Here is a 57,671-nt window from a genome sequence, read left to right on the forward strand (position 1 = left end):
GTACTTACCCCTGGTATGACAACACGACCAATGGCGTGCGTTTCAACGACCTGCTGGCAGCGCTGAATACCTTACCCGCGCGTAGCATCGTGCTACTGCATCCGTGCTGCCATAACCCGACAGGGGCGGATTTAACTCCAACGCAGTGGGATGGCGTCATTGAGATCCTGAAAGCACGTGATCTCATCCCATTCCTGGATATTGCTTACCAGGGCTTCGGCGGTGGAATGGAAGATGATGCCTACGCGATCCGCGCCATTGCCAGCGCCGGATTGCCTGCCCTGGTCAGCAATTCATTCTCGAAGATCTTTTCTTTGTACGGTGAACGCGTCGGTGGGCTGTCAGTGGTGTGTGAAGACGCCGATGCCGCCAGCCGCGTTCTGGGGCAGCTAAAAGCGACGGTGCGCCGGAACTACTCCAGTCCGCCAAATTTTGGTGCGCAGGTGGTTGCTGCGGTGTTGGGGGATGACACGCTGAAAGCCAGCTGGCTGGCGGAAGTCGAAGAGATGCGTACCCGTATTCTGGCGATGCGCCAGGAGCTGGTTAACGTATTGAATGCGGAGATCCCGGGCCGTAACTTTGATTACCTGCTGCAACAGCGCGGTATGTTCAGTTATACCGGGCTCAGCGCCGCTCAGGTCGATCGCCTGCGCGATGAGTTTGGGGTATACCTGATAGCCAGCGGTCGTATGTGCGTGGCCGGGTTGAATCACAGTAATGTGCAGCGCGTGGCGAAGGCATTTGCCGCCGTCATGTAACCGGGTGTACAGGCCTGATACGCGTCACGAGATCAGGCCTGTTTTCCAATGTGATCATGCTCCTTTTCCTGGACAAAACCAGAGAAAATCCTTCCTTTCCCTTCCCCCAAGGGGTAATGTCAGATAGTTTTTTGACCAGTTGTTAATAAAAAATGATAACTAACTGACTACTTAGGGAAAAATATGCGCAAGTTTACCCTGGCACTGAGTGCCGTTTGTTTATTGTTCACGTTAAATCAGCCCGTTCAGGCGTTAGTTTCCTCTCCCTCTCAGCTTAACCCCGGCACCAACGTTGCAAAACTCGCTGAGCAGGCTCCCATTCATTGGGTCTCCGTGGCACAAATCGAAAACAGTTTGACCGGGCGCCCGCCGATGGCCGTCGGGTTTGATATTGATGACACCGTCCTCTTTTCCAGCCCGGGCTTCTGGCGCGGTAAAAAAACGTATTCCCCGGACAGTGAGGATTACCTGAAGAATCCGGCCTTCTGGGAAAAAATGAACAATGGCTGGGATGAATTTAGTATTCCAAAAGAAGTGGCGCGTCAGTTGATTGATATGCATGTGCGTCGTGGCGACCGCATCTTTTTCGTGACCGGGCGTAGTCAGACCAAGACCGAAACGGTATCGAAAACGCTGGCCGATAACTTTCACATTCCGGCCGGTAATATGAATCCGGTCATTTTTGCCGGTGATAAACCCGGTCAGAACACTAAAACACAGTGGCTGCAGGATAAAAGCATCCGCATGTTCTACGGTGACTCCGACAATGACATCACCGCCGCTCGCGACGTGGGTATTCGCGGTATTCGTATTTTGCGCGCCTCTAACTCCACTTATAAACCGCTGCCGCAGGCTGGCGCGTTTGGTGAAGAGGTGATCGTCAACTCGGAGTATTGAGAAGACGGAATGCTGATTTTTTAAACAAATTTACGCTACTGGCTTTTACCTTTTGCGGACTTGCTGCACACTGAATAAAGATGTTCTCATTAGGCAATATGCTGGTAAGGGGAATAAAGATGACGAATTCGGAGTTGCTGCAATACTGCATGGCAAAAACGGGTGCGGAGCAGAGCGTGCACAGTGACTGGAAAGCCACGCAAATCAAAGTTGAAGATGTACTCTTTGCGATGGTCAAAGAGGTCGAAGGTCGCCCGGCGGTTTCTCTGAAAACCAGCCCTGAACTCGCAGAATTGCTGCGTCAGCAACATAAAGACGTGCGTCCCAGCCGTCATCTCAATAAAGCGCACTGGAGCACGGTGTATCTTGATGGCTCGCTGCCAGATTCACAGATCTACTATCTGGTAGATGCCTCCTGGCAACAGGCTGTAAATACGCTGCCGGAAGATAAACGTAAGTTGCTGGTGCAATAATTTACCGCTTCCTGTTGCGCCAGGAAGCGGTACGGGGATACTTACAACAGCGGTTTGAGGAAACGAGCCGTGTGTGAGGCTTCACATTCAGCGACCGTCTCCGGCGTGCCGGAGACTAAAATTTCCCCGCCGCCGCTGCCGCCTTCCGGACCGAGATCGACAATCCAGTCTGCGGTTTTAATCACGTCCAGATTGTGCTCAATCACCACGATGGTGTTGCCCTGATCCCGAAGCTGATGCAGCACGTCCAGCAGTTGCTGAATATCCGCAAAATGCAGGCCGGTGGTTGGCTCATCGAGAATATACAGCGTCTGTCCGGTACCGCGTTTGGACAACTCACGCGCCAGCTTCACGCGCTGCGCTTCACCGCCCGAGAGCGTGGTGGCAGACTGGCCGAGGCGGATGTACGTCAGACCAACGTCCATCAGCGTTTGCAGCTTACGCGCCAGCGCCGGAACAGCATCGAAGAACTCACGTGCTTCTTCAATCGTCATATCCAGCACTTCGTGGATAGTCTTGCCCTTGTACTTAATCTCCAGCGTTTCGCGGTTATAGCGCTTACCTTTGCACTGATCGCACGGCACGTAGATATCTGGCAGGAAGTGCATTTCCACTTTGATCACGCCATCGCCCTGACAGGCTTCGCAGCGTCCACCGCGGACGTTAAAGCTGAAACGACCCGGCGTGTAACCGCGTGCACGGGACTCCGGCACGCCGGCAAACAGTTCGCGCACTGGCGTAAATACCCCGGTGTAGGTTGCCGGGTTAGATCGCGGGGTACGGCCAATCGGGCTTTGGTCAATATCGATGACTTTGTCGAAATGTTCCAGACCCTGAACATCGCGATACGGCGCAGGTTCCGCCAGCGTCGCACCGTTCAGCGCCGTCTGCGCAATGGGGAACAGCGTATCGTTGATCAGCGTCGATTTACCTGAGCCGGAAACCCCGGTAATGCAGGTAAATAAACCAACCGGCAGCGTCAGGGTGACATCTTTCAGGTTGTTACCGCGTGCGCCGGTGAGCTTCAGCACTTTTTCCGGATCAGCTGCCACGCGCTGTTTCGGTACTTCAATTTTGCGCTTACCGCTCATGTACTGGCCGGTCAGCGACTCAGGCACCGCCATAATATCTTTTAGCGTTCCTTCGGCAACCACCTGGCCGCCGTGAACGCCCGCGCCGGGACCGATGTCGATAACGTGGTCAGCGGCGCGAATCGCATCTTCATCGTGTTCGACCACAATCACGGTATTACCCAGGTTACGCAGATGGATAAGCGTACCCAGCAGTCGTTCATTATCGCGCTGATGCAGACCAATAGACGGCTCATCCAGTACGTACATTACGCCGACCAGTCCTGCGCCGATCTGACTTGCCAGACGAATACGCTGGGCTTCGCCGCCGGAGAGCGTTTCGGCTGAACGCGACAGCGTCAGATAGTTGAGGCCGACGTTGACCAGGAACTTCAGACGATCGCCAATCTCTTTAAGGATTTTCTCTGCAATCTTCGCCCGCTGACCTGCAAGTTTCAGATTGTTGAAGAAATCCATCGCATGACCGATGCTCATGTCGGAAATCGCGGGCAGCGGCGTATTTTCGACAAATACGTGGCGTGCTTCCCGGCGTAAACGCGTCCCTTCACAGCTGGCGCACGGCCGGTTACTGATGAATTTGGCTAATTCTTCGCGTACCGCGCTGGATTCCGTCTCTTTATAACGGCGCTCCATATTGTGTAATACGCCTTCGAACGGGTGACGACGTACGGACGTATCGCCGCGATCGTTCATGTATTTGAATTCGATATTTTCTTTACCCGAACCATACAGCACCACTTTATGCACAGCAGGGTTCAGGCTGGCCCATGGGGCTTCGACGTCGAACTTATAGTGCTCCGCCAGCGACTTAAGCATCTGGAAGTAATAGAAGTTACGACGATCCCAACCGCGGATGGCGCCACCGGCCAGCGACAGTTCCGGGTTTTGGATCACCCGGTCAGGATCGAAATACTGCTGCACGCCGAGACCGTCACAGGTTGGGCACGCACCCGCCGGGTTGTTGAACGAGAACAGGCGGGGTTCCAGTTCGCGCATACTGTAGCCGCAAATCGGGCAGGCAAAGTTGGCGGAGAACAGTAGCTCTTCCGCTTTCGGGTCGTCCATATCGGCGACCACCGCCGTACCACCGGACAGTTCCAGCGCGGTTTCAAAGGATTCAGCCAGTCGCTGAGTGAGGTCATCGCGGACTTTAAAGCGGTCAATCACCACTTCAATGGTGTGTTTCTTTTGCAGCTCCAGCTTGGGCGGATCGGAAAGGTCACACACTTCGCCGTCGATACGGGCGCGGATATAGCCCTGGCCCGCCAGGTTTTCCAGTGTTTTGGTGTGCTCGCCTTTACGCTCCTTAATTACCGGCGCCAGTAACATCAGACGTTTGCCTTCCGGCTGCGACAGTACGTTGTCCACCATCTGGCTAACGGTCTGCGCCGCCAGGGGAACGTCGTGATCCGGGCAGCGCGGCTCGCCAACGCGGGCAAACAGCAGGCGCAGATAGTCGTGAATTTCGGTAATCGTACCTACCGTGGATCGCGGGTTATGAGATGTCGATTTTTGTTCAATTGAGATGGCAGGAGACAGCCCCTCAATGTGGTCGACATCCGGTTTTTCCATCAGTGACAGAAACTGACGCGCGTAAGCTGAAAGGGATTCAACGTAACGACGTTGCCCTTCGGCATACAGGGTGTCGAAAGCAAGCGAAGATTTGCCTGAGCCCGAAAGCCCGGTGACGACAATCAGCTTGTCGCGCGGGATGACGAGGTTGATGTTTTTGAGATTATGGGTGCGGGCGCCCCGAACTTCGATCTTATCCATTCATCTTTCCCGGATTAAACGCTTTTTTTGCCTGGCTGCATGGTGCTACCGGCGATCACAAACGGTTAATTATGACACAACTTGACCTGAATGGATATACAGTATTGGAATGCAAAACGCATGTTCCTGTGCAACAATGTTTGACGGGGATTGTTTACTGGAATCGATCTCGCAACGTAGTAAAAGCGCTATTGGAAATGCTACAATCCCGCGCTTACACTTATTCAGTAACGTTTTTCAGGAGACACGATCATGGCCAGCAGAGGCGTAAACAAGGTGATTCTCGTCGGTAATCTGGGCCAGGACCCGGAAGTACGCTATATGCCGAATGGTGGCGCAGTTGCCAACATTACGCTGGCTACTTCCGAATCCTGGCGTGATAAAGCGACCGGCGAAATGAAAGAGCAGACTGAATGGCACCGCGTTGTGCTGTTTGGCAAACTGGCGGAAGTGGCCAGTGAATATCTGCGTAAAGGCTCCCAGGTCTATATCGAAGGTCAGCTGCGTACCCGCAAATGGACCGATCAGTCCGGCGTAGAAAAGTACACCACTGAAGTTGTTGTTAACGTTGGCGGCACCATGCAAATGCTGGGTGGTCGTCAGGGCGGTGGTGCTCCGGCAGGTGGCGGTCAGCAGCAAGGGGGTTGGGGTCAGCCTCAGCAGCCGCAGGGCGGCAATCAGTTCAGCGGCGGCGCGCAGTCTCGTCCGCAGCAGTCCGCTCCGGCAGCGCCGTCTAACGAACCGCCGATGGACTTCGACGACGATATCCCGTTCTAAGATAGCTGAACGCATTAACGTTCTAATTTATGAAAACCCCGTTGCGACGGGGTTTTTTTATATTTCTTATTCAGAATTAATTATTCGGTATTTTCTGGTTTATCATCGCAGCTTTATGATTCATTTAATACGAACTAATCTACGCTAATATTCGGTAATATTTATTGGTGGTTACGGCGAATGAAAATTAAGCTACGCTGGCAAATAATGGAATCTATGCGCGTGGTGTAGGTTCTACTATTACGGCAAACGGTGGCGATGTTTACATTAATACTTACGCCAGCAATTTCAAAGAACTGCTGGAGAACAATAGTGGTTATCCTGATGGCTCATCAAAAAGTGATGCGGTTAGTGCTAAAGATGGTGGTGTCGTAAATATTAATCAGTCAGGTGAGAACAAGGTTAATTTGTTAGGAAATATCGACTTCGGCGATAAAATATATGCTCATACCAGCCAGATGAATATTACGCTCAATGGTGCGGAATCATTTTGGCATGGACATGAGGCGAATGTTCTGGACATCGCCAGTGGTAAATGGGCCGGAGATTTGAATCTGACGCTGATGAATAATGCTTACTGGATCCCGGATGGCAAAGACGCTCAGATCAGCGCCATCACCTTGCAAGACGGCGGGACGATAAACCTGCACGGTTTTAACCTGCATACCAATCAGAGCATCAACGAAACCGTGAAGATTCACGATCTGAAAGGCAACAACGGTATTTTCCTGATTGATGTAAATACAAATAAAACCGATGAGCAGCGGCGTAATGGGAGCGACTTTATCGAAGTCGTTAAGAGTAGCACGGGGGGAACTCATGCTATTGAGGCGTTAAATATTAATAAGCTTAGCGATCTGCAAGAAGATATCTGGGTTGCCGATGCCGCCAGCAATGTGATGTTCGAAGCGTACGATAAAATCGATATCACTAACGAGTATGTATACGACTATAAACCGCTACTGCGTTCTGATATTCGGGAAGGTGATCCGGTAAGCCAGTATGGCACAAACTGGTATATTACGGGGGTTTCAACAAAAGCCAGTGCGGGTAGCAACACCGCGATTGCTAATGCCGGGTTAAACTACGCGGTGGCCACCGCCCGTCTCGAAATCGACAGCCTGAATAAACGTTTAGGGGAATTACGCCAGAACCAACAGCAAAATGGTCTGTGGATACGTTATAAAGGCGGCGAAATGGAAAGCGATAATGGCAGCTACTTCAAAAACTTTTACAGCTTCTGGCAACTGGGTTATGACAATAAAGAAGAAAGTGAACAATCAGTCTGGACGCGAGGCATTGCGGCGCATTACATGAGAGGTAACGCTGACTTTACTTATGGCACGGGCGATAACAAGAGCTACGGTGGTTCACTTTATGCTGCATGGAACTGTCCGGAAAAACAGGACTACCTGGATCTGGTACTGAAATATAGCCGCCATGAGAGTGATTTTAACTACCGAAATGTGTACGGCAATATGGGGGTGGCGGATAGCAGTACGTGGTCAATTAGCGCCAGCGCAGAATATGGTCGTGAGTTTAGTCTGGGAGAATCCTCTTTTATCGAACCGCAAGCACAGCTCGTGTATACCCGGTTGGATGAAGCTCGTTATACCACCAGCAGCGGGCTACGGGTTCGTCAGAATGATATCGATAGCGTGATCGGTCGTGTCGGATTGCGAGGAGGTTATCGATTTGAAGAACGCCCGGACAGCGACATTTATGTGAAGCTGGATCTGCTGCATGAGTTTGCTGGCGATCGTGATGTCACTGTGTGGGGTAAAGACGCGTCCATGACGGTCCGCGAGGGAGGAAGTGACTCGTGGATTAACTACGGTATTGGAACCAATATCCATCTCACTCAGAACAATAATTCTCGACTGTACGTTGACCTGGAAAGATCAGCTGGAGGCGACATTGATATGAACTGGCAGGTGAACGCAGGGTTCCGTATGGAGTGGTAAGCGGTTACCGGAACGTCAGTAGAATCGTTATCGCTTAAAACGGTGTCCGACCGGTTATATTCTGGTCGGACACACTGTTGTTATCAGTTCAACACCATCGGCCATTCTGGCGGTGTGTGGCTCATCATTTCGACCATCACGGTTTCAATATTCTTCCAGATCGTGGAAATATCCACCAGGGTTATGCCGAGCAATCCGGTCGCAAACCAGCAGGCAAAAACCAACCCTAAACCGCTGCTAATGACGGCCAGGCCAATATAGTCTGATTTACGAAAACGGATATTGAGCGTACTGGCTAAAAACATCAGCACTGCACTGAGTAATTGCCACCGCAGAAGAACCACGCCAGTTGTTATTGTTGCCATGAAAAACGTCCTCAGAAAGTCTGGATGCCCAGGACAGCGCGGGGGTGTTCACCGAGGGTGTAGTACTCTGGCTATCGACGGGCAATAACATGAATGAAACATTGTTTCTGTTACATGATTTTTGTGAACTATATCACAAGTGTTCGTTTGTTCACCAGTGCTGGACGTTATTTTTGCTGGATTATAACCATTATTAATGTGTGGTTATTTTTGAAAAGGCTACTGATACTAAATAATCAATCTTAAAGGTGTATTTACGCCACTAGTTTAATTCATCTTAAATTAATTGTTAAAAAAATTTAATGAATTTCTTAAATGCAACCAGGATAGTGCTCATAAAAAATTAACGTTCTCGGGATAATAACATTGTGAAATAAGCGTAACTTTAAGTTTGCATTACGGAAAAATAATATCATCCCCAACTATTATCAGACTTTTACATAGAGACGTCTGTTGCTAATACTGATAGATTCATGCAAGTTAACTAGCTGGTGTTTATAGCATCACTGCCGTGACAGGTACTGGCATAGACAAAACAGGGACATAAGGCTGACATGAATCACAGTGCGCGACGCAAGATGCTGAAGTTGCTGGGAACATTCATGGTGGTATTGCTCCCCGTGGTGCTGGCATTATGGTTTGCTCAAATCCGGGCGATGTCCGAAACCCGTAATGAACTTCACTCTTTTGCTCAACTGGTCTTAAATAAAACAGAATTAGTGATCCAACAAGCCGATTTAGCACGTGATATGGCCCAGTTGTATCAAGGTGAGATGTGTACCCCAACACATCAGAAAAGTATGCTGAATATAATTCGCGGTCGTTTATATATCAGCGAGCTAATTTATGCCCAGGGCGATCATTTTTTGTGCTCTACGTCGATGGTGCCATCCACTACCTATATTATGCCGACCGCAGACTATAAACGTACGCCGGACATCTCGATCTATTACTATCGCGATACCCCGTTTTTTGCTGGCTACCGAATGACGTATATGCAACGAGGAAACTACGTTGTCGTCATCAATCCGTTATCTTACAGCGAAGTCATGTCAGATGACCCAGACCTGTCCTGGGGCGTGTATGACACGGTAACGGATTCCTTTTTCTCTGCCAGCGAAGGGGCGCACATTGATCAATTCTCGCCGCTGGTGGGCGGCGAAGCCTCTACCTTCCCGTTGGCGGATCGCTTCTATACTATTGTGCGTTCAGAAAAACGGCCAATCGCGATTATTGTGTCGACCTCGGATAAACGCATAAATTCGATTTTTTATCACGAGGCTGCATTAACGGTTCCTTTCGGGATTATCTGCAGCATCCTGATGCTGTTAATGTGGTGGCGTACGCGTCAGGAATACCTCTCTCCCCGTCGTTTATTAAAACGCGCAATCAAAAAACGTCACCTGTGCCTGTACTACCAGCCGATCATTGATATCACAAACGGTCAGTGCGTAGGGGCCGAGGCTTTGCTGCGCTGGCCGGACTGTAAAGGTGAGGTGATGAGTCCGACCGAGTTTATTCCTCTGGCTGAAAAAGAGGGAATGATGGAGCGGATCACGGATTACGTGGTTGAAGAGGTGTTCAACGATTTGGGGTATTTTCTGTCGGCACATCCCCAGCTTTATATCTCGATAAATCTCTCCGCGTCTGATTTTCATTCATCCCGACTCATTGCCCTGATTACTGACAAAAACCTTGAGTACTCCGTTGCGGCCCGACAAATTAAAGTTGAGGTAACGGAGCGCGGGTTTGTTGATGTAGATAAAATGACGCCGGTAATCCAGGCGTTCCGCCAGGCGGGTTATGAAGTGGCGTTTGATGATTTTGGCACGGGGTATTCCAATCTACATAATTTGTCCGCGCTGAATGTCGATATCCTGAAGATCGATAAATCATTTATTAGTACTCTGTCCACTAACAGTACCAGCCACATGATTGCCGAACATATCATTGAGATGGCACAAAGCTTACATCTTAAGACGATCGCTGAAGGAGTTGAAACGACAGAGCAAGTCGAGTGGCTGCGTGAACGCGGCGTACAGTATTGTCAGGGCTGGTATTTTGCGAAAGCGCTGCCGCTGCAGGAGTTCATACGCTGGATACAACGGTCGCCCGCCATACTGACGCAGAGCGGGCAATAATCTTACAGGCGGTGGCGGTAATCGCTTGGAGTACGATCAAACTCACGACGAAACACGCGAGAGAAGGTTTGTTGCGATACATAACCAAGATCCATCGCAATGTCGAAAATAGGTCGCTCAGTCGTCCTCAGTTCAACCGCCGCCAGCAGAAGTCGGCGTTGGCGGATGTAGTCGCCCAGCGTCTGGCGCGTCACCGTGCGGAACATTCTCTGTAAATACCACTTCGAGTAACCTGATTTTTTCGCAACCGCCTCAATGTTCAGCGGCTGATCAATATGTTCATCAATCCATTCAATAAGGGTCTGAATAATCTGCTGATGGGACATAGGGCTGCCTCTTTTTCAGTATTCGATTCGTCGTTTTGCCTGCGAGTGAGTATAATTCCTCAAGTTAACTTGAGGTAAAGCAATTTATGGAAAAGAAATTACCCCGAATAAAAGCGCTGCTCACACCAGGTGAAGTCGCAAAGCGTAGCGGTGTGGCGGTATCGACCCTGCATTTCTATGAAAGCAAAGGGTTAATCAGCAGTATGCGCAACAGCGGTAACCAGCGTCGGTACAAACGTGATGTGTTGCGTTACGTGGCGATTATCAAGATTGCTCAACGTATTGGGATCCCGCTGGCAACGATCGGCGACGCGCTGGGCGTATTACCTGAAGGACATTCACTTAGCGCTAAAGAGTGGAAACAACTCTCTTCGCAATGGCGTGAAGAGCTGGATCGACGCATTCATACTTTGGTGTCACTGCGCGATGAGCTGGATGGGTGTATTGGTTGCGGCTGCTTGTCGCGCAGTGATTGTCCGTTGCGTAACCCAGGCGATCAGCTGGGCGAGCAAGGAACCGGGGCGCGGCTGCTGGAAGACGATTGATTGGTATAAAACTAAAGCGCCACAGAGGGCGCTTTAGTTTGGTTCCGGTCTTTGTCTTTCACTCTATCCCGCTGGTTCACGGGAGGGTTTCCCCCGACATCAACACCCCTCAGTCGAGCACATTAGGGGAGGTTCCGGTTTGTGTTGATAAGGTAAGTGTAAGCCACCTCTCACCATTTGCCAGTGAAATGGTTATTTTTTAGCCAAAAAAAATTCCCGCATCTTCACCTGTTTTTTTGCGCGAGTTTGCGTGAAAAAGGAACACTCATGTTGTAATCACGCCGCGAAAATTGTTGCCAGATTGCGCATTGACGATAACGTTTGCGCATCGGCTGATTATTTATTGCGCGTTATAAGAAGAAATGAGTAAAAAGCGGCAAAGTTCAGTTGAAAACCAGCGTATGATCGCTGGATAATCGTTTGCTTTTTTTTACCACCCGTTTTTTATGCGCGGAGCTAAACGTTTGCTTTTTTGCGACACCCCTATTGACGCAAACCTGGCACATGGAGAAAACGTTTAGCAGGCAGTGGATTGTCCAGCACGCATAATGACGAAAAAATAAACTCTCAGGGGATGTTTTCTATGTCTACGCCTTCAGCGCGTACCGGCGGTTCACTCGACGCCTGGTTTAAAATTTCGCTTCGCGGCAGTACCGTTCGTCAGGAAGTCGTTGCCGGATTAACGACGTTCCTCGCCATGGTTTACTCCGTTATCGTGGTTCCAGGGATGCTGGGTAAAGCCGGATTCCCGCCTGCCGCTGTATTTGTGGCAACCTGTCTGGTCGCGGGCGTCGGTTCTATTGTGATGGGCTTGTGGGCCAACCTGCCGCTGGCAATTGGTTGCGCCATTTCTCTGACGGCGTTTACCGCATTCAGCCTGGTATTGGGGCAACATATCAGCGTGCCCGTTGCGCTGGGCGCGGTGTTCCTGATGGGGGTCCTGTTTACCATCATTTCCGCGACCGGTATTCGTAGCTGGATCCTGCGCAATTTGCCGCAGGGTGTTGCGCACGGCACGGGAATCGGTATCGGCCTGTTCCTGCTGCTGATTGCGGCAAACGGCGTTGGTCTGGTGATTAAGAACCCGCTGGACGGCCTGCCGGTTGCACTGGGCGACTTCGATACCTTCCCGGTGATAATGTCGCTGGTTGGTCTGGCGGTGATTATTGGCCTCGAAAAACTGAAAGTACCGGGCGGCATCCTGCTGACTATTATCGGTATTTCCATTGTTGGCCTGATTTTCGATCCGGCTGTACATTTCTCCGGTATTTTTGCCATGCCGTCTCTGAGCGACGAAAACGGCAACTCGCTGATCGGCAGCCTGGATATTATGGGCGCACTGAATCCTATCGTTCTGCCGAGCGTGCTGGCGCTGGTCATGACCGCCGTCTTCGATGCGACCGGAACTATCCGTGCCGTAGCCGGACAGGCGAATTTGCTGGATAAAGACGGACAGATTATCGACGGCGGCAAAGCGCTGACCACTGACTCCCTGAGCAGCGTGTTCTCTGGTCTGGTGGGCGCTGCACCTGCGGCGGTCTACATTGAATCCGCAGCGGGTACGGCAGCGGGCGGTAAAACTGGCCTGACAGCGATCACCGTTGGCGTCTTGTTCCTGCTGATCCTGTTCCTCTCTCCGCTCTCGTATCTTGTACCGGTGTACGCCACGGCGCCTGCGCTGATGTATGTAGGCCTGTTGATGCTGAGCAATGTGGCAAAAATCGACTTTGCTGACTTTGTCGACGCAATGGCGGGTCTGGTAACGGCCGTATTTATCGTGCTGACCTGTAACATCGTAACCGGCATTATGATTGGCTTTGCTACCCTGGTGATTGGCCGTCTTGTCTCTGGCGAATGGCGCAAGCTGAACATCGGCACGGTGGTTATCGCTATCGCGCTGGTGGCCTTCTACGCGGGCGGTTGGGCTATCTGATTCTTATTCGATAAAGATCCTGAAAACGGGTGGCTTTGGCCGCCCGTTTTTATTTTCAGAACACACTTGTTGTCTTTTGCGTTACTCTCAATTAGATAGAATTGAGGCACGACGCCTCTCATCACGAATCATAAGAAACATCGCAAACAGGGAACGCATGGAAATCTTTTTTACCATACTCATCATGACCCTTGTGGTCTCGCTGTCGGGGGTATTTACTCGCGTATTGCCCTTCCAACTCCCTCTACCCCTTATGCAGATCGCCATCGGCGCCTTGCTGGCGTGGCCGACGTTTGGTTTGCATGTGGAATTCGATCCTGAGCTATTTTTGGTTCTGTTCATCCCGCCGCTGCTCTTTGCCGATGGCTGGAAGACGCCAACGCGTGAGTTTCTCGAACATGGGCGAGAGATCTTTGGTCTTGCGCTGGCGTTAGTGCTGGTCACGGTGGTCGGGATTGGCTTTATGATTTACTGGCTGGTGCCGGGGATCCCTCTCATCCCGGCCTTTGCGCTGGCTGCCGTCCTGTCGCCAACCGACGCCGTTGCCCTTTCCGGCATTGTGGGGGAGGGACGCATCCCGAAGAAAATCATGGGGATCCTGCAGGGCGAAGCGTTGATGAACGACGCCTCCGGCCTGGTGTCACTAAAATTTGCCGTCGCCGTGGCGATGGGTACGATGGTATTTACCGTTGGCGGCGCAACGCTTGAATTCTTCAAAGTAGCAATTGGCGGTATCCTGGCCGGTTTTGTCGTCAGTTGGCTGTACGGGCGCTCCCTGCGTTTTCTCAGCCGCTGGGGTGGCGATGAGCCGGCAACGCAAATCGTTCTGCTGTTTCTGCTGCCGTTTGCGTCTTACCTGATTGCGGAACACATTGGTGTCTCAGGCATCCTCGCGGCGGTCGCTGCCGGGATGACAATCACCCGTTCCGGGGTGATGCGCCGCGCGCCGTTGGCGATGCGCTTACGTGCTAACAGCACCTGGGCGATGCTGGAATTTGTGTTTAACGGTATGGTTTTCCTGCTGTTAGGGCTGCAGTTGCCGGGGATTCTGGAGTCTTCTTTGGCGGCAGCAGAGGTCGATCCGAACGTTGAAATCTGGATGCTGTTTACCGATATCGTGCTGATTTACGTGGCGCTGATGCTGGTACGTTTTGGCTGGCTGTGGACCATGAAGAAGTTCAGTCTGCGCTTCCTGAAGAAAAAGCCAATGGAATTCGGCTCCTGGACGACGCGTGAAATTCTGATTGCCTCCTTTGCGGGCGTGCGCGGGGCAATAACTCTTGCGGGTGTGCTCTCCATTCCGCTGTTGTTACCGGATGGTAGCGGCTTCCCGGCCCGATATGAGCTGATTTTCCTTGCTGCGGGCGTGATCCTGTTCTCACTGTTTGTTGGTGTAGTAATGCTGCCGATTCTGCTACAGCATCTGGAAGTCGCAGATCACTCGCAGCAGCAAAAAGAGGAACGTATTGCCCGGGCTGCCACGGCGGAAGTCGCGATTGTCGCCATCCAGAAAATGGAGGAGCGCCTGGCCGCGGACAGCGAAGAGAACATCGATAATCAGTTGCTCACCGAGGTGAGTTCACGTGTCATCGGTAATCTGCGTCGACGCGCCGACGGACGCAACGATGTGGAAAGCTCGATGCAGGAAGAAAACCTCGAACGGCGTTTCCGTCTGGCGGCACTGCGCTCAGAACGCGCAGAGCTTTATCACCTGCGTGCCACACGAGAAATCAGTAATGAAACGCTGCAAAAACTACTGCACGACCTGGACTTGCTGGAAGCGCTGTTGATTGAGAACCAGTAACGGTAGTGCCTGATGGCACTACGCTTATCAGGCCTACGGGATTTTGTAGGTCTGATATGGCGTTAGCCGCATCCGGCATTTTACGACGCTTGCGTTAGCCAAAAACCTTCGCAACATTTCAGCCATGCCTGGGCGCTGTGCGACAGATATACGCCCTCGCGCCAAATCATACCCAACTGCCAGCGTAAATCACTCTCCAGAGGGATCCAGCGCAAAGTTTGCTTATCCAGACGCTGGCAGATTGGCTCCGGCAAAATGGCGATTCCGACGCCGGCTTGTACCATCGCCGCCAGGAAATCCCACTGCCCGCTGCGTACTGCAATGCGGGGCTTGACGTTGTGCTGGCTAAACAGTTCAAGCAACTGGCGACTCAACGCGAAATCTTCGTTATAGATAAGTAACGGATGCTCCGCTAACGCCTCGGGGGAAATAGATTCGCACGTTGTCCACTGACCGGAGCGAGGGACCAGCACACAGAGCGGATGACTGAAAAGCGGTAAGGTCGCCAGACCGCTTTCTTCCTCAACCGGCAGCGCGGTCATCGCGACATCCAGATCGCCATTCATCACCGCCTGCTGGACGGTTAAGCCGCCAAATTCAGAGACCTTTAGCTCAACGCCGGGATAGCGCTGGCGAAAAAGGCTGATAGGCCCTGCCATCAACATGCCGACCATCGGCGGGATACCGAGGCGCAATAGCCCCTTGTTGAGATGGTTAATGTCGCTGAGTTCCGCTTCAAGCTGGCGAAACTCGGCGAGGATCGCCAGACCGCGCTCGAAAACCACTTGTCCGGTATCAGTCAACAAAAGCCGCCGACCGTCGCGGATTAGCAGCGTGCAGTTAAGCTCGTCTTCAAGATTCTTCAACATCTTGCTGATAGTGGGTTGAGTGACAAAAAGCTTCTCCGCTGCGCGAGTAAAGCTCTGCTGACGAACCACCTCAACAAAATATCGCAGCGTTCTGATATCCATGATTATTCCTTAAGACTATGCCTGCAATGAGTTTAATTCATTTCAGTCCGGGACGGGGGCTCTCTATACTGGCGCTCTCTATTTTTTAAGGACATACCCTCATGGCTGTGGCGATAAGCCGCGTGACGCCTGCTGTCATTCAACGACTTCAGATCCCCGTTCAGGTTCTGCTGTACGCAGGTCTCTTTGTATTTGCTCAATATCTTGTCTCCTGGCTGCATTTGCCGCTTCCTGCCAACCTGGTCGGGATGGTACTGATGCTGGCGTTAATTGTCTGCCGGGTTATCCCGCTGAACTGGATTCGCGCAGGCGCTCGCTGGTTACTGGCTGAAATGTTGCTGTTTTTTGTTCCGGCGGTGGTGGCCGTCGTCAACTATACGCAGCTGCTGCTGGTCGATGGCTGGCGCATATTCGCCGTTATTGCGCTAAGTACGCTGATGGTGCTCGGCGCCACGGCGTGGGTGGTCGATAAAGTGTATCGTTATGAAATGAGCAGGTTAAACCGTGAGTAATTTCCAGCTAAGCGTGTTGTGTCTGGTGATTACGTTGGGCATCTATTTTGCCAACAAGCGCCTGTATCGCCGTTTTCGTAAATTACCCCTGATGCCATTAGTTCTCACCCCGGCCCTGCTGGTGCTGATGTTGGTATTCGGACATATCTCCTGGCAAAACTATATTGGTGAATCGCACTGGCTGCTGTGGCTGCTAGGCCCGGCAACCATTGCGTTTGCCGTTCCGGTGTATGACAACCTTGCGGTGATTAAGCGGCACTGGATGTCGCTGACGGCGGGCGTGGTGACGGCAACGCTGGTGGCTGTCACCAGCTCCGTGTGGCTGGCGCGTTTGTTTATGTTGCCTGATGAGATCCAGCGCAGTCTGGCGGTGCGCTCTGTCACCACGCCATTTGCGCTGGCGGCGGCAGAGCCGTTGGGCGGGCAGCCGGACCTGGTGGCCTTGTTCGTGGTGGTGACCGGCGTATTCGGCATGGCGGTCGGCGATGTGCTGTTTTTACGCCTTTCCATTCGTGAAGGGATGGCGAAAGGCGCAGGATTTGGCGCGGCGTCGCACGGGGCAGGTACGGCGCGCTCTTATGAGCTCGGTCAGCAGGAGGGCGTGGTTGCCAGTCTGGTGATGATGCTTTCCGGCGTGGTGATGGTATTGGTTGCGCCGCTGGTGGCGATGGTCATGTTCTGATTTTTCGGTGGACGATATTTTTTCAGGTTTATGTCTCTTACACTGACGGTCCTTTTTTATCGCAGTGTAAGGATACTCAGCGTGAAATATATGTGGCTACTGGTCGGCCTGTTTAGTCATGTCGCATTGGCATATTGCCCCGATGAAGACCAACAGGTGACCCTGCAAGGGGCATTAATCCAACAGACTTTTCCCGGCCCCCCAAACTACGAAAGCATCAAGGATGGTGACGAAGCGGTAACTTATGACTATTTAAAGCTCGATCAGCCGTTTGAGTGTGATTTTGCACCTGAAAATGATGTCGTGCCGGAAGTACAGCTTATTCTTGCTGGCAAACGTCATATTGATTATGCCGATCTGGCTCCCCTTTTAGGAAAAGAGGTCATCCTGAGCGGGAAAACGATGTACGCCCAGATTGGTCGCCACTTTACCCCTGTTCTGCTCATCCTTGATGACGTGAAAGCTGCTGGCACTCTTACCACACCTGAACAGAAGAAGAGCGCGCTGCTTCAGTTTCAGCAGTTCCAGCAGGCGTTGCGTGAGAAAAACGTTGCGGCGTTGAAAACGTATTTTGTATTCCCATTGCCGGGCAGCCTTTTAGATTTTATTCCCTACGATGAATCACAAGATATCGAGACGGAACCGCTTACCGAAGCGGAGTTTGATAAACATGCATTGCAGATTATTGAGGGGTTGCAGAGGCTGAACGACCTTGATGTTAACCCTGACACGTTGACGATAAAAGAACACAGAATTAATGCGCTATCTGCTCAGGAGCAGCAGCGAAAATATTATCCCGCTGATGAAGACGGCCAATTTTATTATGAAGAAAACGGTCAGCGTCACACGGTGGAAGGAACCTGCGATACGGTTGCCGACGGGGAATTTGAAGAGGGTATTTTAAGACTTTCTCAGGGTACCGAGGCGAATGCACAACTGCCTGGCCTTTCAGAGTATTGTGATGGTGCGTCGATATATGATTTTGAATTGATTGATGGAAAACTCCGCCTGGTGCGCAGTTTTACCGCTGGATAAAAACAATATATTACGTGAGAAACAGAGAATAAGGATATCAAGTGAATATACTCAATGATTTATTTCTGGGCTGGAGAAAAGGTGTTCTGGGACGGTTGAAGTTTTTTCTTTATTTTGTATTGATTACCGTTATTTCATTATTTACAACATGGTTTTTAGTTGCGAATCCTTTTAGCAACTTCGCTATTTTTATCAATTGGCTGGGGATTATTTTAAGCTATTACTGTGGTTTTTTAGTCATCACCAAACGGTATCGGGAGTTGATGCCATTTCCAGTGATCATTGCGATTATTCACTGGGGAGCCGGGTTGCTGGCTTTCTGGAAGGGCTGGCAGTGGCTAAATATTGTGTGTGCGATTGTTTTCCTGTTGCTTATCGCTGTTCCTGCTCGCCGCTTTATAACGGATGAGAATCCCACATAATTGACAGAAATTCTTCCCCGGTCAAAATAACCGGGGAAGAGGAGGTGGGACTAGTGTGCGCGACCTTGTTCTACGCCGTACCCGGTCTGGGAACGGATGAACTGAGCACGGAACTGCTCGCGTTCGCGGTTGCCTTCTTCTGAGTTATCGGTAGCAGAGAAGAACCAGATCCCGAGGAACGCTACGCTGATGGAGAACAGCGCCGGATATTCATACGGGAAAATAGCTTTTTCGTGACCGAGGATTTGGACCCAAATGGTTGGGCCGAGAATCATCAGCACCACAGCCGTCAGCAGACCTAACCAGCCGCCGACCATGGCGCCACGGGTGGTCAGTTTTGACCAGTACATGGAAAGCAGGATGATCGGGAAGTTGCAGCTTGCCGCGATGGCGAACGCCAGGCCTACCATAAAGGCGATATTCTGATTCTCAAACAGCACGCCGAGCAGGATGGCTATCACACCCAGCACCAGCACGGTAATTTTTGACACCTTCAGTTCTTCACGCTCGGTTGCGCCTTTGCGGAATACGTTGGCGTACAGGTCGTGAGAAACAGCCGAAGCGCCCGCCAGGGTCAGGCCGGCAACCACCGCCAGGATGGTGGCAAACGCCACTGCAGAGATGAAGCCGAGGAACAGGTTACCGCCCACCGCATTCGCCAGGTGAACCGCAGCCATGTTGTTACCACCGATCAATGCGCCTGCAGCATCTTTGTACTCTGGGTTAGCACCTACCAGCATGATCGCGCCAAAGCCGATGATAAAGGTCAGGATGTAGAAATAACCCATAAAGCCGGTGGCATAGAACACGCTCTTACGCGCTTCGCGGGCATCGCTGACCGTGAAGAAACGCATCAGTATGTGCGGTAAACCTGCCGTACCAAACATCAGACCGAGACCTAACGACAAGGCGGATATTGGATCTTTAACCAATCCGCCAGGACTCATAATCGCGGAGCCTTTCGGGTGTACCGCCATCGCTTCGGTGAACAGGTTATTGAAGCTGAAGCCAACGTGCTTCATCACCATAAAGGCCATGAAGCTGGCGCCGAACAGCAGCAGAACAGCTTTAATGATCTGTACCCACGTGGTTGCCAGCATGCCGCCGAACAGCACATACATCATCATCAGCACACCAACCAGTACGACGGCGATGTGATAGTTCAGACCAAACAGCAGCTCAATCAGCTTACCTGCGCCAACCATCTGGGCGATCAAATACAGTGCGACCACCACCAGGGAACCGCAGGCCGACAGAATACGGATTGGCCCCTGCTTCAGACGATAAGAAGCAACGTCTGCAAAGGTGTAACGACCGAGGTTACGCAAACGCTCCGCAATCAGGAACAGGATAATTGGCCAGCCGACCAGGAAGCCGAGCGAGTAGATCAGCCCGTCATACCCAGAGGTAAACACCAGCGCGGAAATTCCGAGAAACGATGCCGCCGACATATAGTCGCCCGCAATCGCCAGCCCGTTCTGGAAACCGGTGATGTTACCACCGGCGGTGTAGTAGTCATTACGTGAACGTACCCGCTTAGACGCCCAGTAGGTGATACCGAGCGTAAAGATGACGAAAATCAGGAACATGACAATCGCCTGCCAGTTAGTTGGCTGGCGTTGAACTGCACCGCTAATAGCATCCGCCGCGTTTGCAGCGAAGGGCAGCGTGGCGGCAAGCGCCGTCAGGACTCTCTTCATGATGCTTTAACCTCGTGCAGAACCGCATTGTTCAGGCGATCGAATTCACTGTTTGCCCGCCAGATATAGATCCCGGTCAGGATGAAGGAGATAAGGATCACTCCGACCCCAATCGGAATACCCCGGGTGACGCTGGTTCCCGCGTGGAGCGGTGTACCCAGCCAGCTAGGCGCAAAAGCAATCAGTAAAATAAAGCTGATATAAACTGCCAGCATGATGATGGACAGAATGGTGGCAAACCGTTGCCGTTTTTCAACTAATTCCCTGAAATGCGCACTGTCTTCTATCCGCTGATAAATTTGGTCATTCATCACAGAATCTCCAGAGGTCCCCCTGCGTCTTTCGTGCTACAGGTTCGTTGGCCGCACTTGCCTACTCCAGCCACATAGTCATCTATGCTCCTGGGGATATGCTTGCTGGTCGCCTTCCTGTAACACGAAATCCTTTGGGGGAGGGTTTTTATATTTCCCTCCCGGTCAGGGGAGGGGTAGGGATAGGATTTGTAGGCCCGATAAGCAGCGCGCCATCGGGCATTTCATGGTTATCGTTATGATGGCATTGCGATGGCCTGCTTCTCTTCGAGCAGTTTCTCTACCACGCCAGGATCGGCGAGGGTTGAGGTATCGCCCAGATTGCTGGTATCGCCCGCCGCGATTTTTCGCAAAATACGGCGCATGATTTTGCCTGAGCGGGTTTTCGGCAGTGAGTCGGTCCAGTGCAGTACGTCTGGGGTTGCCAGCGGGCCAATTTCTTTACGTACCCAGTTGCGAACTTCGGCGTACAGCTCAGGTGACGGCTCTTCGCCGTGATTCAGCGTGATGTAGGCGTAGATCGCCTGGCCTTTAATATTATGTGGGATACCGACCACTGCGGCCTCGGCAATCTTCGGATGTGCCACCAGCGCCGATTCGATTTCAGCCGTTCCCAGACGGTGACCGGAGACGTTTAGCACATCGTCCACACGTCCGGTGATCCAGTAATAGCCGTCTTCGTCACGACGCGCGCCGTCGCCGCTGAAGTACATATTTTTGAAGGTAGAGAAGTAGGTTTGCTCAAAGCGTTCGTGATCGCCAAACAGCGTTCTCGCCTGACCCGGCCATGAGTCGGTAATCACCAGGTTGCCTTCGGTCGCGCCTTCCAGCGGGTTACCTTCGTTATCGACAATTGCAGGCTGTACGCCAAAGAATGGACGGGTGGCGGAACCGGCTTTCAGCTCGGTAGCGCCTGGCAGTGGGGTGATCATGAATCCCCCGGTTTCGGTCTGCCACCAGGTATCAACGACCGGACATTTTTCGTTGCCGATCTTCTTCCAGTACCACTCCCATGCTTCCGGGTTGATCGGCTCGCCAACGGAACCCAGGATACGCAGCGATGAACGGTCAGTACCTTCAATTGCTTTATCGCCTTCGGCCATCAGGGCGCGGATGGCGGTCGGTGCGGTATACAGAATATTGACCTGGTGCTTGTCCACAACCTGCGACATACGCGCCGGGGTTGGCCAGTTTGGTACGCCTTCGAACATCAGCGTGGTTGCGCCGCAGGCCAGCGGACCGTACAACAAATAGCTGTGCCCGGTTACCCAACCCACGTCCGCGGTACACCAGTAGATATCGCCCTGATGGTAGTCAAATACATACTTAAAGGTGGTGGCGGCGTAGACCAGATATCCACCAGTGGTATGCAGCACGCCTTTCGGCTTGCCGGTTGAACCGGAGGTATACAGGATAAACAGCGGATCTTCCGCGTTCATTTCTTCTGGCTGATGGTCCGGGCTGGCTTTCTCAATAAGATCGGACCACCACAGATCACGGCCTTCCTGCCATTCTGTTTTACCACCGGTACGTTTGAGGACGACCACATGCTCTACGGTCTTCACGTTCGGGTTTTTCAGCGCATCATCGACGTTCTTTTTCAGCGGGATGCTGCGTCCAGCGCGCACGCCTTCATCGGCGGTGATCACCAGGCGCGAATTGGAATCGATGATACGTCCAGCGACGGCTTCCGGCGAGAACCCGCCGAAGATGACCGAATGCACTGCGCCAATACGGGCGCAAGCCAGCATGGCTACCGCAGCTTCCGGAACCATTGGCATATAGATCGCCACCACATCGCCTTTTTTAATGCCTAAATCCAGCAATGTATTAGCAAAACGGCAGACATCGCGATGCAGTTCGCGATAGGTAATGTTTTTACTCTGGGTAGCATCATCGCCTTCCCAGATGATGGCGGTACGATCGCCGTTTTCCTGCAGATGGCGGTCAAGGCAGTTTGCGGCCAGATTCAGGGTGCCGTCTTCGTACCATTTAATCGACACGTTGCCGGGTGCAAAGGAAGTGTTCTTCACCTGGCTGTATGGCTTGATCCAATCAATAATTTTTCCCTGTTCGCCCCAAAATGTGTCGGGCTCGTTAACGGATTGCTGGTATTTCTCTGCGTACTGCTCCGGATTTATCAGGCAACGATCCGCAATGTTTGCGGGAATAGCGTGTTTATGTATTTGGCTCATGGCTTTTGTTCTCCTTGTAGGATGTTAATAATATGTCTCATAAACGTTAAATGTAGGGGCTTTGAGAGTTTTGTTTAGTATTTGCGCGGCAGATCACGCAATAAACGAATTGTGCAAATTAGCGACAAACTGAATTTTGAAGAGAACTAGCAAAAATTGACTAAATCTCGCGATAACATGTAGTTATCTAAAGGATTGTTGAAAAGGTGATCTGTCTCTGAATTAGACAAAAGAGGGTGCAACCAGAGGGGGTTACTAACTCTAAAGTGGTATTTTACATACACTTACAATTGATTAAAGACAACATTTTCAGTGTGGTTTCTTGTTACAAATAGGGTGGAGCAATGTCATGACAGTATTCGTGTGGTTGCTGTTATGGAAAACAATAAAAGAACCGCCATTGCAGATAATGGCGTCATCTGGATGAGACCCCTATGGCAAGGATAAAATCACGCGTACGCCGTTTCTTCAGCCTGTTAGTACCTTTATTATTTATCTCTGCAGTTTACGCTGAACAAACCCCCGTACCCGCAAAAAACGTCACCGTTGAAGCGAAGAATGAAGTCTTCGCGCCTCAGCATCCCGATCAATATCTCTCCTGGAAAGCCACGTCTGAGCAATCAGCCCGTGAAGATGCGCTGGCAGAAGATCCGCGTCTGGTGATCCTGTGGGCGGGATATCCCTTCTCGCGCGATTACAACAAACCGCGTGGACACGCGTATGCCGTGACCGATGTCCGTGAAACCTTACGTACAGGCGCACCCAAAACGGCAGAAGATGGTCCGTTGCCGATGGCCTGTTGGAGCTGTAAAAGCCCGGACGTGGCGCGTCTGATCCAGAAAGACGGTGAAGATGGCTACTTCCACGGTAAATGGGCGCGCGGCGGTCCTGAAATTGTTAACAATCTTGGCTGCGGCGATTGCCATAACACCGCGTCACCAGACTTTGCCAAAGGCAAGCCAGAACTGACGCTGTCGCGCCCTTATGCAGAACGCGCGATGGAAGCAATCGGCAAACCGTTTGAGAAAGCCGGTCGCTTCGATCAGCAATCCATGGTCTGCGGCCAGTGCCACGTGGAATACTACTTCGACGGTAAAAACAAAGCCGTTAAGTTCCCGTGGGACGACGGCATGAAAGTCGAGAACATGGAGAAATACTACGATACCATCGCCTTCTCTGACTGGACCAACTCCCTATCTAAAACGCCAATGCTGAAAGCGCAGCACCCGGAGTATGAAACCTGGAGCGCAGGCATTCACGGCAAGAACAATGTGACCTGTATCGACTGCCACATGCCGAAAGTGCAGAACGCGGAAGGCAAGATTTACACCGACCATAAGATTGGTAATCCGTTCGATAATTTCGCTCAGACCTGTGCGAACTGCCACACCCAGGACAAAGCGTCCCTGCAAAAAGTGGTCGCCGAGCGTAAACAGGCCATTCATGACCTGAAAATCAAAGTTGAAGACCAGCTTGTTCGTGCGCACTTTGAAGCGAAAGCCGCATGGGATGCGGGTGCGACCGAAGCGGAAATGAAGCCGATTCTGGAAGATATCCGTCACGCGCAATGGCGTTGGGACCTGGCTATCGCCTCACACGGTATTCACATGCACGCCCCGGAAGAAGGTTTGCGGATGCTGGGTAGCGCAATGGATAAAGCTGCCGATGCGCGTACCAAACTGGTCCGTTTGCTGGCAACTAAAGGCATCACGCATGAAATCCCGTTACCGGATATCTCTACTAAAGAGAAAGCCCAGGCAGCGATTGGTCTGAATATGCAGCAAATCAATGCTGAGAAACAGGACTTCATCAAAACGGTGATTCCGCAGTGGGAAGATCAGGCGCGTAAAAACGGTCTGTTAAGCCAATAACCCCATTTCGCCCCGCAAGGGGCGGATAACTCAACGGAGTGAATATGAGCGTATTACGTTCGTTATTAACTGCTGGGGTGCTGGCGTCAGGCTTGTTCTGGAGCCTGAGTGGAATCACAGCCACGCCAACGCCGCAGGAGTCGGATCAACGCTGGACGGTTACCCAACAGCGTAATCCGGATGCCGCCTGTCTGGATTGTCATAAGCCCGATACCGAAGGCATGCATGGTAAGCATGCAGACGTTATCAACCCGAATAACAAACTGCCGGTCACTTGCACTAACTGTCACGGCCAGCCGTCACCGAACCACCGTGAAGGGGTGAAGGATGTGATGCGTTTTAATGAGCCGATGTACAACGTGGAGCAGCAAAACAGCGTCTGTATGTCCTGTCACCTGCCTGAGCAGTTGCAAAAAGCGTTCTGGCCGCACGATGTCCACGTAACCAAAGTGGCGTGTGCCAGCTGTCACTCGCTGCATCCGAAGCAAGACACGATGCAGACGCTAAGCGATAAAGGACGGATCAAGATTTGCGTCGATTGCCACAGCGATCAGCGTAACAATCCGAACTTTAACCCGGCGTCGGTTCCGTTGCTTAAGGAGCATCCATGAGTTGCTCTCGTCGCCAGTTTATCACCGGCGTCGGCGCGCTGGTGGCAGTGAGCGGGACGGCGGGACGCGTTGTGGCGAAGACGCTGAGCATCAACGGCGTACGTTACGGTATGGTTCATGATGAGTCTTTATGCATTGGCTGTACGGCCTGCATGGATGCTTGTCGGGAAGTTAACAACGTGCCGGAAGGCGTATCGCGTCTGACGATTATTCGCAGCGAGCCGCAAGGGACATTTCCTGATGTGAAGTATCGCTTCTTCCGTCACTCGTGCCAGCATTGCGATCACGCTCCCTGCGTTGACGTCTGCCCGACGGGGGCATCGTATCGCGATGCCGCCAACGGCATTGTGGATGTGAACCCGGATCTTTGCGTTGGCTGCCAGTACTGTATCGCCGCGTGTCCTTATCGCGTGCGCTTTATCCATCCGGTGAGTAAAACGGCGGATAAATGCGATTTCTGCCGGAAAACCAACCTGAAAGCGGGCAAACAGCCCGCCTGCGTTGAGTCATGTCCGACGAAGGCGCTGACGTTTGGTAATCTGGACGATCCCAACAGCGATATCTCCCGCTTGTTGCAGCAGAAAACTACCTACCGTTACAAGCTGGCGTTGGGCACAAAACCGAAGGTCTACCGCGTTCCCTTTAAATTTGGGGAGGTGAGCCAATGACATCCGCTTCTGCATTTCATTTCGAATCACTGGTGTGGGACTGGCCTATTGCCATCTATCTGTTCCTGATAGGCATCTCCGCTGGACTGGTCACGCTGGCAATTTTGCTACGTCGTTTCCATCCTGAGGCGGGCGGTTCAGACAGCACGCTGTTGCGCACCACGCTGGTGTTAGGGCCCGGGGCGATTATCTTCGGTTTGCTGATTCTGGTGTTCCACCTGACGCGCCCATGGACTTTCTGGAAACTGATGTTCCACTACAGCTTCACTTCGGTGATGTCGATGGGGGTCATGCTGTTTCAGTTATACATGGTGGTGTTAGTGCTGTGGCTGGCAAAAATCTTTGAAAAAGAGGTGATTGCACTGCAGCAGCGGTTCGTGCCGCGACTGACGATTGTGTCAAAACTCCTGACACTAATCACGCCGTTCCATCGTGCGCTTGAGACGCTGATGCTGGTACTGGCGGTCCTGCTCGGGGCGTATACCGGGTTCCTGCTGTCGGCGCTGAAATCCTACCCGTTCCTGAATAACCCGATCCTGCCGGTGCTGTTCCTGTTTTCCGGGATCTCCTCCGGCGCGGCGGTGGCGCTGATCGCCATGGCGTTACGTCATCGTAGCAATCCGCACAGTACTGAAGCGCACTTTGTGCATCGCATGGAAGTCCCGGTGGTATGGCTGGAGATCTTCCTGCTGGCGGCGTTCTTCGTCGGCCTGGCGCTGGGCGATGACGGCAAAATGCGCGCGCTGGCGGCGGCACTGGGCGGCGGATTCTGGACCTGGTGGTTCTGGCTGGGCGTGGCCGGGCTTGGGTTGATACTGCCGATGCTGCTAAAACCCTGGGCCAATCGCAGTTCGACGTTTCATGGCGTGCTGGCAGTGTGCGGCGCCAGCCTGACCGGCGTACTGCTGCTGCGCTTTTTTATTCTCTATGCGGGTCAGCTAACCGTTGCGTAAGGTGATTTCTGGACGTTCTCCTTCCTGAAGCCGGTTTTCTGGCACTGTTATTAAGCCTCGGGGTCAACGTATTGACCCCGCTTGCCGTGTTGGTGGGTGTCCGCCAGCGCTGGCAAGGCCTGATGCGCCTGGCAAGTGTGGGCGTGTGGACGCAATTTTCGCTGCTGATGCTGGCCTTTGCCATTCTGGTATTCTGCTTTCTGACCAGTGACTTTTCGGTAGTCTATGTTGCGCAGCATAGCTACAGTCTGCTGCCGTGGGGGTTAAAACTGGCCGCGGTGTGGGGCGGGCATGAAGGGTCGCTGCTGCTGTGGGTGCTGTTTCTTTCCGGCTGGAGCGCGCTGTTCGCTTTTTGCTATCGACGTGACACCGATGCGCTGTTTCCGCTGACGCTCAGCGTCCTCTCAATGATAACGGCCCTGCTGCTGTTGTTTGTGGTGGTATGGTCCGATCCGTTTGTGCGCATCTTCCCGCCAGCCATTGAAGGGCGTGACCTTAATCCGATGTTGCAACATCTCGGGTTAATCCTCCATCCGCCGCTGCTGTACCTGGGTTATGGTGGTTTAATGGTGGCGGCAGGCGTGGCGCTGGCTTCGCTGCTGCGCGGTGACTTTAATGCACAAAGCGCCTGGGTGTGCTGGCGCTGGGCGCTGCCCGGTTGGTGCGCTCTGACGCTGGGGATTATTCTCGGCTCCTGGTGGGCGTACTGCGAGCTGGGTTGGGGGGGCTGGTGGTTCTGGGACCCGGTAGAAAACGCTTCCTTATTGCCCTGGCTTTCCGCCAGCGCGCTGCTGCATAGCTTATACATCACGCGCCAGCGCGGGATCTTCCGCCATTGGTCGCTGCTGCTGGCGATTGTCACGCTGATTTTATCGCTGCTGGGGACGTTGATTGTGCGTTCCGGCATTCTCGTTTCAGTACATGCCTTCGCGCTGGATAACGTCCGCGCCGCGCCGCTGTTTGCGCTGTTTACCGTATTGAGCCTGGCGTCGCTCGGGCTGTATGCCTGGCGCGGGCAGAATATTCGTCAACGTGCGCATTTTGGCGGCTGGTCGCGCGAGATGCTGATTCTGGTTGCGCTACTGCTTTTTTGCGCGGTGCTGATGATTGTGCTGATTGGCACGCTCTACCCGATGATTTACGGACTGTTCGGTTGGGGACGGCTCTCTGTGGGCGCACCGTACTTTAATCGTGCGACGCTACCCTTTGGGCTGCTGATGCTGCTGGTTATCGTGATGGCAACGTTCAGAAGTCGCAAAGTACCTGTACGTGCTCAGCTTCCGGCGCTGCTGGCGCATGCCGGGGTTTTGGTGTTTGCCGTCGGGATTGTCTTTTCCAGCGGGAGTCGTCAGGAGATAAGCCTGAACCTGAGCCCGGGGCAGCAGGTGGAACTGGCAGGCTACATTTTCCGTTTTGAGCGTCTGGACCTGGAAGCAAAAGGTAACTACACCAGTGAAAAAGCGCAGATCACGCTGTGGCAGGATGAAAAACGCATTGGCAGCCTGCAGCCTGAAAGGCGCTTCTATGCCGCGCGCCGTCAACAGATGATGGAGCCGGGGATCCGCTGGAATCTGTTACATGACTGGTACGCGGTGATGGGCGAAAAAACAGGACCGGACCGTTATGCCATGCGCTTGTACGTGCAGACCGGCGTACGTTGGATTTGGGGCGGAGGGCTATTAATGGTCTTTGGCGCGCTGCTGAGTGGATGGCGAGGGAGGAAACGTGATGCGTAATATCTGCGGTTTTATCGTTCTGTTTTTTATCACTTTCGCTACGCATGCCCAGGTTGTGGACACATGGACTTTTGCCAACCCACAACAGCAGGAGAAAGCGCTGTCGATTGCCAGTCAGCTGCGCTGCCCGCAGTGCCAAAACCAAAACTTGCTGGAATCCAATGCGCCGGTAGCGGTCAGCATGCGCCATCAGGTTTACAGCATGGTGGCGGAAGGGAAAAGTGAAGCCGAGATAACCACGTGGATGACCGATCGTTACGGCGATTTCGTGCGGTATAACCCGCCGTTGAATGAGCAAACGCTGCTGCTGTGGGCGTTGCCGTGCCTGCTGCTGTTACTTGTAGGGGTGGTGGTCTGGCGGGTGAGAAGGCGTCAGCGCGCAGAGGACGAAGTGTCATGAGCCAACCCGTATATTCTACAGCGTCGTTACGACCAATGCCCGTGAAGCGGCTGACTGCTGTGGTGGTGGTGATGGTTGTGGCCTGCATCGGTGGTTATCTGTTGACGTCAAAATGGCAGGCGGTACGGCAGGAACAGGCCCGACTGGCAGATCCATTACATGCGTTCTCCGATGAAAACGTTCAGGAAAAACAGCTGATTTCCTTACAATCGCAAATTCGTGCCAATCCACGTGATAGTGTGAAATGGGCGCAACTCGGCGAGTATTATCTTTGGCAAAACGCGTATCATAATGCGCTGCTGGCCTACGAGCAGGCGCTGCGTGTCGGTGGTGAAAATGCTGAGATTTATTCAGCGATGGCAACGGTATTGTATTACCAGGCCGGACAACATATGACGCCGCCCACTCGCGAAATGATTGATAAGGCTCTGGCGCTGGACCCGGCTGAGGTGACAGCGCTGATGCTGCTAGCCTCAGATGCGTTTATGCAGGCCGACTATTCGCAGGCCATTTTGCAGTGGCAAAAGGTACTCGATTTAAACTCGCCGAGAGTCAACCGGGCGCAACTGATTGACTCGATTAATATGGCGAAATTACTGCAGAATCGGCAAAAATAATTTTATTTTTTTTGTGATTTGTATCATTTGGCCTGTTTAAAAAACAGGCGAACGAACAAACGGACAAAAAAAACTCATGCCATGACTTCTTCATTTTTGAACATATTAAAATTCTTTTATAACAAAAAGTTATTCATAATTAGTGCGATAAAATTGCATTTTTATGCATAAATTCAGCTAAAGTCCCTGTTCTTAGAGGGTTGCGCTGAATGCCATGCAGATGATAATGATAATATACCCGTCATACTTCAAGTTGCAGGTGTGTTGGCTTTCCTCGCTCACCCCAGTCACTTACTGGCGTAAGCTCCTGGGAATTCGCTGCGTCGCCGCCTTCCTGCAACTCGAATTATTTAGGGTATAAGCGTTAAAAAACTCCATAAACGAACGCAACACAAATCATACCCTTTCAGTATGTACTATTCCCATTCTTTATAGGTGGAATAGCGCTCCATCGAGGAAGTCCGTTGTTATGAAAAATTTGAAAGTCAGCCTGGCATGGCAGATTCTAATCGCTATGGTGCTGGGCATTCTGCTAGGGAGTTACCTGCATTACCATAGTGACAGCCGCGAATGGCTGGTGGTGAACCTGCTGTCACCGGCGGGCGATATCTTTATCCATCTGATTAAAATGATTGTCGTGCCGATTGTTATCTCCACGCTGGTGGTTGGAATTGCCGGGGTGGGTGATGCAAAACAACTGGGCCGTATTGGCGCCAAAACCATTCTCTATTTCGAAGTGATCACCACCGTAGCGATTATTCTTGGCATTACGCTGGCGAATGTGTTTCAGCCGGGTTCCGGGATTGATATGTCGCAACTGGCGACCGTGGATATTTCGAAATATCAAAATACGACCGCAGAAGTGCAGAGCCACGCGCATGGCTTGATGGGCACGATTGTGTCGCTGGTGCCGACTAACATCGTTGCGTCGATGGCGAAAGGCGATATGTTGCCGATTATCTTCTTCTCGGTGCTGTTTGGTTTAGGCTTGTCTTCCCTACCAGCAACCCACCGCGAGCCGCTGGTGACCGTGTTCCGCTCGATTTCCGAAACCATGTTTAAAGTGACCCACATGGTGATGCGCTATGCGCCAGTCGGTGTTTTTGCGCTGATTGCTGTGACCGTCGCGAACTTTGGTTTTGCCTCACTGTGGCCGCTGGCGAAGCTGGTGCTGTTAGTGCATTTCGCCATTCTGTTCTTCGCACTGGTGGTGTTGGGGATTGTGGCGCGTATTTGTGGTTTGAGCATCTGGATCCTGATCCGCATTCTGAAAGATGAGCTGATTCTGGCCTACTCTACCGCCAGTTCCGAGAGCGTACTGCCGCGTATTATCGAGAAGATGGAAGCCTACGGCGCACCAGCTTCAATCACCAGCTTTGTTGTACCAACTGGTTACTCATTTAACCTTGATGGTTCAACGCTGTACCAGAGTATTGCCGCTATTTTCATTGCGCAGCTGTACGGTATCGACCTGTCGCTGTGGCAGGAAATCGTATTAGTACTGACGCTAATGGTCACGTCGAAAGGGATTGCGGGCGTGCCGGGCGTCTCTTTTGTGGTACTGCTGGCAACGCTGGGCAGCGTCGGGATCCCACTGGAAGGTCTGGCGTTTATCGCCGGTGTTGACCGTATCCTCGACATGGCGCGTACCGCGCTGAACGTAGTTGGGAATGCGCTGGCGGTGCTGGTTATCGCCAAGTGGGAGCACAAATTTGACCGCAAAAAGGCGCTGGCCTACGAGCGCGAGATGCTGGGTAAATTTGATAAGACCGCGCAGTAATTGGTGATGGTCGCCTGACAGCGACGCTCACGCGTCTTATCCGGCCTACACATCCTTTGTAGGCCGGATAAGCGTAGCGCCATCCGGCAACCAGCATCAACCATTGGTCAGCTTTTCAAACTCTTCACAGCCGGTATCAAATCCTTCCATACAGCTCAGATTCAGCCAGTGCAGCGCTTTCTGTTTATTCTTCACGATAAAACCCTGCTCGCCGTTTAAAAACATCATTCCGGCCCAGTACTCTGAATAACCGGTGCGGGAGATGGCGGAGCTGCGTTTGAAATACCACGTCGCTTTTTCATCGTCTGCGGGGATCCCCACGCCATTGGCGTAAATCAGCCCGAGCAGCATTTGCGCGTCGACGGCGGAGTCATTTTCCAGATCTTCAGAGGCGTTTTGCAGCAAAGTGATGGCTTTGGGGTAATCGGTGCGGCCTGCCTGGGTGTTGACCAGAATCCGCGCCAGGGTGAGTTCACCTGCTTTACTGCCCGCTTTGGCTGCCTTTTCCGCCAGCGTTTTGGCCTGGGGGTAATCCAGACTGACCGGATTCGTAATTTTGATTTGCGCCAGTAGCGCGCAGGCGTCGGCATCGCCATTGTCTGCGGCTTTTTGCGCCCAATACTCGGCTTTGCTCAAATCGCCCGAACTGAACCAGGTATCGGCAAGAAAATACTGTGCGCGACGGTCCCCTGCCTCAGCGGCCTGTAAGTACTGGCTTCCTGGCTCAGTATCACTGGCATGGGCAAAGAATGTCATAAAGAACATCAATGCAATGAGTTGTTTCATTTTGAGTTTTATTTAGGGTACGGAATGAACAGTATAAAGAGATCGTATGGATAAAAAAACAGCCTCCGGGCGGAGGCTGTTGTAGAACAGGTACGTAAACGGACTAACCCATCGCGCTTTCGCGCAGGCTGGCTTTCAGCTTGGTGTACTCATCAATCACATACTGTTCGGCGGCGCGCTGATCGGTAATGCGTTCAACGTTAACGGCACAGTACTTGTACTCCGGCGTTTTGGTAATCGGGCTTAAATTCTCGGTTACCAGCTCATTACATGCCCCAATCCACCATTGGTAGGTCATGTAAATCGCGCCTTTGTTCGGACGATCGCTGACCGCCGCACGGGTAATGACCCTACCTTTACGTGAGTTAACCCACACCAAATCTTCGTCCTGAATGCCCAGGCGTTCTGCGTCGGCAGTATTGATCTGGGCATAACCCGGCTCATCCGCCAGCGCGGCCAGCGCCGCACAGTTACCGGTCATCGAACGACAAGAGTAGTGGCCGACTTCACGTACCGTAGACAGTACCATTGGGTACTCTGGGGTGAGTTTGTCGATTGGCGCTACCCAGTCGCAGGTGAAGAACTGCGCCAGGCCGTTCGGGGTGTCGAACTTCTCTTTAAAGAGGTAAGACGTCCCCTGGTCGGCATCAGAGGTGTCGCGACAAGGCCACTGGATATAACCCAGTTCACCCATTTTCTCATACGTTGCACCGTAGAAATCCGGGCACAGATGACGCAACTCATCCCAGATTTCCTGGGTGTTGTTGTAGTGCATCGGGTAGCCCATACGGGTGGCGATTTCACTGATAATCTGCCAGTCCGTTTTCAGATCCCACTTAGGCTCAACGGCTTTAAAGAAGCGCTGGAAGCCACGGTCAGCCGCTGAGAAGACGCCTTCATGCTCGCCCCATGACGTAGACGGTAAAATAACGTCTGCGGCAGCGGCGGTTTTGGTCATGAAGATATCCTGCACGATGACCAGTTCCAGATCCTCAAAGCCTTTGCGTACTGCGGAGAGTTCAGCATCGGTCTGTAATGGATCTTCACCCATGATGTACGCTGCACGGACTTCGCCATGCGCCGCACGGTGCGGCAGTTCGCTGATGCGATAGCCAGTGTGTGCAGGCAGACTTTCCACGCCCCAGGCTTTAGCGAACTTCTCGCGGTTTTCCGGGAACTTAACGTACTGATAGCCCGGATAGGTATCCGGTAGCGCGCCCATATCGCATGCGCCCTGAACGTTGTTCTGGCCACGAACTGGGTTAACGCCCACGCTTGGCTTACCGAGGTTGCCGGTCAGCATGGCGAGGCTAGTCAGTGAACGCACGGTTTCCACGCCCTGATAGAACTGGGTGACACCCATGCCCCATAGGATGGCCGCGCTTTTCGCCGTGGCATACATACGTGCAGCCTGACGAATATCCTGCGCGCTAACGCCAGTGATATCTTCGACGGACTCCGGCGTGTAGCCTTCGACAATTTTGCTGTACTCTTCGAAGCCTTCTGTACGGGAAGCGACAAACGCCTGGTCGTACAGTTTTTCTTCGATGATGACATGACCCATAGCGTTGAGCAGCGCGATGTTCGAGCCGTTTTTCAACGCGATGTGCATGTCGGCAATACGCGCGGTTTCAATTTTGCGCGGATCGCAGACGATGATTTTCGCCCCGTTACGTTTAGCGTTAATCACGTGATTCGCCACGATCGGGTGGGAATCCGCCGGGTTATACCCGAAGATGAACACTAAATCTGTGTTATCAATTTCATTGATAGCATTACTCATTGCGCCGTTACCGACCGATTGGTGCAGACCTGCAACCGATGGGCCGTGTCAGACGCGAGCGCAGCAGTCGACGTTATTGGTACCAATAACGGCGCGCGCGAATTTTTGCATTACATAGTTGGTTTCGTTACCTGTACCGCGAGATGAACCGGTCGTCTGAATAGCGTCCGGGCCATACTTCGCTTTGATGGCGCTCAGACGAGTGGCGACGTAATCAAGGGCTTCATCCCAGGAAACAGATTCCAGTTTGCCGCCACGCTGGCGACGGATCATTGGGGTTTTCAGGCGAGGGGTCAGGATCTGGGTATCATTGATAAAATCCCAGCCATAGTAGCCCTTAAGACACAGGGTACCCTGGTTGGTTTTCCCCTGCGCCGCTTCAGCCCGGACGATTTTGCCGTTATCGACCACCAGGTTGATTTTGCAACCTGATGCGCAATATGGGCAAACCGTGACGACTTTTTTCATCGGTCTCGCTCCAGTTAATCAAATCGCGCATACGCGCTGTCGCCCTTAGTATGCATCTTCTATGCCACTTTTTTATTGTGGGCATTCCCTGATATTACGGGTGATTTTTGGTCAAAACCCTGACGAAAAACAGGCTGTCGTCATATTTGACGTGTCGAATCTCCAATACGTGACGCCCCGGCAGTGTGACCGAGGTTATGTTTCCTACACATCCTTGTGCCTTATCGCTGTCACTCTGGGCAGAATCAATCACACTCATTTAAGTTGGCCAGAAATGGGGAAAGATAATGAAGCCAGCCATACTGGTTGTGGATGATGACGTTGCGGTCTGTTCGCTTTTGCAGGATGTGCTGAGCGAACACGTCTTTGCGGTGACTGCTTGTCATACCGGGCAGGAGGCGCTGCGCTGCATTGAGACTCAGCCGGAGATCGCGCTGGTATTGCTGGATATGATGTTGCCCGACATCAACGGCCTGATGGTGCTGCAGCAGGTGCAAAAAATGAGACCCGGACTGCCGGTGGTGATGCTGACCGGGCTTGGTAGTGAATCGGATGTGGTGGTCGGGCTGGAAATGGGCGCTGACGATTACATTGGTAAACCGTTCAATGCCCGGGTGCTGGTGGCGCGGGTGAAGGCGGTGCTCAGACGCGTGGGCGTGCTAACGGCTGAAAGCGGCACTCCACAAACCTCGGGTCTTTCTTTTAACGGCTGGCATCTTGATACCGCGGGCTGCCAGCTTCGTAATCCTCAGCAATTGAAGGTGGACCTGACGCAGGGTGAATACAGTCTGCTGTTGGCGCTGGCGCAAAATGCCCGTCGGGTGCTTAGTCGTGAGCAATTGCTGGAACTGACGCGTAGCGACAGTGTTGAAGTGTTTGACCGTACTATTGACGTGTTAATCATGCGGCTGCGGCGAAAAATAGAGAACAACCCGCATCAGCCGATGCTGATCAAAACCCTGCGCGGGCTGGGCTATGTATTCGCCGCCGACGTGCAGCATCACGACAAGGCGGCGTAAACGCCTTATCCGGCATCAGTCATTGCGGCCTTTAACTCTGTCAGCGTTTTTGCGCCGTCTATCGCATTGGCACACAACAAACTGGCTCGCGCGCAGGCGTGCGCTAGCCGGATGCTCTCTTCCAGTGACCAACGTTCATGACAGCCATACAAAAATCCGGCGCAAAACGCATCTCCCGCCCCCACGCTGCCGACAATCTCCTCCTGCGCCAGATACTGTGACGGGATCCAGACGCCTGCCCGATCCGGCGCTTCACCCCAGGCACCTTCCGGACAGTGGATCACCACCCGCTGGCGTACGCCCGCATTCAGCAGTTCGCGCGCGGCGGTAGCGATATGTGGGATATGCAGCTCGCCGTTGGGCTGGCGGATCTCCAGCCCGCTGAACTCTCCGGCTTCCAGCTCGTTAATCACCAGATAATCGAGATGGCGCAGGGCGGGCATCACCAGCGGCTGGTAGCGCGGGTCGCCCTTGCGTGAGACCAAATCCAGCGATGTTTCGAAACCGTTATCGCGCATTTGCGCCAGCAGCCGAGCGCTACGTGTGCCGTACTCTTCATCTGGCATGTCCAGGCTGTCGAGCAGCAGCAGATAGCCAAGATGGAAGATTTTCATCGAGGTATCCAGTTGCTCAAAAGCGGGCAGATCCAGCAGGCGATTCGCGCCGGGAGAATGAAAAAAGGTGCGCTGACCGCTCGGATCGGTCATCACCTGCGACATTGACGTGGGCGCGAATGTCGTGCGCTGCACGTGTTGGTGATTAACGTGATACTGCTCCAGCATCGCCATAATGTAGTCGCCGTCGCTGTCCTGCCCGATTAACCCCACCGCCTGCAGCGGCAGTCCGGCGTGCATTTTTGCCAGCGTCAGTAGTACGTTCAGCGGCGCACCACCGGTGGCGCGTTCGCTACGGGTGATCTCCGCCAGCCAGCCGCGTTCCGGCCACTGCACAATTTGATGCACATGATCGACCAGCATGTTGCCTGCGGCGATAACGCCTTTGCGTTCCATCAGACCCGTCCTGCGCTGCCAAAAATGCGCATCTGTTCTGAAACGGTATCGGTAATGGCTTCCTCAATGCCGAGCAGCAGTTCGGCGAATTCGTCGTACAAGGGCTGACGATTCGCCATCCGCGTCTCCACTGCCGACAGCGCCGCTTGTGACATGCCGGTATAGAAGTTGATTTTGTGAATGCCGAGTTCAATCGCGCGCTTGAAATCGTCGTCGCTGATGCCGGAACCGCCGTGCAGCACCAACGGGATCGCCGCCTGCTGGCGGATAGTGTCCAGACGCGGGAAGTCGAGTTTGGGTTCGCCTTTATATTTGCCGTGCGCATTACCAATGGCGACAGCCAGCGCGTCAATTCCGGTTCTGTCGACGAAATCACGCGCCAGCATCGGATCGGTAAACAGTGATTCGTCGGCATGACCGTACAGCGCACCGCCTTCATCACCACCGACTGCGCCCAACTCAGCTTCCACCGACACGCCGACGGCGTGGCACATCTTCACCACTTCGCGGGTCTGACGGATATTTTCTTCGTACTCCAGCGTGGAGCCATCGAACATCACTGAGCTGAAACCTAAGCGTAACGCTCGCACCACCGACTCAAAGTGCAGGCCGTGGTCAAGATTCAGCACTACAGGAATGTCATGTCTGGCGGCTTCGAACTTGACCGCTTCGACCAGAGAATCCAGCGAGATATATTTAAAATGCACCTCGGCAATGTTGATAATAAATGGCGAACGTTCCTGCTTTGCCGCGGCAAACAACGCGCGCAGGAAATGTGAATCCAGAACGTTAAACGCCCCTAAGGCATAGCGGTGTTCGCGAGCATGGGCAAGGCCATCAGCGAGTGAGATCAACGGCATAATGTGCTCCTTGGTTAGCGGAACAGGCGATATTCGTTACACAGCACCAGCAGCGCCGGTTCGTCTTCTTCAATGTCGTTGTAGCGGGAAATCGGTTGCAGAAAATGGTTGTCGTGGTCGTCGTCATTAACAGAAGAGACCTCGCCAACCAGCACGTCACCAAAACCTTCTTCCGCCCAGAAGCTGTGATACAGGCCTGGCGGCAGGCAGATGCTTTCACCCGGCGTCAGGCGCAGTTGACTGCCTGCGGCATGCGTTTGTCGACAACCGTCAATCACCACGCTAACGTCGCTGTCTTCCGTTTGCTCGCGGATCCCTGCATTCCACAGTTCTACAATGAGATTACCGCCGCCGCGATTGATAATGTCTTCACGTTTGCGCCAGTGAAAATGCATCGGCGTGACCTGCGCATCGCGAACGTGCATGATTTTCTCGGCGTAGCATTTCTCGTAAGGCATACCTTTCGGCGAGCCGTTACGCAGGGTGAACAGCGTTAACCCTTGTGCGGCGAAATTGTTGCCGCCGAATGCGGTGACATCCCAACCGAGCTTGAGGTCGAAAACTTCGCTCCAGGCACTGGCGTCGAGCTGGCGCCATTGGGTGGGCGGGAAACTGGCGAAAGGAGGCAGGTGCACGTCGTGCAGAGAAAAAAACTGGCGCGTGTGCCCAAGGATCTCGTTTATTGCAGAGCGTTTCATTGATTCTCCTGTGGCTGATAAGATGACCTTTATGCGGCCCTCTCTCAAAGGAAGAGGGAGAAAATCAAAAGCTTTCCCATGGAAATGGGATACCATCCGGTTACCTCTCCCTCACAGCAGAACAGGGAATGGTTATATTTTATTGTGTTTTTTTATGGGGTGATGTGATTCATTCAATAAAATGATAAATAAAAAGAATGTTTTTATAAATGTTATTGTAAATCATTGAGTTAATGTGTTCGCTTTTTTATTCGCATCTCAGTTTTCTGGAACTATTGGGATATGCGCGTTGGCATGTTACCTCAGGATGAAAACGAATGATACATAATATAAATAATCTTATTAAAACTGGCTGCCATTGAATATAAAACCTCGTAATTTAATTTGATATATATATCATAATTATATTGTTGTTATTAATAATAACAGTTTGTTTTATTTTAAGATAAAAATAGCCTTTTTATTAGTATTGTTGGTATGCTGAATGAACTTTATTCTTTATGTATTACTGCCTTTCTGCAAGGGATGCGATAATGAAAAAAGGTTCTGGTTTCTATAATCTTGAAGGTATAGTTTCAGATGATAGTATAAATAAATACTTATTAACCCTCAGGGGGACTGTCAGTTTAGGTGTGCTTGATGTTGAATCAATCGATGGAAATGAAAATCTAAGTAAACCATACAGTTATAAAATCACATTTACCTCTAAGCTTAAAGATATCCCTCCTGAATCTCTTCTTAATATTGAAGCCTCGTTACAAATAAGAGCCCCTAATAATAGATGGAGTAAATATATCCAGGGTTCTGCTATGTGGATCAATGAGCGGCAAATAGAAGGGATGATCACATCATGTTCACTTATTAGTACCTCAGCGGATGAATCACTTTACGAAATCAAGCTGGAGCATAAGCTTGCATTACTCTCGCGACGAAAGCGTTCGGCCATTTATTTGAATACAAGCGTTCCTAAACTGGTCACGAAGATCCTCAAAGAGCATCTTTTTGCCGATTATGAGTTCGACTTTGATGAGCTTATTTGTACCTATCCTGACCGGGAAATGATCGTCCAGTGGCAGGAATCAGATTTAGCGTTTATCAGCCGCATCCTGTCGGAAGTTGGGATCTGGTTCAGAATTGAAAATCATCATGCCGTTCCGCACATTATGGTGCTTATCTTCAGTGACTCACAAAGCCGGTACATCTTCGATCAAAAGATTATGCATGCATCACATGCGGGTCTGACAGCCAATGATTACGCGATCGATAAGCTGGTCTCAAAGCACAACGTTGTTTCCGCAGCCGTTAAAGCAAAGAACTTTGACTACCGGCTTGCCAATTCGTTAATACTCAATGCTGATGCCGAGGGAGCTGAACAAACGTCGACGACGTATGGAGTGGATTATCGTTACGCGGATATTCATCACCAGCCGGGATCGAAATTTGCGGAGGAACAACCGGGCGAATCAAGCTGGTTCTACGCCAAACTGCATCACGAAATTATTCTTAATAATCAGTCCGTTTTAAGCGGCGTGACCACCAGTCCGTCGATCGTGCCAGGTATGGTGCTTAAAATCGACGGTACCATTCCGCAGGCGTTCACTTCGGGCTTTGTGGTAACGGCAATGCGAGTGACGGGCAGGCGTGATGCAGCCCTGCAATCCCAACTTTTCGGTATTCCTTACAATGAGCGCGTTTGCTTTCGACCCCAGCCGCTACCCAGACCGCGTATCGCGGGTACGGTTCCGGCAATTGTTTCATCCCGAATAGACAATGACCAATATGCCCACATCGATCTGCAGGGGCGCTATTGGGTGAAGTTTGATTTTGACCTCGACCAACATAGGCAGGGCTATGAAAGTATGCCAGTTCGTCTGGCGCGAGTTTATGCCGGCGATACTTATGGTCATCACTTTCCACTCATTCAGGGTGCGGAGGTCGCCATTGCGTTTGAAGGTGGCGATCCGGAAAGACCTTTCATTGCTCATGCCCTGCATCATGCGCCAAAGCCGGACCCCGTCACCAGCCGCAATAATACCCGCAATGTCATCCGCACTGCGGGTCTCAATAAGCTGCGGATGGAAGACCGGCGCGGGCAGGAACACGTCAAGCTGAGTACCGAGTACGCTAAAACGCAGCTGAACATGGGCCATCTTGTTGATGCAGGTGGTAAGCCGCGCGGTGAAGGCGCAGAACTGCGCACCGATGATCGGGCAGTTTTGAGGGCTGCAAAGGGAATATTGCTGACGACAGAGGCGCAGCCAAAAGCCCAGGGCCAGCAGCTCGACATGAACGAAGTTGTTCAACAGCTACAGGCAGCCCTTGTGCTGGCAACTTCTCTTCAGCAAAGCGCCCTGACGGCGCAAGCGTTAAACGTTGAGATGGAGCAACAGCAGCAGCTTAACGCTTCGCTTCAACAGCTCACCCGCTCGGGGCTGGTGGCCTATGCCGATCACGGTATGGCTCTGCTCACACCGGAAACCATGGCGCTGTCGGCAAACAAAGATCTGTCGCTGAACGCGGCCAACAACGGCAGTTTTAACGTTTTTAAGAAACTCTCCATGGCAGTCGGGCAGGGTTTATCGCTTTTCAGCAGAGCTATCGGGATCAAAATTATCGCCGCAAAAGATGATATTTCCGTCCAGGCGCAGCGCGGCGAAATGGGCCTGCTTTCCGATAAGCATTTCCATATTCAAAGTATGAGCGGCAATGTGACCATCAGCGCCAAAAAGAATATTCAGTTGCTGTGTGGCGGGGGCGGCATTCGAATAAATGAAGATGGCTCAGTAAAAATATTCTCTCCCGCCAAAGTGCAGTTGAAAGGCACCACGCTTGACTGGAGCGGGCCGGAATCTGTTAAAGATAAATCCCCCGTTTTTCAGGAAGACCAGTTTCACCGCCGCATTAAATTACATGGTTATGGAAATACGGACGATGTTCTGAAAAAGACAAAATTCAGACTGACTAAGGCCTCCGGTGAAATCATTGAAGGTGTTACCGACGATGAGGGTATGACGCCGTTACTGGATATGACGGAAATGGATGAAATGAAAATGGAGATTTTGCCAAATGAGTAATAGTCCCTTTAATCCGCGAGTCGTGGCGACAGGTGTACAAGGCGTGCCTAAATCCACCGGTGGAAAAATGGCCGTCTGCGAAGTGGCGGTTAAAAACCCTATGCCCTGCATTGTGATCCTTGTTCATGGCGTCAACGATGTGGGCGAGGCATATCAAAATCAGGAGCAGGGGCTCATTGCCGGCCTGAATGAACGTATGGGCCGCACGGATATGTATCCGCATGAATGGCATCAGTACAAAATGGATATGGGCGATGGCGAGCAGCAGCAGGTGAAAATGCCCGGGCGCAGCCCGGTGATCCCATTTTACTGGGGATATAAACCTGTTGACCATGCAACGTATATTGACGATCAGCGGCGTTATCGCGATGAGCGGGCTAAATCAGGAGACGCCGCAAAACTGCCTTACAACGCCTATCAGGAAGATGACAACGCAACGCTGGTAAAGTTAGGACACATTCCTCAAACCACGTTGAAATTTCAGAATGATAATTTCGGCAACGTGCTGGACGATGTGTACGCCAAAGGCGGGGGGACCTTTGCCAATGCGACAACCACTATTCCGGATATGCTAGGCCCTGGCTCCGGCGGCAAAGCGAACGCTGCGGCAGGATTTGTTTCATTTCATCTGAATTCCGGGGATTTTACGCACCCAATTTATGATAACCCGCACCGAATTTATCAGTTTTTTGCCGCGCAGCGGCTGGCCGATTTAATTCTGATGATTCGAAGAGAACCGGCAATAAAACGAGACCCAATTAATATTGTTGCACATTCACAGGGTACTATTATCACTATGTTGGCCAATATGCTGGTCATGCAGGCTAATGAGAAACCCGCTGACTGCGTGATACTTAACCATTCTCCCTACGCCCTGGAAAAAACGGCTGCTGAAGGGATGACGCCAGGACATCACCAGACGGATCGTGCCCGCCAGCAGACGTTTAAAAATTTCTGTCATTTGATGGCGACAAACGCCAGATATGGCAAGGGGGAATATCACACGCAGGCCGAGATTGATGAATTAGAAGGCGCAATTTGTCTGAGTAAAACCAATTCTCAATGGCGCAAGAATAAACTTTATACCCGTAATAACTTTGGCAAGGTATATAACTATTTTTGCCCTAATGACAGTGTGGTTTCATTACTTAACGTCCAGGGGTTGGGCTGGCGGGGAGTCCCTCATGACATTGCCAGCGGCATAGACAATCTGCGCCAGCGAGTTTTCTGCGAAAATGGTCCGGAAATAGGCGGCAGCCCACTGAGCGTGCCTTTTGAAATGCCGGCGTTAAAAAAGGATTGTTTTGATCAGGATACGCTGGCGACCAGACAATATACGTTTGCGGATGTGGTTGTGAATGGTGAGCAGCTCCCCGTCACCTTCAGACACCAGTTACAGGGCGCGGGAAGTCAGTATAAATATTCGATAGCGCCGGGTTCACCCGATCAGGACATCTCATTTTCGGCAAAAGCCACGGTTATTGCGCGCACTGAGACAGATTTCAAAAATCTCAGTGGTGCAGGTTTCGATTATTTACAGCCGGGGCAGGAATTAACGCCCGCAGAACTCACGATGTTCGCCAAAAAATATGCTAAGCCTTATACCAAAGGCGTTGTCCTGGGCGGGGGATACAATAAGACCGTGCAGCTTATTTATGAGAAAACGCCGGATGAGCTGCAAAGAGAATGGCTGCAATCAGAACAGGTTGGTTACAGCCAGCATTCCTCTATTGTTATGTCGAAAGATGCCCCCGCGAAAGCGATGGCCTTCGATCTGGCGGTGGGGATATGCAGGGCATTTGATCACGAAAATGGTGAGTTCTGGGTAAAACTACTTCGCCGTGGGGACTGGCGTATGAAGCTTAATGGTTTTCAGGAAGCAGTTGATTATTATAGTACTGGAAAGTTGAACAAAGACCATTCGAAAGATTTCATGAACAGGCCAAATGATATTTTACCAAAAGGGCAATTTGGTGTGGTTAACGAATATTATCATTCAACAACGGTTAAACCTGCCAGACATAATGAAATATACAATACCGAGACTTCCAATCTGCAATGGGATATGCCAGACCCACTTAACGTTTAAGGATGAATTATGAAAAAGGGAAGTGCGTTAAAAATAATAATCGGAGCATTCTCGCTATGCGCTATCGCTGCCTGTACAAAAAAAACGCCGTCACAGATAATTTATCGCTACGATGATAACCGGTATCTGGAGCTAAAGGGTTTCGATTGCGAAGGGGCGCTTTGGTATCATGATACCAAGAGGAATATACATAAGGAATTAGTAAATGGCGAGTATTCAACGTATCAGATCTTTTCCGGTGTATATATTCACCCATCAGATAAGTATATTCTGATACCGCGATGGGAACCTGGGGCATATAAAATATCTAAAGACTACGGGCAAACGTGGCAGGTAGCATCTTATATGTCTCCCTTCCAGGGGCAGGAGATAAATTCAGATGGGAATATGGTCGACAGACCGGAAGGAAAAGAAATCAAAAGAGTGGTGGTGGTCAATAATCAGGCATTTATTACCACCTCGAAAAATCATTTGTATATGAGTTCATACCCTTTTGACGACCCGCGTTTAAAGCCGGGTGGTCCGGGTATAGATTATCAATACTTTGATGACACGTATTATCTCTACAGGCCAGGCAAGCATAAGTCCAGTGGCGAGTATGTGGACGGTCATACCAGTCCTGAGTTTCCAGGTGCTGCCTGGGGAACGGTGGTGTTTATGAAAGCATCCCTGGCCCATTTAACGGAGGGTTATAAGGCCAACTATCAAAACCTGCCAGACAAAGAACCAGAAGTGGTGGGCTATAAGGGCTGGACCCGGATGTACTGCGATATGGATGCAGGGAAATAATCTGCAATGGGATATGCCCAAACCGCTTAACATTTAAGGATAAATTATGAAACAAGGAAATACGGTAAGAATAATTGTTGGAGTGATTTCACTATGTATTATCTCTGCCTGTACAAAAAAAACACCGTCACAGGTCATTTATCGTTATGATGATAATCGATATCTGGAATTAAAAGGCTATAATTGTGAGGGGGCACTCTGGTATCATGATATTACAAAAAATATCCATAAAGAGTTGATTGATGGTCGCTTTGCTTCCTTCAGAATTTTCTCCGGAACCTATATTCACCCTTCCGATAAATATATACTTATCCCAAACTGGGAGCCAACGGCTTATCTGATATCTAAAGACTACGGGCAAACATGGCATGTAGCAAAGTATATGTCTCCCTTCCAGGGACAGGAGATAAATTCAGATGGGAATATGGTCGACAGACCGGAAGGAAAAGAAATCAAAAGAGTAGTGGTGGTCAATAATCAGGCATTTATTACCACCTCGAAAAATCATTTGTATATGAGTTCATACCCTTTTGACGACCCGCGTTTAAAGCCGGGTGGTCCGGGTATAGATTATCAATACTTCGATGATACGTATTATCTCTACAGGCCTGGCAAACATAAATCCAGTGGTGAGTATGTGAGCGCCCATATGAGGCCTGAATCTCCTGGGCGCGCCTGGGGAACGGTGGTGTTTATGAAAGCATCCTTAGCCCATTTAACGGAGGGCTATAAGGCCAACTATCAAAACCTGCTGGACAAAGAACCAGAAGTGGTGGGCTATAAGGGCTGGACCCGAATGTACTGCGATATGGATGCAGGGAAATAATATGAAAGGTGTAATCAGACTAAATGACCCGCTGGAAAACGGTGGGTATGTGAACAAAGCTTCTGGTAGCAAGTTTATGGGAATTCCGGTGGCTTTAATGGGGGATACTGTTTTTTGTATTGCGCATAAAGGGACCTTTCCCATACTTGATTTTGAACCAACCTGGACAATGGACGGTAGAGGCGTTGTTGTGGATGGGTGTAGGGCTGCATGCGGTTGTGCAATAAAAACCACACTGCCAACGGCGGGGACAAGCAAATGAATAAATGGAAGATACCAAACAAGAATCCGTATCAGGATGTAGGAAAATTTCCGCTGATTACTATGCTGGCCATTAGCTTTGCTATTTTTTTGGTTTTTATAACATACTGTATATTAAACTGGCAGCAGGGAGAAAAAGTAACTGATGAATTGATATCGATTACATTATCAACCCCGTTGATACTAGTATTAGTGATCTGGTGCGTTGTAGGGATGGTTTACTGTTATATAGCTTTTCCATTTTGTTATGCGGGTTTCCTTGAAAAATATGGTATGAACCGATGGCAAAATTGGGCCAGACAGGCGTTACCTCTTTTAGATTACTCATCAATTCTTCCTGTATCAGAGCTGGCACTAAAGATGCAAAAACTAGAGGATGAGGCACCTACAGGCGCCGCAACGCCGTTAAGAATTGCTATTGAAGTTGATTCTATGGATGATGTCAGAGTTGATAAAGTACTAAGGCAGTTGATCGAGCCACTCAAAAACTCTCTTGTTAGACAATATTCACCCTTTAAGACCTGGCTATATGTTAAGGGAGCAGATGACTCTATAGGTAATAGCTTTAAAGCGGTGCTTGAAAGCTTGAGCGTACCCAAAGATAAAATTGGGGAAATAAAAATCCTCCATGAATGCCCTGATTATTATTTAATCAACGACTGGATTGGTTTTAATATGTTTGAAAATAATCTAATTGTTACAGTTGAATTGCACAGCGAAAATGATTCTGATTTTTTTGAAAGTGCAAACGCATTTGTTTTCACCGATGACAGATTACTTGAAAGTAAAGATACACCATTATATTTATTACGCATGATGGACAGCACGCCGTATTATCTCGATGAAATAGTGAATATATATCTCTCTGCTCAGCAAGTGGTAATTGATAAAATTAAAAGATTATGGTTTAGCTCGCTGGATAAACAGTCAAAATTCGTAATGTCTGGCGCAATAGAAAATGCAAAAACGGGCATTCTTCCTTATAGCAGATATGAGTTGGAAACCGTCACCGGGAAAAGCTCTGAGGTTCAGCGCTGGGTCGTATTAGCGTTGGCTGCGGATGCTGCAAAATACGGACAAGGACACCAATTATTCGCCAGTAAATCTGCAGACATTATTCAGTCCGGGATAATCACGGCTAAATATCCAGGGCGTAAACCTGCTCCTGACATAGCAGACTTCTCGAATTATTGGAAAATCATATCCGCATGCTCAATTATTTTATGGTGTACTGGGTATCTCTGTTTAGTGTCAGAGGAAACCTTCAACATTCATCCCTGGTATTCTATTGTTCCTTTTGTGGTTGGTATATTGGTTATTTTTATAGCGGTATTGTTTTTTTCTATATTCGTGAGTAATAAAATTGAGCAGGAAATGGGTATTTACTATTCTTAGTTTTTATGAGGAAAGCGCCCTGACGGGCGCTTATTCTTCAATTTCTTTTACTGTCTTTACCGTAGGGAGAGGTATCAGGCGGCCCAGCACTTATTTCACCGTCCAACCCTTATAACTGCCGACGTTGTTTTTATCGATCATCGTCACTGGGATCAGCACGGGTTCTTTCGGGGCGGGTTTCCCCTGTAATATGTCATAACCGATTTCGACCGCTTTGGCAGCCATCACCTGCGGATCTTGTGCTGGCGTCGCCACAAATAGTGAGTTTTCGCGCTTCAGGGCTTCTTCGCCGTCCGGGCTGCCGTCTACGCCGACAATAAAGAATTCGCTACGTTGCGCCTGCTTTGCCGCCAGATCGGCACCGATCGCCGTGGGATCGTTAATGGCGAATACGCCGTCGATCTTCGGATTCGCCGCCAGCAACGCGGTCATGATCTCCAGCCCGCCTTCGCGACTGCCTTTGGCGTTTTGGTTATATGACAGCACCTTGATGTCAGGGTGGCGTTTAAACTCGGTCTGGCAGCCTTCCACACGGTTCTGGACGGCAGATACCGGTGGCCCGTTGATAATGACCACGTTGCCTTTGCCTTTCAGACGGTCGGTAATATATTTACAGGCCATTTCTCCCGCCTGGGTGTTATCGGAGGTGATGGTGGCGTCTGCGCCTTCCGCCGCCACGTCAACGGCGACCACCACAATCCCGGCGTCTTTCGCGCGTTTTACCGCCGGGCCGATGCCTTTGGAGTCGGCGGCGTTCAGGATAATCATGTCGACTTTGGCGGCAATAAAGTTGTCGATTTGCGACACCTGCTGGCCCAGATCGTAGCCGCTGGAAACCAGCGTCACTTTAACGTTATCACCGGCCAGTTTGCGTGCTTCCAGCTCCGCGCCTTTGGTTATCTGCACGAAGAACGGGTTGGCCAGATCGCCCACCGTAACACCGATGGATTTCAGTTCTTTTGCCTGTACAAACGGAGCGCTAGCAAGCAGTGCGCCAGCACAGAGCGCGGTGACTAAGGGCTTCAATCTCATGCTGTATTCCTCGAAGTAAGATGTTGTTGTTATGCACTTTGATGGTGTCGGGTACGGTATTTGTCGATCAGCACCGCTATGATGATCACCGCCCCTTTGATCACCAATTGCCAGAAATAGGAGACGCCCATCAGCGTCATGCCGTTATTCAGCGTGGCGATAATCAGCGCCCCCACCAGCGTGCCAGTGATGGTGCCGATCCCGCCAACAAAGCTGGTGCCGCCGAGGATCACCGCGGCGATGGCGTCCAGTTCGTAGCCCATGCCTAAGTTGCCGTTGGCGCTGTACAGCCGCGAGGCGCTCATCACCCCGCCAAGACCCGAGAGCAAACCGCTCATGCCGTAGACGAACATCAGCACCAGCCACACTTTAATCCCGGTTAGGCGCGCGGCCTGCATATTGCCGCCAACCGCATAGATATGAACGCCGAGTGTGGTGCGCCTAAGAATGAACCAGCACACCACCACCACCGCCAGCGCAATCACTACCAGCCATGGAACCGGACCAAGATAGTTGTTGCCGATCCACTCAAAGCTGATGTTGGAGTTAATCACCGTCGTGCCGTCGGCCAGCAGGTAGGCCGCACCGCGCAGCGCGGTATAGGTTCCAAGCGTGACGATAAACGGCGGCAGGCCAGCAAAAGCGACCAGCGCCCCGTTAAACAACCCCAGCAGCATGCCGAGCAGCAGCGCAGCAGGGACTGACAGCATGGCAAATTCCGGGATCAGCGAAACCACCATCGCCGCGACTGCGGTAGCGCCGAGAATGGAGCCAACCGAAAGATCAATGCCACCGGTTAAAATAATGAAGGTCATGCCAGCGGCCAGCACGATGTTGATCGACGCCTGGCGGGTAATATTCAGCAGGTTGCTTTCGGTAAAAAAGTTTGGCGCGATAAAGCCAAATACCGCCACAATCAGGATAAGAATCGGCAAGATACCGACCGTTTGCATCAGATCGCTCATCAGCATTTTTTTCGCGGAGGCGGATTTCGCCACCTGCTGGGGAGTGGTTGGATTATTCATGGGACACCGCCTGATGATGGGAGTCGTTCACGCCGGTTGCCAGCGTCATAATATTTTCCTGGGTAATACTTTGTCCGTTCAGCTCGCCGGCAATGCTGCCTTCACGCATCACATACACGCGATCGCTCATCCCGACCACTTCCGGCAGTTCGCTGGAGATCATCAGGATCGCCACGCCTTTGCGCGCCATATCATTCATGATCCGGTAGATCTCGCTTTTGGCACCGACGTCCACACCGCGCGTCGGTTCATCGAGGATCAAAATGCGTGGGCCGATCGCGACCCAGCGCGAAATCAACAGCTTTTGCTGGTTGCCGCCGGATAGCCCGCCCGCACGGACCTGCGCATGCGGGACGCGAATATTGAGCAATTTGATGGCGTCATCAGAAATTGCCTGCGCCTTTTTGCGATCGAGCATGCCCCAGGTGGCGTCGCGCTCCAGCGTCGCCATGGTGATGTTCTCTGCCGCAGCCAGCTCCAGAAAGAGTCCCTGTTCTTTGCGGTTTTCCGTCAGAAAACCGATGCCGTGGTCAATCGCCTCGCGCGGGGAGTGGATCACTACCGGTTCACCGTCCACTTCAATCATGCCGCCGATGGCTTTACGCACGCCAAAAATCAACTGTGCCAGTTCAGAACGCCCGGCGCCGACTAAACCCGCAAGGCCGACAATCTCCCCGGAGCGTACCAGTAAGCTGCACGGCTGGACTTTATTGCCGTCGGTCAGGTGGTGGACGTTGAGGCGCGCTTTACCTAAAGGAATATCGCGCTCTTTGTTGAACAGATCGCTTAACGGACGGCCTACCATCATGCGCACCAGTTCCGAGGCGTTGAGTTTGTCGCGGGTCAGGCTGCCGACGTATTGCCCGTCGCGCAGGACGCTGACGCGATCGGAGAGCTCGTACACTTCCGCCATGCGGTGGCTGATGTAGATAATCGCCATCCCCTCATCGCGCAGGCGCATAATCAGTTCAAACAGGCGGTGGGTTTCACGTGAGGAGAGGGCGGCGGTGGGTTCATCCATCACCAGAATGCGGCTGTTACGGTGCAGGGCGCGAGCGATTTCTACCTGCTGCTGTTCGGCGATGGTCAACGTCATCACGCGATCGCTGGCCTTAAACTGGGCGCCGAGTCGGTCGATGACTTTCTGCGACTGTATCACCATCTCTTTACGCTGGACCAGACCGCCGCGCGACAGTTCGCTGCCAAGAAAGATATTTTCCGCCACCGTCAGGTTTGGCGCGAGCTGCATCTCCTGGTAAATCAGCGTGATGCCTGCGCTAAGCGCATCTTTTGGCCCACGAATGTGGAACGGCTGACCGTCAATCAGGATCTCCCCGCTGGTGGCGGTATAGGCGCCCGCAAGGATCTTCATCAGAGTGCTTTTCCCTGCGCCGTTCTCACCCATCAGGGCATGAATCTCACCGGGCCAAACCGTTAAATCGACCCCTTTTAGCGCATAAAATTTGCCAAACGCTTTGGCAATGTTGCGCATCTCCAGAACCGGTGTCCTGCTCATGGCGGATCTCCTGTGGGGTGGCCGATATCAGCAGTCCATCACAGGAATGTAAATGCAAAATGTCAGAAGCCGTTCATATTTGTCATATTGCGATTTTTCTTCACGGAGCGTGATATGCCGCAACCGGGACGTCACTTTTTCGCCAGTGCGCGTGGACGATTGCTGTTCTTTAATCTGCTGGTGGTGGCGGTCACGCTGATGGTGAGCGGCGTGGCGGTGCTGGGGTTTCAGCATGCCAGCCAGATCCAGGAACAGGTGCAGCAGCAAACCGTTGACGACATGACCGGCAGCATGAACCTGGCCCGCGATACGGCAAACGTGGCGACGGCGGCAGTGCGACTGTCGCAAGTGGTCGGCGCGCTGGAATACAAAGGTGAAGCGGAGCGGCTGCAGGAGATGCAGCGGGCGCTGAAGCAGTCGCTGGAACAATTGGCCACCGCGCCGCTGGCTCAGCAAGAGCCGGTGCTGGTCGAGCGAATTATCCAACGCAGCCAGGAGTTACAAAGCAGCGTGGAAGGTATGTTGCAGCGCGGACAGCAGCGGCACTTTGAACGTAACGCGCTGCTCAGTTCGCTGTATCAGAATCAAAGTTATTTACGTCACCTGCAAAAGCTTATCGGCACGCAGGATGACGTACAGCTGGGACAAATAGACCGCTTAATTGTGGCTGCCATTGAAACCCCCACGCCGCGTTCGGTGATCAAACAACTGGACGAAGTGATGCCCACGCTGCCTCTGCAAACCAGCAATCTTCTGATTACCAACATCCTCAGCGATTTCAACCTGGAGCTGCATAAGCTGGGGCCGCTTTCGTCCGCGCTGGAGCAGAGCGATCTGGCGATCAGCTGGTATATGTTCCACATCAAAGCGCTGGTGGCGATTCTCAACAGCGATATCAACCAGTATGTCTCGCAGGTGGCGACTATCTCCGAACAGCGGGTGGCGCAAAGTCATCAGGAACTGCAATCCGGCGCGTTATTTATTTTGTCATTTGCGCTGCTGGCGGTGGTGATCACCGGTTTTGCCGGGTGGTATATCTACCGCAATCTCGGTTCTAACCTGACGGCTATTTCGCGGGCGATGACCCGGCTGGCGCATGGGGAATCAGACGTCAGCGTCCCGGCCCTGCAACGGCGCGATGAGCTGGGTGAACTGGCGCGCGCCTTTAGCGTCTTTGCCCGCAATACGGCGTCGCTCGAACACACTACCCGGCTGCTGAAAGAAAAAACCACGCAGATGGAAATCGACCGCACCGAGCGTCAGGGGCTGGAGGAAGCGCTATTGCACAGCCAGAAACTGAAGGCAGTGGGGCAACTGACGGGCGGATTAGCCCATGATTTTAATAACCTGTTGGCGGTCATTATTGGCAGCCTGGATTTGGTGGACCCGGATTCTCCCGACGCGCCACGGGTCAATCGGGCGCTGAAAGCCGCCGAGCGCGGGGCGCTGCTGACCCAGCGGCTGCTGGCCTTTTCGCGCAAACAGTCGTTGCATCCGCATGCCGTTGAGCTGAAAACCTTGCTGGAAAATCTCGGCGAACTGATGCGCCATTCGCTCCCCTCCATGCTGACGCTGGAAATTGAGGCCCAGTCTCCGGCCTGGCCCGCCTGGATTGACGTTAGCCAACTGGAAAATGCCATTATCAACCTGGTGATGAACGCCCGTGATGCCATGGACGGGCAGGTGGGTACGATAAAAATCCGTACCTGGAATCAACGGGTCACGCGCAGCGACGGACGTAAGCAGGATATGGTGATGCTGGAGGTTGCCGATCAGGGAAGCGGGATGTCACAGGAGGTGAAAGCTCAGGTCTTCGAGCCGTTTTTCACCACCAAACAGACCGGCAGCGGCAGCGGATTAGGCCTGTCGATGGTCTACGGTTTTGTGCGCCAGTCTGGTGGTCGGGTGGAAATCGAGAGCGCGCCGGGGCAGGGAACCACGGTCCGGTTACAGCTTCCCCGCGCCGTTGTGCCGGTACAGATTCAGGCAGAGCCGATAGCGGAACATGCGGCGAACTGCGGTGAAAAGCTGGTACTGGTGCTCGAAGATGAGGCCGACGTGCGCCAGACGCTGTGTGAGCAGTTGCATCTGCTGGGGTATCTAACGCTGGAAGCCGCCAACGGCGAGCAGGCGCTGCATATGCTGGCGGCTTCATCCGAGATTGATATTTTTATCAGCGACGTAATGCTGCCTGGAGGGTTAAGCGGTGTGGATGTAGTCAACTATGCGCTGAAGCACTACCCTCAGCTAACAATTCTGCTGATTAGCGGTCAGGATTTACGCCCGGCGCATAACCCGGCGCTGCCTGACGTGGCGCTACTGCGTAAACCTTTTACCCGAGGAGAGCTGGCGCAGGCGCTGCGACTCGCACGTAATTGAGATTCCTCCGCTACCCGCGCGAATACGCTTTGATTACCGTGGGGTGAGTTTCTTGATGAGGCGGGTTTTATGCAACGCTCCCTGACATTCTTTCTTTTCAGTCTGCTAATGATTACCACCGTTTCGGCGCAGGCCGATATTATCGATGATGCCATCGGCAATATTCAGCAGGCGATAAACGACGCATACAAACCCGATAACGGGCGGGATTACGACGACGCCCGCGACAATGGTTGGGAACGCCAGATGAGTGACGATCGGCGCAGGCAGTATGATGACCGGCGACGTCAGTTTGAAGACCGGCGTCGCCAACTGGATGACCGTCAGCGCCAGCTTGATCAAGAACGGCGTCAGTTAGAAGACGAAGAACGCAGAATGGAAGAAGATTACGATCGTTAACTGTAACTATCTAAATGTAAGAATATTTTATCCCCTGTAAGGGATATAGCTGTCAGCTCAACATCTCGCCATTTTATGTTAATACATGCACTTGAGTACAGTGCATGTATGCATTGCAATCTCTCTACTCCAGCATAATTTCCATTCCGTCATAACCGGCCTCAAACCCTGTGGGGAGCGGGTTATCCATCATCCACAGGTCGAACTGATGGCTGATATGCGTCAGGATCACCCGTGGACAGCGGATAACGTCGTTCAACGCGATAACGGTATTTAAATCACAGTGATTGCGCGGTGGCTCGCTACGCGGAGCGTGACTGCAATCGATGATAATCACCTGTGGCTGATTGTTATGAAGAAACCTCAGCGTTTTGTCGGGCAGTCCGGCGGTATCAGTGAGCCATGCCACGCGGCTGTGTGCGGTCTCCAGCAGATAGCCAAACGTCAGCTTTGAATGATTGAGCGGCAGCGGCGTTACCTGTAATCCTTGCAGGTCGAACACCTCAAACGGCGCAACGGTATGGCCAAAATCGAGGAGACCGGAATGCTTAAACAGATCGTCGCAACCCTGCTCATCCGGCGGGCCGTATACCGGGATGGTCGCCCCTACGCCCCAGCGCAGCGGAAACAGCCCCTGCACGTGGTCCATATGATAATGAGTGAGCAGAAACTGCTGGAAGCTGCCCGCTGACCAGTCGTCCATCAGATGCGGGATCCCTGCATCCAGCAGCGTCACCGCATTGTTGAATTTGACCACCCCGCTACAAGGGCGTCGACGATATTGCGCCTGTAAGCGTGCTCGTTGGCAGGCCGCGCAGTCACAGCCAAATGCCGGCACCAGCTGCGCGCCGCCCGTTCCCGTCAGCGTAATGGTCAGACTCATGGCTCCCCCTACAACGGTTTGGTGAAGCGAAAATGGCTCATGGTATAGCCTTCGCGCTGATAAAAACGGTGCGCGTCAAGGCGTTGGGTGCTGGTGGAAAGTTCGGTTATTTCCGCGCCCGCTTCGCGTGCGGTGGCTTCGGCCCAGGCCAGTAACTGGCTGCCAACGCTTAGCCCTCGCGCCTGCGGCATCACCACCAGCTCCTGGATCTCGCCAATCCAGTTGGCGTGGTGCAGATGAAACTGCAGGTGCAGGCCGATCAACCCCACGACTTGTCCGTCAAGCAGCGCCAGCTGGTAGTGCATATTGGGATCCTGCAGATTAGCGGCGTAACCAGCGCTAAAAGCCTGCAGGTCGAATTGACCCTGCTTCAACTCACAGACAAGCGCGTAAACTGCATCGGTATCGTAGAGCGTGGCGCGGCGTAATTCACAGACAGACATGTTTCTTCTCCTTGCGTCCCATCAGTGTGAGTAGTGTAGCGACAGACTGTAGCAAACTACCATCGTTGTTCAGGACGTGGCAGTCATACGGCGCATAGCGCGCCGCGCGTTCAAGGCGGGCGGCGATTTCCGTTTCGCTCTCCCGCCCACGTGCCTGCAGGCGCTGGCGGAGAATTGCCGGAGAAACCTGTAAGCAAATGGGGAGTAAAGAAGCGCCATAGCGACTTTGCGCCTGGGGCAGATGCGCACGTGAGCCGTTGACCACCACATCAAACCCGGCGTGCAGCCAGAGGTCTATCTCCACGCCTACGCCGTAGTAGAAGCCGTTGGCATGCCAGCTCAGCGCCAGCAGGTTCTGCCCGGCGCGGGTAAAAAACTCTGGTTCGCTCAGCGCAATATGATTTTCATTTCCTGCGTTGGCGGCGCGGGTGATGTAGCGATGTGCCACCAGCAGTTGTGCAGGTTCCTGTAGGCGGAGTTCCGCCAGCAGACTGTCCTTACCGGAGCCGGACGGCCCCATCAGCCAGATCAGTTTAGCCATAGTCAGAATACCCTTTTGCCCTGACGCCAGACGTGGTCGATATGGATGTTGCCGTCTTTGCGATGCGCCAGCACCAGATCCGCGCGTTTCCCTTCGGCAATAACGCCGCGATCGTCGAGATTTAATGCCCGCGCCGGATTGTGGGTCACCAGACGAATGGCCTGTTGCAGCGTAAAACGGTTGGCCTCATCGTCCGCCACGCGAAACGCCGCATCGAGCAGGCTGGCGGGATAGTAGTCGGAGGAGAGAATATCCAGCAAGCCCAGCTCAGCCAGTTTATGCGCCGCCACGTTGCCGGAGTGAGAACCACCGCGCACGATGTTTGGCGCGCCCATCAGCACGTTCATGCCATGATGGCGCGAGGCCTCTGCAGCAGCAAATGTGGTAGGAAATTCGGCGATCACGCTGCCAAGTTGATGCGATTCCAGCACATGATCGCAGGTTGCGTCGTCATGGCTCGCCAGCGCAATCTGGCGCTCACGACACATCTGGGCAATCGCCGTGCGATTGGGCTGTGACCAACGCGCCGCCAGCGCTAACTGTTCTTCTTCATAGCGGGCCATCTGCTCGTCGGTGAGCGAATATTTGCCCTGATAATACTCGCGGTACTTTTCTCGATTGGCGAACTGGCGCTGGCCCGGCGAATGATCCATCAGTGAAACCAGCGTCACCGGCTCGCGCCCGACCAGTTTTTCAAACAGCGGCAGTGTAGTGTGGTGCGGCAATTCGCAGCGCAGATGCAGGCGGTGTTCGGCGCGATTGACCCCGCGTTTTTGCGTTTCTTCCACGGCGTTGATCATCTTCTCCAGATTTTCCAGCCGATCGCCGCCGTCGCGCACGTCGCCAATCGCCACCGCATCCAGCACGGTAGTAATACCGCTGGCGACCATCAGTGCGTCGTGGCTGCTCATCGCCGAGTGGGCTGGCCAGTCTACCTTCGGGCGCGGGGTGAAAAACTTGTCGAGATTGTCGGTATGCAGCTCGATAAGTCCTGGCAGCAGCCAGCCGCCTTCGCCGTCCAGCGCCTCTGGTAAACGGCTCTGACTCTCAGTAAAGGCGCGGATAATTCCGTCCTCAATTTCCAGCGATCCTTGCACCACGTCATCTTCCAGCACCAGCTTTACATTATTGATAATCATGCTGTTGTTCCCATCAGGTGCAGGCGATCTGCTACGCGATCGCGCACGGTTTGATCGTGAAATATGCCGACAATTGCCGCGCCGCGCGCTTTCGCTTCTTCAATCAATGCGACAACGGCGGCACTGTTTTTGGCGTCCAGCGAGGCTGTAGGCTCATCGAGCAGCAGAATCGGGTAATCGACGATAAACCCGCGGGCGATGTTGACGCGCTGCTGTTCGCCACCGGAAAAGGTCGACGGTGCGAGATGCCACAGCCGTTCTGGTACGTTCAGGCGGGTAAGAAGATTGGCCGCTTTGGCGGTGCACGCCTCACGAGGTACACCCAGATCCAGCAGCGGTTGCATCACCACATCCAGCGCGGAAACCCTTGGGATCACGCGCAGAAACTGGCTTACCCAGCCGATGGTTGAACGGCGAACTTCCAGCACTTTGCGCGCCGGAGCCTGAACCAGATCGACCCATTCATCGCTGTGACGAATGTGGATGTGTCCTTCATCCGGCAGGTAGTTGGCGTACAGCGAGCGCAGCAGCGTGGATTTACCGCTGCCGGAATGACCGTGCAGCACTACGCATTCGCCATTTTTTACTTCCAGCGTGGCGTTTTGTAGCACCGGCAGACGTACGCCGTTTTGCTGATGCAGGACAAAAGTTTTACTGACGTTTTCAACGCGAATCATTTGAGCCTCTTAGTTCTGCAGTACGGACGACACCAGCAACTGGGTGTACGGATGGTGCGGGTCGTCGAGCACGCGGTCGGTTAACCCACTTTCCACCACCTGACCCTGTTTCATCACCAGCAAACGGTCTGCCAGCAGACGCGCCACGCCCAGATCGTGGGTGACAATCACCACCGCCAGATCCAGTTCCACCACCAGGCCGCGCAGCAGGTCCAGCAGCTTGGCTTGTACGGAAACGTCCAGCCCTCCGGTGGGCTCGTCCATAAATACCAGTTTGGGATGGGTGACGAGGTTGCGGGCGATCTGCAGGCGTTGCTGCATGCCACCGGAAAAGGTGGTTGGCAGGTCGTCGATACGCGAGGCGGGGATCTCCACCTCCTCCAGCCAGCGCTGTGCGGTGGCGCGGATGTCGCCATAGTGACGCGCGCCGGTGGCCATCAGGCGCTCGCCGATGTTGCCACCGGCGGAGACCTGACGGCGCAGACCATCCAGCGGATGCTGGTGCACCACGCCCCATTCGGTGCGCAGCAGACGGCGACGATCGGCCTCGTTCATGCCGTACAGCGAGCGGTTCTGATACAAAATCTCACCGCTCTGTGGCGTCAGCCGTGAAGAGATCGATTTCAGCAGTGTGGTTTTGCCCGAGCCGGACTCGCCGACGATACCCAGCACTTCGCCAGGCCACAGGTCAAAAGAGACATCGCTGAAGCCTTTGCCCGGCGCGTAGAGATGAGTCAGGTTGTTGACTGAAAGCAGCGGTTGCGTCATTTGCTGAGGGCCTCGCTCTGTTGGCGGCAGTAGTCAGTGTCGGAGCAGACAAACATGCGTTTGCCGGTGTCATCGAGCACCACTTCATCGAGATAGCTGTGGGTTGAGCCACAAATGGCACAGGGCTCATCCCAGCGCTGTACGGTAAACGGGTGATCGTCGAAATCGAGGCTTTCCACGCGGGTGTAAGGTGGTACGGCATAGATGCGCTTTTCGCGGCCTGCGCCAAACAGTTGCAGGGCCGGCATCATGTCCATCTTCGGGTTGTCGAATTTCGGGATGGGCGACGGGTCCATGACGTAGCGGTCATTGACCTTCACCGGATAGGCGTAAGTGGTGGCGATATGACCGAAGCGGGCAATATCTTCATACAGTTTCACCTGCATGATGCCGTACTCTTCCAACGCGTGCATGGTGCGGGTTTCCGTTTCGCGCGGTTCGATAAAGCGCAGCGGTTCGGGGATCGGTACCTGGAAGATAATGATTTGATCTTCCACCAG

At 52.4% G+C, this 57,671-nt stretch carries 51 protein-coding genes and 1 pseudogene (2 of these 52 running past the window's edge); 30 read left to right on the forward strand and 22 right to left on the reverse strand.

The genetic code is table 11. The annotated features are described in order from the left end of the window. The 3 genes from tyrB to OGY15_RS23170 all read left to right on the forward strand — a co-directional run. Nucleotides 1–758, forward strand: the 3' portion of a protein-coding gene (gene tyrB / locus OGY15_RS23160) for an aromatic amino acid transaminase (protein WP_151218065.1). It extends 436 nt beyond the left edge of the window; 758 of the gene's 1,194 nt are visible here — the last part of the coding sequence; the start codon falls outside the window, past its left edge; it ends in the stop codon at nt 756–758. A 183-nt stretch (nt 759–941) separates the two neighbouring features. Next, the gene (gene aphA, locus OGY15_RS23165) at nt 942–1,655 is read left to right on the forward strand and encodes an acid phosphatase AphA (RefSeq protein ID WP_151218064.1); all 714 of its coding nucleotides are present in this window, start codon (nt 942–944) and stop codon (nt 1,653–1,655) included. A gap of 119 nt (nt 1,656–1,774) precedes the next feature. Next, nucleotides 1,775–2,128, forward strand: coding sequence for an MmcQ/YjbR family DNA-binding protein (locus tag OGY15_RS23170; protein ID WP_151218063.1), 354 nt, complete (start codon nt 1,775–1,777; stop codon nt 2,126–2,128). Nucleotides 2,129–2,169: 41 nt separating this feature from the next. Here the strand turns inward: OGY15_RS23170 and uvrA are convergent, their stop codons facing one another. Next, entirely contained in the window at nt 2,170–4,992 is a 2,823-nt protein-coding gene (gene uvrA, locus OGY15_RS23175; RefSeq protein WP_016155358.1) for an excinuclease ABC subunit UvrA, read from the reverse strand. A gap of 252 nt (nt 4,993–5,244) precedes the next feature. Between uvrA and ssb1 the strand changes: the two genes are divergently transcribed. Next, the gene (gene ssb1 / locus OGY15_RS23180) at nt 5,245–5,769 is read left to right on the forward strand and encodes a single-stranded DNA-binding protein SSB1 (protein ID WP_003826621.1); all 525 of its coding nucleotides are present in this window, start codon (nt 5,245–5,247) and stop codon (nt 5,767–5,769) included. A gap of 407 nt (nt 5,770–6,176) precedes the next feature. Continuing rightward, nucleotides 6,177–7,733, forward strand: coding sequence for an autotransporter outer membrane beta-barrel domain-containing protein (locus OGY15_RS23185; RefSeq protein ID WP_286541284.1), 1,557 nt, complete (start codon nt 6,177–6,179; stop codon nt 7,731–7,733). A gap of 83 nt (nt 7,734–7,816) precedes the next feature. On the opposite strand, the gene OGY15_RS23190 is transcribed toward OGY15_RS23185, so the two are convergent. After that, on the reverse strand, nt 7,817–8,098 hold the full coding sequence (locus tag OGY15_RS23190; RefSeq protein ID WP_151218062.1) for a YjcB family protein: 282 nt from the start codon (nt 8,096–8,098) through the stop codon (nt 7,817–7,819). Nucleotides 8,099–8,652: 554 nt separating this feature from the next. Between OGY15_RS23190 and pdeC the strand changes: the two genes are divergently transcribed. Continuing rightward, entirely contained in the window at nt 8,653–10,239 is a 1,587-nt protein-coding gene (gene pdeC, locus OGY15_RS23195; protein ID WP_151218061.1) for a cyclic di-3',5'-guanosine monophosphate phosphodiesterase PdeC, read from the forward strand. Between the two features lie 2 nt (nt 10,240–10,241). On the opposite strand, the gene soxS is transcribed toward pdeC, so the two are convergent. Then, nucleotides 10,242–10,565, reverse strand: coding sequence for a superoxide response transcriptional regulator SoxS (soxS, locus tag OGY15_RS23200; protein WP_003031731.1), 324 nt, complete (start codon nt 10,563–10,565; stop codon nt 10,242–10,244). Between the two features lie 86 nt (nt 10,566–10,651). Here soxS and soxR point away from each other — a divergent pair, with 86 nt between their 5' ends. The 3 genes from soxR (at nt 10,652) to OGY15_RS23215 (ending at nt 14,847) form a co-directional block, all read left to right on the forward strand. Continuing rightward, nucleotides 10,652–11,110 (forward strand): redox-sensitive transcriptional activator SoxR, encoded by a 459-nt coding sequence (gene soxR, locus OGY15_RS23205; RefSeq protein WP_003031733.1) that lies wholly within the window; start codon nt 10,652–10,654, stop codon nt 11,108–11,110. 583 nt (nt 11,111–11,693) lie between these two features. After that, nucleotides 11,694–13,043: a guanine/hypoxanthine transporter GhxP gene (gene ghxP / locus OGY15_RS23210; protein WP_003031735.1), complete on the forward strand. Its 1,350-nt coding sequence runs from the start codon at nt 11,694–11,696 to the stop codon at nt 13,041–13,043. A 157-nt stretch (nt 13,044–13,200) separates the two neighbouring features. After that, the gene (locus OGY15_RS23215) at nt 13,201–14,847 is read left to right on the forward strand and encodes a Na+/H+ antiporter (RefSeq protein WP_079938973.1); all 1,647 of its coding nucleotides are present in this window, start codon (nt 13,201–13,203) and stop codon (nt 14,845–14,847) included. Nucleotides 14,848–14,927: 80 nt separating this feature from the next. Here OGY15_RS23215 and OGY15_RS23220 read toward each other — a convergent pair whose 3' ends face one another. Then, nucleotides 14,928–15,818, reverse strand: coding sequence for a LysR family transcriptional regulator (locus OGY15_RS23220; RefSeq protein ID WP_151218060.1), 891 nt, complete (start codon nt 15,816–15,818; stop codon nt 14,928–14,930). A 101-nt stretch (nt 15,819–15,919) separates the two neighbouring features. Here OGY15_RS23220 and OGY15_RS23225 point away from each other — a divergent pair, with 101 nt between their 5' ends. From OGY15_RS23225 to OGY15_RS23240, 4 genes are all read left to right on the forward strand, one after another. Then, complete coding sequence (locus tag OGY15_RS23225) at nt 15,920–16,330, forward strand: CidA/LrgA family protein (protein WP_005132599.1); 411 nt, start codon at nt 15,920–15,922, stop codon at nt 16,328–16,330. Then, nucleotides 16,323–17,012 carry an LrgB family protein gene (locus OGY15_RS23230; protein ID WP_151224611.1) on the forward strand — a complete coding sequence of 230 codons (690 nt, stop codon included), beginning with the start codon at nt 16,323–16,325 and terminating at the stop codon, nt 17,010–17,012. The genes OGY15_RS23225 and OGY15_RS23230 overlap by 8 nt, the downstream gene beginning before the upstream one ends. A 90-nt stretch (nt 17,013–17,102) precedes the next feature. Next, nucleotides 17,103–18,047: a DUF4431 domain-containing protein gene (locus OGY15_RS23235; RefSeq protein ID WP_279574288.1), complete on the forward strand. Its 945-nt coding sequence runs from the start codon at nt 17,103–17,105 to the stop codon at nt 18,045–18,047. A gap of 41 nt (nt 18,048–18,088) precedes the next feature. Beyond that, nucleotides 18,089–18,469 (forward strand): hypothetical protein, encoded by a 381-nt coding sequence (locus OGY15_RS23240; protein WP_151218057.1) that lies wholly within the window; start codon nt 18,089–18,091, stop codon nt 18,467–18,469. Between the two features lie 50 nt (nt 18,470–18,519). On the opposite strand, the gene actP is transcribed toward OGY15_RS23240, so the two are convergent. The 3 genes from actP to acs all read right to left on the reverse strand — a co-directional run bounded on the left by actP (nt 18,520) and on the right by acs (nt 22,675). Next, nucleotides 18,520–20,169: a cation/acetate symporter ActP gene (gene actP / locus OGY15_RS23245; protein ID WP_151218056.1), complete on the reverse strand. Its 1,650-nt coding sequence runs from the start codon at nt 20,167–20,169 to the stop codon at nt 18,520–18,522. Then, entirely contained in the window at nt 20,166–20,480 is a 315-nt protein-coding gene (locus tag OGY15_RS23250) for a DUF485 domain-containing protein (protein ID WP_286541292.1), read from the reverse strand. The genes actP and OGY15_RS23250 overlap by 4 nt, the downstream gene beginning before the upstream one ends. 236 nt (nt 20,481–20,716) lie before the next feature. Continuing rightward, on the reverse strand, nt 20,717–22,675 hold the full coding sequence (gene acs, locus OGY15_RS23255; RefSeq protein WP_151218054.1) for an acetate--CoA ligase: 1,959 nt from the start codon (nt 22,673–22,675) through the stop codon (nt 20,717–20,719). Nucleotides 22,676–23,109: 434 nt separating this feature from the next. Here acs and nrfA point away from each other — a divergent pair, with 434 nt between their 5' ends. The 8 genes and pseudogenes from nrfA to gltP all read left to right on the forward strand — a co-directional run bounded on the left by nrfA (nt 23,110) and on the right by gltP (nt 31,311). Then, on the forward strand, nt 23,110–24,546 hold the full coding sequence (gene nrfA / locus OGY15_RS23260; protein WP_210905469.1) for an ammonia-forming nitrite reductase cytochrome c552 subunit: 1,437 nt from the start codon (nt 23,110–23,112) through the stop codon (nt 24,544–24,546). A 44-nt stretch (nt 24,547–24,590) separates the two neighbouring features. Further along, nucleotides 24,591–25,157, forward strand: a complete 567-nt coding sequence (gene nrfB, locus OGY15_RS23265) for a cytochrome c nitrite reductase pentaheme subunit (RefSeq protein ID WP_151218052.1) — start codon at nt 24,591–24,593, stop codon at nt 25,155–25,157. Then, nucleotides 25,154–25,825: a cytochrome c nitrite reductase Fe-S protein gene (gene nrfC, locus OGY15_RS23270; RefSeq protein ID WP_151218051.1), complete on the forward strand. Its 672-nt coding sequence runs from the start codon at nt 25,154–25,156 to the stop codon at nt 25,823–25,825. The genes nrfB and nrfC overlap by 4 nt, the downstream gene beginning before the upstream one ends. After that, nucleotides 25,822–26,778 carry a cytochrome c nitrite reductase subunit NrfD gene (gene nrfD, locus OGY15_RS23275; protein WP_151218050.1) on the forward strand — a complete coding sequence of 319 codons (957 nt, stop codon included), beginning with the start codon at nt 25,822–25,824 and terminating at the stop codon, nt 26,776–26,778. The genes nrfC and nrfD overlap by 4 nt, the downstream gene beginning before the upstream one ends. An 8-nt stretch (nt 26,779–26,786) precedes the next feature. Continuing rightward, nucleotides 26,787–28,514: a heme lyase CcmF/NrfE family subunit gene (locus OGY15_RS23280; RefSeq protein ID WP_420869121.1), complete on the forward strand. Its 1,728-nt coding sequence runs from the start codon at nt 26,787–26,789 to the stop codon at nt 28,512–28,514. Nucleotides 28,515–28,539: 25 nt separating this feature from the next. Next, nucleotides 28,540–28,914 (forward strand): annotated as a pseudogene (nrfF, locus tag OGY15_RS24890) (heme lyase NrfEFG subunit NrfF); the annotation flags it as partial. Beyond that, the gene (gene nrfG, locus OGY15_RS23285) at nt 28,911–29,531 is read left to right on the forward strand and encodes a heme lyase NrfEFG subunit NrfG (protein WP_252838885.1); all 621 of its coding nucleotides are present in this window, start codon (nt 28,911–28,913) and stop codon (nt 29,529–29,531) included. The pseudogene nrfF and the gene nrfG, both read left to right, overlap by 4 nt. A 469-nt stretch (nt 29,532–30,000) precedes the next feature. Continuing rightward, a complete protein-coding gene (gltP, locus tag OGY15_RS23290) occupies nt 30,001–31,311 on the forward strand; it encodes a glutamate/aspartate:proton symporter GltP (RefSeq protein WP_187253972.1) in 1,311 nt (436 codons plus the stop codon). Between the two features lie 96 nt (nt 31,312–31,407). Here gltP and yjcO read toward each other — a convergent pair whose 3' ends face one another. Both yjcO and fdhF read right to left on the reverse strand, forming a co-directional pair. Next, entirely contained in the window at nt 31,408–32,097 is a 690-nt protein-coding gene (gene yjcO, locus OGY15_RS23295) for a Sel1 family TPR-like repeat protein YjcO (RefSeq protein ID WP_151218048.1), read from the reverse strand. Between the two features lie 103 nt (nt 32,098–32,200). Beyond that, entirely contained in the window at nt 32,201–34,348 is a 2,148-nt protein-coding gene (gene fdhF, locus OGY15_RS23300; RefSeq protein ID WP_151218047.1) for a formate dehydrogenase subunit alpha, read from the reverse strand. Nucleotides 34,349–34,635: 287 nt separating this feature from the next. On the opposite strand from fdhF, the gene OGY15_RS23305 reads away from it, so the two are divergent. Next, a complete protein-coding gene (locus tag OGY15_RS23305; protein ID WP_210905466.1) occupies nt 34,636–35,367 on the forward strand; it encodes a response regulator in 732 nt (243 codons plus the stop codon). Between the two features lie 5 nt (nt 35,368–35,372). Here the strand turns inward: OGY15_RS23305 and OGY15_RS23310 are convergent, their stop codons facing one another. The 3 genes from OGY15_RS23310 to OGY15_RS23320 are packed head-to-tail and all read right to left on the reverse strand — an operon-like array spanning nt 35,373 to nt 37,935. Continuing rightward, complete coding sequence (locus OGY15_RS23310; protein WP_187253999.1) at nt 35,373–36,380, reverse strand: carbohydrate kinase family protein; 1,008 nt, start codon at nt 36,378–36,380, stop codon at nt 35,373–35,375. After that, nucleotides 36,377–37,237 carry a ketose 1,6-bisphosphate aldolase gene (locus tag OGY15_RS23315; RefSeq protein ID WP_151218044.1) on the reverse strand — a complete coding sequence of 287 codons (861 nt, stop codon included), beginning with the start codon at nt 37,235–37,237 and terminating at the stop codon, nt 36,377–36,379. The genes OGY15_RS23310 and OGY15_RS23315 overlap by 4 nt, the downstream gene beginning before the upstream one ends. 14 nt (nt 37,238–37,251) lie before the next feature. Next, nucleotides 37,252–37,935 (reverse strand): D-lyxose/D-mannose isomerase, encoded by a 684-nt coding sequence (locus tag OGY15_RS23320; RefSeq protein WP_187260071.1) that lies wholly within the window; start codon nt 37,933–37,935, stop codon nt 37,252–37,254. Between the two features lie 533 nt (nt 37,936–38,468). Here OGY15_RS23320 and OGY15_RS23325 point away from each other — a divergent pair. Genes OGY15_RS23325 through OGY15_RS23350 form a run of 6 tightly spaced genes read left to right on the forward strand, consistent with a single transcriptional unit; the run spans nt 38,469 to nt 46,369 of the window. Next, nucleotides 38,469–41,009: a type VI secretion system Vgr family protein gene (locus OGY15_RS23325; protein WP_286541303.1), complete on the forward strand. Its 2,541-nt coding sequence runs from the start codon at nt 38,469–38,471 to the stop codon at nt 41,007–41,009. Then, nucleotides 41,002–43,098 carry a T6SS effector phospholipase Tle3 domain-containing protein gene (locus OGY15_RS23330; RefSeq protein WP_210905465.1) on the forward strand — a complete coding sequence of 699 codons (2,097 nt, stop codon included), beginning with the start codon at nt 41,002–41,004 and terminating at the stop codon, nt 43,096–43,098. Before OGY15_RS23325 ends, OGY15_RS23330 begins: the two co-directional genes overlap by 8 nt. Before the next feature lie 9 nt (nt 43,099–43,107). Beyond that, entirely contained in the window at nt 43,108–43,887 is a 780-nt protein-coding gene (locus OGY15_RS23335) for a T6SS immunity protein Tli3 family protein (protein WP_286541307.1), read from the forward strand. 46 nt (nt 43,888–43,933) lie between these two features. After that, nucleotides 43,934–44,713 (forward strand): T6SS immunity protein Tli3 family protein, encoded by a 780-nt coding sequence (locus tag OGY15_RS23340; protein ID WP_286541308.1) that lies wholly within the window; start codon nt 43,934–43,936, stop codon nt 44,711–44,713. Between the two features lies 1 nt (nt 44,714). Next, nucleotides 44,715–44,975: a PAAR domain-containing protein gene (locus tag OGY15_RS23345; protein WP_040234038.1), complete on the forward strand. Its 261-nt coding sequence runs from the start codon at nt 44,715–44,717 to the stop codon at nt 44,973–44,975. Continuing rightward, nucleotides 44,972–46,369, forward strand: coding sequence for a KPHS_23130 family T6SS system protein (locus OGY15_RS23350; protein ID WP_286541311.1), 1,398 nt, complete (start codon nt 44,972–44,974; stop codon nt 46,367–46,369). The genes OGY15_RS23345 and OGY15_RS23350 overlap by 4 nt, the downstream gene beginning before the upstream one ends. Nucleotides 46,370–46,459: 90 nt before the next feature. On the opposite strand, the gene OGY15_RS23355 is transcribed toward OGY15_RS23350, so the two are convergent. From OGY15_RS23355 to OGY15_RS23365, 3 genes are read right to left on the reverse strand one after another with little or no spacing between them, the layout of a single operon-like run. Further along, nucleotides 46,460–47,401, reverse strand: coding sequence for an ABC transporter substrate-binding protein (locus OGY15_RS23355; protein ID WP_048213896.1), 942 nt, complete (start codon nt 47,399–47,401; stop codon nt 46,460–46,462). A gap of 29 nt (nt 47,402–47,430) precedes the next feature. Then, nucleotides 47,431–48,426: an ABC transporter permease subunit gene (locus OGY15_RS23360; RefSeq protein WP_286541314.1), complete on the reverse strand. Its 996-nt coding sequence runs from the start codon at nt 48,424–48,426 to the stop codon at nt 47,431–47,433. Continuing rightward, entirely contained in the window at nt 48,419–49,942 is a 1,524-nt protein-coding gene (locus OGY15_RS23365) for a sugar ABC transporter ATP-binding protein (protein ID WP_151218040.1), read from the reverse strand. The genes OGY15_RS23360 and OGY15_RS23365 overlap by 8 nt, the downstream gene beginning before the upstream one ends. Before the next feature lie 114 nt (nt 49,943–50,056). On the opposite strand from OGY15_RS23365, the gene OGY15_RS23370 reads away from it, so the two are divergent. Together OGY15_RS23370 and yjdP are read left to right on the forward strand one after the other, a co-directional pair. Beyond that, entirely contained in the window at nt 50,057–52,321 is a 2,265-nt protein-coding gene (locus OGY15_RS23370; RefSeq protein ID WP_151218039.1) for a hybrid sensor histidine kinase/response regulator, read from the forward strand. 69 nt (nt 52,322–52,390) lie between these two features. Further along, nucleotides 52,391–52,720: a DDRRRQL repeat protein YjdP gene (yjdP, locus tag OGY15_RS23375; protein WP_151218038.1), complete on the forward strand. Its 330-nt coding sequence runs from the start codon at nt 52,391–52,393 to the stop codon at nt 52,718–52,720. Nucleotides 52,721–52,844: 124 nt separating this feature from the next. On the opposite strand, the gene phnP is transcribed toward yjdP, so the two are convergent. The 7 genes in view from phnP to phnJ are tightly spaced (at most 9 nt apart) and all read right to left on the reverse strand, a layout consistent with a single transcriptional unit that may run on beyond the window. Further along, nucleotides 52,845–53,603, reverse strand: a complete 759-nt coding sequence (phnP, locus tag OGY15_RS23380) for a phosphonate metabolism protein PhnP (RefSeq protein WP_151218037.1) — start codon at nt 53,601–53,603, stop codon at nt 52,845–52,847. Nucleotides 53,604–53,611: 8 nt separating this feature from the next. Continuing rightward, the gene (phnO, locus tag OGY15_RS23385; protein ID WP_151218036.1) at nt 53,612–54,046 is read right to left on the reverse strand and encodes an aminoalkylphosphonate N-acetyltransferase; all 435 of its coding nucleotides are present in this window, start codon (nt 54,044–54,046) and stop codon (nt 53,612–53,614) included. Next, entirely contained in the window at nt 54,033–54,587 is a 555-nt protein-coding gene (gene phnN, locus OGY15_RS23390; protein ID WP_151218035.1) for a ribose 1,5-bisphosphokinase, read from the reverse strand. The genes phnO and phnN overlap by 14 nt, the downstream gene beginning before the upstream one ends. A 2-nt stretch (nt 54,588–54,589) precedes the next feature. Continuing rightward, on the reverse strand, nt 54,590–55,726 hold the full coding sequence (gene phnM / locus OGY15_RS23395; RefSeq protein ID WP_151218034.1) for an alpha-D-ribose 1-methylphosphonate 5-triphosphate diphosphatase: 1,137 nt from the start codon (nt 55,724–55,726) through the stop codon (nt 54,590–54,592). Then, the gene (gene phnL, locus OGY15_RS23400) at nt 55,723–56,403 is read right to left on the reverse strand and encodes a phosphonate C-P lyase system protein PhnL (RefSeq protein ID WP_286541323.1); all 681 of its coding nucleotides are present in this window, start codon (nt 56,401–56,403) and stop codon (nt 55,723–55,725) included. Before phnL ends, phnM begins: the two co-directional genes overlap by 4 nt. Nucleotides 56,404–56,412: 9 nt before the next feature. Then, nucleotides 56,413–57,171 (reverse strand): phosphonate C-P lyase system protein PhnK, encoded by a 759-nt coding sequence (gene phnK / locus OGY15_RS23405; protein WP_003844769.1) that lies wholly within the window; start codon nt 57,169–57,171, stop codon nt 56,413–56,415. Further along, nucleotides 57,168–57,671, reverse strand: partial view of an alpha-D-ribose 1-methylphosphonate 5-phosphate C-P-lyase PhnJ gene (gene phnJ, locus OGY15_RS23410; protein ID WP_247605068.1) — the 3' portion only. Its footprint extends 288 nt past the window's final position; only the last 504 of its 792 coding nucleotides appear in the window; its start codon lies off the right edge, out of view; it ends in the stop codon at nt 57,168–57,170. The genes phnK and phnJ overlap by 4 nt, the downstream gene beginning before the upstream one ends.

It is taken from the genome of Citrobacter sp. Cu231 (genome assembly GCF_030332265.1).
Taxonomy (GTDB): Bacteria; Pseudomonadota; Gammaproteobacteria; order Enterobacterales; family Enterobacteriaceae; genus Citrobacter; species Citrobacter meridianamericanus.

What these genes read in the sequence shown, in the direction of transcription:
- soxR (WP_003031733.1), top strand. Translation starts at nt 10,652, where the DNA reads ATGGAAAAGAAATTACCCCGAATAAAAGCGCTGCTCACACCAGGTGAA.
- OGY15_RS23235 (WP_279574288.1), top strand. Translation starts at nt 17,103, where the DNA reads ATGTGGCTACTGGTCGGCCTGTTTAGTCATGTCGCATTGGCATATTGC.
- OGY15_RS23330 (WP_210905465.1), top strand. Translation starts at nt 41,002, where the DNA reads ATGAGTAATAGTCCCTTTAATCCGCGAGTCGTGGCGACAGGTGTACAA.
- yjcO (WP_151218048.1), bottom strand. Translation starts at nt 32,097, where the DNA reads ATGAAACAACTCATTGCATTGATGTTCTTTATGACATTCTTTGCCCAT.
- yjdP (WP_151218038.1), top strand. Translation starts at nt 52,391, where the DNA reads ATGCAACGCTCCCTGACATTCTTTCTTTTCAGTCTGCTAATGATTACC.
- OGY15_RS23340 (WP_286541308.1), top strand. Translation starts at nt 43,934, where the DNA reads ATGAAACAAGGAAATACGGTAAGAATAATTGTTGGAGTGATTTCACTA.
- OGY15_RS23190 (WP_151218062.1), bottom strand. Translation starts at nt 8,098, where the DNA reads ATGGCAACAATAACAACTGGCGTGGTTCTTCTGCGGTGGCAATTACTC.
- uvrA (WP_016155358.1), bottom strand. Translation starts at nt 4,992, where the DNA reads ATGGATAAGATCGAAGTTCGGGGCGCCCGCACCCATAATCTCAAAAAC.
- nrfG (WP_252838885.1), top strand. Translation starts at nt 28,911, where the DNA reads ATGAGCCAACCCGTATATTCTACAGCGTCGTTACGACCAATGCCCGTG.
- OGY15_RS23355 (WP_048213896.1), bottom strand. Translation starts at nt 47,401, where the DNA reads ATGAGATTGAAGCCCTTAGTCACCGCGCTCTGTGCTGGCGCACTGCTT.
- OGY15_RS23370 (WP_151218039.1), top strand. Translation starts at nt 50,057, where the DNA reads ATGCCGCAACCGGGACGTCACTTTTTCGCCAGTGCGCGTGGACGATTG.
- phnO (WP_151218036.1), bottom strand. Translation starts at nt 54,046, where the DNA reads ATGTCTGTCTGTGAATTACGCCGCGCCACGCTCTACGATACCGATGCA.
- phnM (WP_151218034.1), bottom strand. Translation starts at nt 55,726, where the DNA reads ATGATTATCAATAATGTAAAGCTGGTGCTGGAAGATGACGTGGTGCAA.
- OGY15_RS23345 (WP_040234038.1), top strand. Translation starts at nt 44,715, where the DNA reads ATGAAAGGTGTAATCAGACTAAATGACCCGCTGGAAAACGGTGGGTAT.
- OGY15_RS23225 (WP_005132599.1), top strand. Translation starts at nt 15,920, where the DNA reads ATGGCTGTGGCGATAAGCCGCGTGACGCCTGCTGTCATTCAACGACTT.
- nrfB (WP_151218052.1), top strand. Translation starts at nt 24,591, where the DNA reads ATGAGCGTATTACGTTCGTTATTAACTGCTGGGGTGCTGGCGTCAGGC.
- phnL (WP_286541323.1), bottom strand. Translation starts at nt 56,403, where the DNA reads ATGATTCGCGTTGAAAACGTCAGTAAAACTTTTGTCCTGCATCAGCAA.
- soxS (WP_003031731.1), bottom strand. Translation starts at nt 10,565, where the DNA reads ATGTCCCATCAGCAGATTATTCAGACCCTTATTGAATGGATTGATGAA.
- phnN (WP_151218035.1), bottom strand. Translation starts at nt 54,587, where the DNA reads ATGGCTAAACTGATCTGGCTGATGGGGCCGTCCGGCTCCGGTAAGGAC.
- phnK (WP_003844769.1), bottom strand. Translation starts at nt 57,171, where the DNA reads ATGACGCAACCGCTGCTTTCAGTCAACAACCTGACTCATCTCTACGCG.
- OGY15_RS23315 (WP_151218044.1), bottom strand. Translation starts at nt 37,237, where the DNA reads ATGCCGTTGATCTCACTCGCTGATGGCCTTGCCCATGCTCGCGAACAC.
- OGY15_RS23215 (WP_079938973.1), top strand. Translation starts at nt 13,201, where the DNA reads ATGGAAATCTTTTTTACCATACTCATCATGACCCTTGTGGTCTCGCTG.
- OGY15_RS23360 (WP_286541314.1), bottom strand. Translation starts at nt 48,426, where the DNA reads ATGAATAATCCAACCACTCCCCAGCAGGTGGCGAAATCCGCCTCCGCG.
- OGY15_RS23325 (WP_286541303.1), top strand. Translation starts at nt 38,469, where the DNA reads ATGAAAAAAGGTTCTGGTTTCTATAATCTTGAAGGTATAGTTTCAGAT.
- pdeC (WP_151218061.1), top strand. Translation starts at nt 8,653, where the DNA reads ATGAATCACAGTGCGCGACGCAAGATGCTGAAGTTGCTGGGAACATTC.
- ssb1 (WP_003826621.1), top strand. Translation starts at nt 5,245, where the DNA reads ATGGCCAGCAGAGGCGTAAACAAGGTGATTCTCGTCGGTAATCTGGGC.
- nrfD (WP_151218050.1), top strand. Translation starts at nt 25,822, where the DNA reads ATGACATCCGCTTCTGCATTTCATTTCGAATCACTGGTGTGGGACTGG.
- ghxP (WP_003031735.1), top strand. Translation starts at nt 11,694, where the DNA reads ATGTCTACGCCTTCAGCGCGTACCGGCGGTTCACTCGACGCCTGGTTT.
- OGY15_RS23320 (WP_187260071.1), bottom strand. Translation starts at nt 37,935, where the DNA reads ATGAAACGCTCTGCAATAAACGAGATCCTTGGGCACACGCGCCAGTTT.
- OGY15_RS23305 (WP_210905466.1), top strand. Translation starts at nt 34,636, where the DNA reads ATGAAGCCAGCCATACTGGTTGTGGATGATGACGTTGCGGTCTGTTCG.
- nrfC (WP_151218051.1), top strand. Translation starts at nt 25,154, where the DNA reads ATGAGTTGCTCTCGTCGCCAGTTTATCACCGGCGTCGGCGCGCTGGTG.
- phnP (WP_151218037.1), bottom strand. Translation starts at nt 53,603, where the DNA reads ATGAGTCTGACCATTACGCTGACGGGAACGGGCGGCGCGCAGCTGGTG.
- OGY15_RS23250 (WP_286541292.1), bottom strand. Translation starts at nt 20,480, where the DNA reads ATGAATGACCAAATTTATCAGCGGATAGAAGACAGTGCGCATTTCAGG.
- OGY15_RS23170 (WP_151218063.1), top strand. Translation starts at nt 1,775, where the DNA reads ATGACGAATTCGGAGTTGCTGCAATACTGCATGGCAAAAACGGGTGCG.
- gltP (WP_187253972.1), top strand. Translation starts at nt 30,001, where the DNA reads ATGAAAAATTTGAAAGTCAGCCTGGCATGGCAGATTCTAATCGCTATG.
- OGY15_RS23335 (WP_286541307.1), top strand. Translation starts at nt 43,108, where the DNA reads ATGAAAAAGGGAAGTGCGTTAAAAATAATAATCGGAGCATTCTCGCTA.
- aphA (WP_151218064.1), top strand. Translation starts at nt 942, where the DNA reads ATGCGCAAGTTTACCCTGGCACTGAGTGCCGTTTGTTTATTGTTCACG.
- OGY15_RS23220 (WP_151218060.1), bottom strand. Translation starts at nt 15,818, where the DNA reads ATGGATATCAGAACGCTGCGATATTTTGTTGAGGTGGTTCGTCAGCAG.
- OGY15_RS23365 (WP_151218040.1), bottom strand. Translation starts at nt 49,942, where the DNA reads ATGAGCAGGACACCGGTTCTGGAGATGCGCAACATTGCCAAAGCGTTT.
- nrfA (WP_210905469.1), top strand. Translation starts at nt 23,110, where the DNA reads ATGGCAAGGATAAAATCACGCGTACGCCGTTTCTTCAGCCTGTTAGTA.
- OGY15_RS23350 (WP_286541311.1), top strand. Translation starts at nt 44,972, where the DNA reads ATGAATAAATGGAAGATACCAAACAAGAATCCGTATCAGGATGTAGGA.
- actP (WP_151218056.1), bottom strand. Translation starts at nt 20,169, where the DNA reads ATGAAGAGAGTCCTGACGGCGCTTGCCGCCACGCTGCCCTTCGCTGCA.
- acs (WP_151218054.1), bottom strand. Translation starts at nt 22,675, where the DNA reads ATGAGCCAAATACATAAACACGCTATTCCCGCAAACATTGCGGATCGT.